Annotated in this window: 53 protein-coding genes and 1 pseudogene; 32 read left to right on the top strand and 22 right to left on the bottom strand. The window is 67.9% G+C overall.

Annotated features, from left to right (window positions below; all coding sequences use genetic code 11):
* Positions 1–221: 221 nt before the first annotated feature.
* Positions 222–440, bottom strand: a complete 219-nt coding sequence (locus AB4061_RS25805) for a hypothetical protein (RefSeq protein ID WP_441638842.1) — start codon at positions 438–440, stop codon at positions 222–224.
* Between the two features lie 366 nt (positions 441–806).
* Between AB4061_RS25805 and AB4061_RS25800 the strand changes: the two genes are divergently transcribed.
* The 3 genes from AB4061_RS25800 to AB4061_RS25790 are packed head-to-tail and all read left to right on the top strand — an operon-like array spanning position 807 to position 6,058.
* Positions 807–1,400 (top strand): DUF2760 domain-containing protein, encoded by a 594-nt coding sequence (locus AB4061_RS25800; RefSeq protein WP_441638840.1) that lies wholly within the window; start codon positions 807–809, stop codon positions 1,398–1,400.
* The gene (locus AB4061_RS25795; RefSeq protein WP_441638838.1) at positions 1,397–3,247 is read left to right on the top strand and encodes an Hsp70 family protein; all 1,851 of its coding nucleotides are present in this window, start codon (positions 1,397–1,399) and stop codon (positions 3,245–3,247) included. The genes AB4061_RS25800 and AB4061_RS25795 overlap by 4 nt, the downstream gene beginning before the upstream one ends.
* 9 nt (positions 3,248–3,256) lie before the next feature.
* A complete protein-coding gene (locus AB4061_RS25790) occupies positions 3,257–6,058 on the top strand; it encodes an Hsp70 family protein (protein ID WP_441638836.1) in 2,802 nt (933 codons plus the stop codon).
* Between the two features lie 28 nt (positions 6,059–6,086).
* Here AB4061_RS25790 and AB4061_RS25785 read toward each other — a convergent pair whose 3' ends face one another.
* Positions 6,087–6,791, bottom strand: a complete 705-nt coding sequence (locus AB4061_RS25785) for a Crp/Fnr family transcriptional regulator (protein ID WP_441638834.1) — start codon at positions 6,789–6,791, stop codon at positions 6,087–6,089.
* A 172-nt stretch (positions 6,792–6,963) separates the two neighbouring features.
* Between AB4061_RS25785 and AB4061_RS25780 the strand changes: the two genes are divergently transcribed.
* Positions 6,964–7,722, top strand: a complete 759-nt coding sequence (locus tag AB4061_RS25780; protein ID WP_441638832.1) for a Coq4 family protein — start codon at positions 6,964–6,966, stop codon at positions 7,720–7,722.
* Positions 7,723–7,860: 138 nt separating this feature from the next.
* Here the strand turns inward: AB4061_RS25780 and AB4061_RS25775 are convergent, their stop codons facing one another.
* Genes AB4061_RS25775 through AB4061_RS25765 form a run of 3 tightly spaced genes read right to left on the bottom strand, consistent with a single transcriptional unit; the run spans position 7,861 to position 11,630 of the window.
* Positions 7,861–10,185: a TonB family protein gene (locus AB4061_RS25775; protein WP_441638830.1), complete on the bottom strand. Its 2,325-nt coding sequence runs from the start codon at positions 10,183–10,185 to the stop codon at positions 7,861–7,863.
* Positions 10,182–10,943 (bottom strand): PP2C family serine/threonine-protein phosphatase, encoded by a 762-nt coding sequence (locus AB4061_RS25770; RefSeq protein ID WP_441638828.1) that lies wholly within the window; start codon positions 10,941–10,943, stop codon positions 10,182–10,184. Before AB4061_RS25770 ends, AB4061_RS25775 begins: the two co-directional genes overlap by 4 nt.
* Before the next feature lie 3 nt (positions 10,944–10,946).
* Positions 10,947–11,630 (bottom strand): vWA domain-containing protein, encoded by a 684-nt coding sequence (locus AB4061_RS25765; protein WP_441638826.1) that lies wholly within the window; start codon positions 11,628–11,630, stop codon positions 10,947–10,949.
* A 228-nt stretch (positions 11,631–11,858) separates the two neighbouring features.
* Here AB4061_RS25765 and AB4061_RS25760 point away from each other — a divergent pair, with 228 nt between their 5' ends.
* The 3 genes from AB4061_RS25760 (at position 11,859) to AB4061_RS25750 (ending at position 14,604) form a co-directional block, all read left to right on the top strand.
* Entirely contained in the window at positions 11,859–12,290 is a 432-nt protein-coding gene (locus AB4061_RS25760) for an HU family DNA-binding protein (protein WP_043354992.1), read from the top strand.
* Between the two features lie 94 nt (positions 12,291–12,384).
* Positions 12,385–12,858, top strand: a complete 474-nt coding sequence (locus AB4061_RS25755) for a hypothetical protein (protein WP_441638824.1) — start codon at positions 12,385–12,387, stop codon at positions 12,856–12,858.
* A 201-nt stretch (positions 12,859–13,059) separates the two neighbouring features.
* Complete coding sequence (locus AB4061_RS25750) at positions 13,060–14,604, top strand: methyl-accepting chemotaxis protein (RefSeq protein WP_441638822.1); 1,545 nt, start codon at positions 13,060–13,062, stop codon at positions 14,602–14,604.
* Positions 14,605–14,654: 50 nt separating this feature from the next.
* Here AB4061_RS25750 and AB4061_RS25745 read toward each other — a convergent pair whose 3' ends face one another.
* Entirely contained in the window at positions 14,655–15,215 is a 561-nt protein-coding gene (locus tag AB4061_RS25745) for an NADPH-dependent FMN reductase (RefSeq protein WP_441638820.1), read from the bottom strand.
* Between the two features lie 197 nt (positions 15,216–15,412).
* Between AB4061_RS25745 and AB4061_RS25740 the strand changes: the two genes are divergently transcribed.
* On the top strand, positions 15,413–16,588 hold the full coding sequence (locus AB4061_RS25740) for an ABC transporter substrate-binding protein (protein ID WP_441638818.1): 1,176 nt from the start codon (positions 15,413–15,415) through the stop codon (positions 16,586–16,588).
* On the opposite strand, the gene AB4061_RS25735 is transcribed toward AB4061_RS25740, so the two are convergent.
* The 7 genes and pseudogenes from AB4061_RS25735 to AB4061_RS25705 form a co-directional block, all read right to left on the bottom strand.
* Positions 16,569–17,174: a DUF6869 domain-containing protein gene (locus AB4061_RS25735; protein ID WP_441638816.1), complete on the bottom strand. Its 606-nt coding sequence runs from the start codon at positions 17,172–17,174 to the stop codon at positions 16,569–16,571. The two genes, AB4061_RS25740 and AB4061_RS25735, sit on opposite strands and share 20 nt — an antisense overlap.
* A 117-nt stretch (positions 17,175–17,291) precedes the next feature.
* The gene (locus AB4061_RS25730) at positions 17,292–17,993 is read right to left on the bottom strand and encodes an ABC transporter ATP-binding protein (RefSeq protein ID WP_441638814.1); all 702 of its coding nucleotides are present in this window, start codon (positions 17,991–17,993) and stop codon (positions 17,292–17,294) included.
* Positions 17,986–18,738, bottom strand: coding sequence for an ABC transporter ATP-binding protein (locus AB4061_RS25725; protein ID WP_441638812.1), 753 nt, complete (start codon positions 18,736–18,738; stop codon positions 17,986–17,988). Before AB4061_RS25725 ends, AB4061_RS25730 begins: the two co-directional genes overlap by 8 nt.
* Positions 18,735–19,751: a branched-chain amino acid ABC transporter permease gene (locus AB4061_RS25720; protein ID WP_441638810.1), complete on the bottom strand. Its 1,017-nt coding sequence runs from the start codon at positions 19,749–19,751 to the stop codon at positions 18,735–18,737. The genes AB4061_RS25725 and AB4061_RS25720 overlap by 4 nt, the downstream gene beginning before the upstream one ends.
* The gene (locus AB4061_RS25715; protein WP_441638809.1) at positions 19,748–20,614 is read right to left on the bottom strand and encodes a branched-chain amino acid ABC transporter permease; all 867 of its coding nucleotides are present in this window, start codon (positions 20,612–20,614) and stop codon (positions 19,748–19,750) included. The genes AB4061_RS25720 and AB4061_RS25715 overlap by 4 nt, the downstream gene beginning before the upstream one ends.
* Before the next feature lie 79 nt (positions 20,615–20,693).
* Positions 20,694–21,840, bottom strand: a pseudogene (locus AB4061_RS25710) (4-hydroxybenzoate 3-monooxygenase).
* Between the two features lie 166 nt (positions 21,841–22,006).
* Positions 22,007–22,471 (bottom strand): DUF3995 domain-containing protein, encoded by a 465-nt coding sequence (locus AB4061_RS25705; RefSeq protein WP_441638808.1) that lies wholly within the window; start codon positions 22,469–22,471, stop codon positions 22,007–22,009.
* Between the two features lie 140 nt (positions 22,472–22,611).
* Here AB4061_RS25705 and AB4061_RS25700 point away from each other — a divergent pair, with 140 nt between their 5' ends.
* From AB4061_RS25700 to AB4061_RS25685, 4 genes are all read left to right on the top strand, one after another.
* Positions 22,612–23,547, top strand: a complete 936-nt coding sequence (locus AB4061_RS25700; RefSeq protein WP_441638806.1) for an aldo/keto reductase — start codon at positions 22,612–22,614, stop codon at positions 23,545–23,547.
* A gap of 7 nt (positions 23,548–23,554) precedes the next feature.
* Positions 23,555–24,922: an NTP/NDP exchange transporter gene (locus AB4061_RS25695; RefSeq protein ID WP_441638804.1), complete on the top strand. Its 1,368-nt coding sequence runs from the start codon at positions 23,555–23,557 to the stop codon at positions 24,920–24,922.
* A 131-nt stretch (positions 24,923–25,053) separates the two neighbouring features.
* The gene (locus tag AB4061_RS25690; RefSeq protein WP_441638802.1) at positions 25,054–25,335 is read left to right on the top strand and encodes a hypothetical protein; all 282 of its coding nucleotides are present in this window, start codon (positions 25,054–25,056) and stop codon (positions 25,333–25,335) included.
* A 124-nt stretch (positions 25,336–25,459) separates the two neighbouring features.
* The gene (locus AB4061_RS25685) at positions 25,460–25,840 is read left to right on the top strand and encodes a mechanosensitive ion channel protein MscS (protein WP_441638800.1); all 381 of its coding nucleotides are present in this window, start codon (positions 25,460–25,462) and stop codon (positions 25,838–25,840) included.
* A 24-nt stretch (positions 25,841–25,864) separates the two neighbouring features.
* On the opposite strand, the gene AB4061_RS25680 is transcribed toward AB4061_RS25685, so the two are convergent.
* On the bottom strand, positions 25,865–26,200 hold the full coding sequence (locus AB4061_RS25680; RefSeq protein WP_441638798.1) for a hypothetical protein: 336 nt from the start codon (positions 26,198–26,200) through the stop codon (positions 25,865–25,867).
* A 187-nt stretch (positions 26,201–26,387) separates the two neighbouring features.
* Between AB4061_RS25680 and AB4061_RS25675 the strand changes: the two genes are divergently transcribed.
* The 4 genes from AB4061_RS25675 to AB4061_RS25660 all read left to right on the top strand — a co-directional run bounded on the left by AB4061_RS25675 (position 26,388) and on the right by AB4061_RS25660 (position 30,223).
* The gene (locus AB4061_RS25675) at positions 26,388–27,374 is read left to right on the top strand and encodes a Bug family tripartite tricarboxylate transporter substrate binding protein (protein ID WP_441638796.1); all 987 of its coding nucleotides are present in this window, start codon (positions 26,388–26,390) and stop codon (positions 27,372–27,374) included.
* Positions 27,375–27,426: 52 nt separating this feature from the next.
* Positions 27,427–28,779 carry an acyclic terpene utilization AtuA family protein gene (locus AB4061_RS25670; protein ID WP_441638794.1) on the top strand — a complete coding sequence of 451 codons (1,353 nt, stop codon included), beginning with the start codon at positions 27,427–27,429 and terminating at the stop codon, positions 28,777–28,779.
* Between the two features lie 34 nt (positions 28,780–28,813).
* On the top strand, positions 28,814–29,161 hold the full coding sequence (locus tag AB4061_RS25665; protein WP_441638792.1) for an AtuA-related protein: 348 nt from the start codon (positions 28,814–28,816) through the stop codon (positions 29,159–29,161).
* Between the two features lie 81 nt (positions 29,162–29,242).
* Positions 29,243–30,223, top strand: coding sequence for a bifunctional helix-turn-helix transcriptional regulator/GNAT family N-acetyltransferase (locus AB4061_RS25660; protein ID WP_441638790.1), 981 nt, complete (start codon positions 29,243–29,245; stop codon positions 30,221–30,223).
* A gap of 53 nt (positions 30,224–30,276) precedes the next feature.
* Here the strand turns inward: AB4061_RS25660 and AB4061_RS25655 are convergent, their stop codons facing one another.
* On the bottom strand, positions 30,277–30,996 hold the full coding sequence (locus AB4061_RS25655) for a flagellar brake protein (protein ID WP_441638788.1): 720 nt from the start codon (positions 30,994–30,996) through the stop codon (positions 30,277–30,279).
* 367 nt (positions 30,997–31,363) lie between these two features.
* Here AB4061_RS25655 and AB4061_RS25650 point away from each other — a divergent pair, with 367 nt between their 5' ends.
* Positions 31,364–32,053: a flagellar brake protein gene (locus AB4061_RS25650; RefSeq protein WP_441638786.1), complete on the top strand. Its 690-nt coding sequence runs from the start codon at positions 31,364–31,366 to the stop codon at positions 32,051–32,053.
* A 24-nt stretch (positions 32,054–32,077) separates the two neighbouring features.
* A complete protein-coding gene (locus AB4061_RS25645; RefSeq protein WP_441638784.1) occupies positions 32,078–32,593 on the top strand; it encodes a hypothetical protein in 516 nt (171 codons plus the stop codon).
* A gap of 44 nt (positions 32,594–32,637) precedes the next feature.
* Here the strand turns inward: AB4061_RS25645 and AB4061_RS25640 are convergent, their stop codons facing one another.
* A complete protein-coding gene (locus AB4061_RS25640; RefSeq protein WP_441638782.1) occupies positions 32,638–33,417 on the bottom strand; it encodes an IclR family transcriptional regulator in 780 nt (259 codons plus the stop codon).
* A 326-nt stretch (positions 33,418–33,743) separates the two neighbouring features.
* Here AB4061_RS25640 and AB4061_RS25635 point away from each other — a divergent pair, with 326 nt between their 5' ends.
* The 4 genes from AB4061_RS25635 (at position 33,744) to AB4061_RS25620 (ending at position 36,660) form a co-directional block, all read left to right on the top strand.
* Complete coding sequence (locus AB4061_RS25635; protein ID WP_253930794.1) at positions 33,744–34,850, top strand: S-(hydroxymethyl)glutathione dehydrogenase/class III alcohol dehydrogenase; 1,107 nt, start codon at positions 33,744–33,746, stop codon at positions 34,848–34,850.
* An 8-nt stretch (positions 34,851–34,858) separates the two neighbouring features.
* On the top strand, positions 34,859–35,710 hold the full coding sequence (fghA, locus tag AB4061_RS25630) for an S-formylglutathione hydrolase (protein WP_441638779.1): 852 nt from the start codon (positions 34,859–34,861) through the stop codon (positions 35,708–35,710).
* Positions 35,707–36,135, top strand: coding sequence for a VOC family protein (locus tag AB4061_RS25625; RefSeq protein WP_441638777.1), 429 nt, complete (start codon positions 35,707–35,709; stop codon positions 36,133–36,135). The genes fghA and AB4061_RS25625 overlap by 4 nt, the downstream gene beginning before the upstream one ends.
* A 105-nt stretch (positions 36,136–36,240) precedes the next feature.
* Complete coding sequence (locus AB4061_RS25620; RefSeq protein WP_441638775.1) at positions 36,241–36,660, top strand: hypothetical protein; 420 nt, start codon at positions 36,241–36,243, stop codon at positions 36,658–36,660.
* 8 nt (positions 36,661–36,668) lie between these two features.
* Here AB4061_RS25620 and AB4061_RS25615 read toward each other — a convergent pair whose 3' ends face one another.
* The gene (locus tag AB4061_RS25615) at positions 36,669–37,667 is read right to left on the bottom strand and encodes a GlxA family transcriptional regulator (RefSeq protein ID WP_441638773.1); all 999 of its coding nucleotides are present in this window, start codon (positions 37,665–37,667) and stop codon (positions 36,669–36,671) included.
* A 209-nt stretch (positions 37,668–37,876) separates the two neighbouring features.
* Between AB4061_RS25615 and AB4061_RS25610 the strand changes: the two genes are divergently transcribed.
* From AB4061_RS25610 to AB4061_RS25580, 7 genes are all read left to right on the top strand, one after another.
* A complete protein-coding gene (locus AB4061_RS25610) occupies positions 37,877–38,941 on the top strand; it encodes an ABC transporter substrate-binding protein (protein WP_441638771.1) in 1,065 nt (354 codons plus the stop codon).
* Complete coding sequence (locus tag AB4061_RS25605; RefSeq protein WP_441638769.1) at positions 38,922–39,956, top strand: ABC transporter permease; 1,035 nt, start codon at positions 38,922–38,924, stop codon at positions 39,954–39,956. Before AB4061_RS25610 ends, AB4061_RS25605 begins: the two co-directional genes overlap by 20 nt.
* Positions 39,950–40,780, top strand: a complete 831-nt coding sequence (locus AB4061_RS25600) for an ABC transporter ATP-binding protein (RefSeq protein ID WP_441638767.1) — start codon at positions 39,950–39,952, stop codon at positions 40,778–40,780. Before AB4061_RS25605 ends, AB4061_RS25600 begins: the two co-directional genes overlap by 7 nt.
* Before the next feature lie 3 nt (positions 40,781–40,783).
* A complete protein-coding gene (locus AB4061_RS25595; protein ID WP_441638765.1) occupies positions 40,784–41,728 on the top strand; it encodes a substrate-binding periplasmic protein in 945 nt (314 codons plus the stop codon).
* A 56-nt stretch (positions 41,729–41,784) separates the two neighbouring features.
* Positions 41,785–43,104 (top strand): acyl-CoA dehydrogenase family protein, encoded by a 1,320-nt coding sequence (locus tag AB4061_RS25590; protein WP_441638763.1) that lies wholly within the window; start codon positions 41,785–41,787, stop codon positions 43,102–43,104.
* A 7-nt stretch (positions 43,105–43,111) separates the two neighbouring features.
* Positions 43,112–44,605: an FAD/NAD(P)-binding protein gene (locus AB4061_RS25585; RefSeq protein WP_441638761.1), complete on the top strand. Its 1,494-nt coding sequence runs from the start codon at positions 43,112–43,114 to the stop codon at positions 44,603–44,605.
* Positions 44,606–44,851: 246 nt separating this feature from the next.
* On the top strand, positions 44,852–45,325 hold the full coding sequence (locus AB4061_RS25580; RefSeq protein WP_441638759.1) for a hypothetical protein: 474 nt from the start codon (positions 44,852–44,854) through the stop codon (positions 45,323–45,325).
* A 59-nt stretch (positions 45,326–45,384) separates the two neighbouring features.
* Here AB4061_RS25580 and shc read toward each other — a convergent pair whose 3' ends face one another.
* The 4 genes from shc to AB4061_RS25560 all read right to left on the bottom strand — a co-directional run bounded on the left by shc (position 45,385) and on the right by AB4061_RS25560 (position 50,177).
* Positions 45,385–47,346, bottom strand: coding sequence for a squalene--hopene cyclase (shc, locus tag AB4061_RS25575; protein WP_441638991.1), 1,962 nt, complete (start codon positions 47,344–47,346; stop codon positions 45,385–45,387).
* Positions 47,347–47,444: 98 nt separating this feature from the next.
* Positions 47,445–48,020 carry a TetR/AcrR family transcriptional regulator gene (locus AB4061_RS25570; RefSeq protein ID WP_441638757.1) on the bottom strand — a complete coding sequence of 192 codons (576 nt, stop codon included), beginning with the start codon at positions 48,018–48,020 and terminating at the stop codon, positions 47,445–47,447.
* Positions 48,021–48,206: 186 nt separating this feature from the next.
* On the bottom strand, positions 48,207–48,956 hold the full coding sequence (locus AB4061_RS25565) for a substrate-binding domain-containing protein (protein ID WP_441638989.1): 750 nt from the start codon (positions 48,954–48,956) through the stop codon (positions 48,207–48,209).
* Positions 48,957–49,217: 261 nt separating this feature from the next.
* Positions 49,218–50,177 (bottom strand): LysR substrate-binding domain-containing protein, encoded by a 960-nt coding sequence (locus AB4061_RS25560; protein ID WP_441638755.1) that lies wholly within the window; start codon positions 50,175–50,177, stop codon positions 49,218–49,220.
* 283 nt (positions 50,178–50,460) lie between these two features.
* Here AB4061_RS25560 and AB4061_RS25555 point away from each other — a divergent pair, with 283 nt between their 5' ends.
* Positions 50,461–51,660: a GGDEF domain-containing protein gene (locus AB4061_RS25555; RefSeq protein ID WP_441638753.1), complete on the top strand. Its 1,200-nt coding sequence runs from the start codon at positions 50,461–50,463 to the stop codon at positions 51,658–51,660.
* Between the two features lie 19 nt (positions 51,661–51,679).
* Here AB4061_RS25555 and AB4061_RS25550 read toward each other — a convergent pair whose 3' ends face one another.
* A complete protein-coding gene (locus AB4061_RS25550; RefSeq protein ID WP_441638751.1) occupies positions 51,680–52,717 on the bottom strand; it encodes an AraC family transcriptional regulator in 1,038 nt (345 codons plus the stop codon).
* Between the two features lie 214 nt (positions 52,718–52,931).
* On the opposite strand from AB4061_RS25550, the gene AB4061_RS25545 reads away from it, so the two are divergent.
* Both AB4061_RS25545 and AB4061_RS25540 read left to right on the top strand, forming a co-directional pair.
* Positions 52,932–54,065, top strand: coding sequence for an acyl-CoA dehydrogenase family protein (locus tag AB4061_RS25545; RefSeq protein WP_441638749.1), 1,134 nt, complete (start codon positions 52,932–52,934; stop codon positions 54,063–54,065).
* Between the two features lie 100 nt (positions 54,066–54,165).
* Positions 54,166–55,686, top strand: a complete 1,521-nt coding sequence (locus tag AB4061_RS25540; protein WP_441638747.1) for a CoA-acylating methylmalonate-semialdehyde dehydrogenase — start codon at positions 54,166–54,168, stop codon at positions 55,684–55,686.
* Positions 55,687–55,901: the final 215 nt, after the last annotated feature.

Raw genomic sequence — 55,901 nt, 5'->3', positions numbered from 1 at the left:
GCCCGAATTTTGCCTGAATTTTCTCCAGGGGGGTCTGAACCACACGGGGTTTTTGCTTCGCGATCGCAAAATGCAAGTTTTGCGTGGGGGCAAGGCCAGCGGTGCGTGGCGCGTGCGGGGGCGGACGGCGCGCCGGCATTTGCCCCCCTCGCTGCGCCCATCTGGSGGGCCAACGGGCCTAACAGCGTTTAAAGGCAGCTAACAATCACAAAACCGCTGCACTAGTCCCAAAAACTGCGGAACGCGGCGGCAGCGATCACGGGGACCGTCAGCACCAGCGGAATGGCAAAGTACGGAACTTCGAGATCTACGCGCCACTTGTAGATGAGCCAGGCGATGCCGGCCCCGAGTGTAACCAGGCCAACAAGCGCCGCGAGAACATTCAGTACCTTGTCGGACGGGCGCCTGCGCGTCCGTTCTTTGGTGGAAAGCGCTTTCATCCCAGCTCCAATGCAGATTGTGACGGGCCTATGTTCTATTAAAGGCTACTCCGGCGCCCTGCGTAAAGGTAAGGGGGTAAGGGGGGGGTAAGGGCGAGTCATGGCGGGCCTCATGGGGAGAGAGCGTATTGGGAAGCGTCTTGGCGCTTTGTGGGCCGCATTGCCCGGATCATGGGCGGCTTAGGGCAAAATACCGCCTTGAGCGGCCCGGCCGGGCCCGAAGAACAAGATGCTGACGGGCGAGCCCGCACCTGCGCGCACCTCGCCGTTGCCTGCCGGCAAGCGCCAGCGCTGCGGCAGGGCGGGCCCAGTACAGCATCGCCAGGGGACAGCTCGTCCTTCAACAGAGCACATCTGGAGCCATTGATGACCGACTCGAACATGTCTTTCCTCGGCAGGATTTCTCTTGCCGTGGGCACGTTTTTCAACATCCTGGGCGACCGCGAGCTTGCCGCGGGCGTGCGGCGCCTGCGTGACGGCACGGGGCCCGGCGCAAGCACAGCGCCCGCTGCACCGGTCCCTGCCCCCGTGGCCGCACCAGCGCCAAGGGCAGCGCCGGCCCCTAGCGCGCTGAAAGAAGCAAGCCCGGAGGCCGCGCTCCAGCTGCTGGGGCTGCTCCAGCGCGACGCGCGCTTCATCGATTTTGTCGAGGAAGACATCGCCGGCTATTCCGACACCGAAATCGGTGCCGCTGCCCGGCTGGTGCATGACGGTTGCCGCACCGTGCTGCGCGAGCATTTCACCATCCGGCCAGTGCGCGAGGAAGCCGAGGGCAGCCGTGTAACGGTGCCCGACGGGTTCGATGCCACCGCCATCCGGCTGACCGGCAACGTGGTCGGCAGCGCGCCGTTCAACGGCAACATCAGCCACCGTGGCTGGCGCGTGGCGGAAGTCCGCCTGCCCCGGCTGGCCGAGCGCCATGACGCCACCGTGATCGCCCCGGCCGAGGTCGAGCTATGAGCGACCCGCGCTACTCGATCGGCATCGACCTGGGCACGACGCATTGCGCCCTCTCCTACGTCGACCTCACCGCCAGTGACGGCGAGAAGACCACCCAGGGCGTCCTGGCCGTCGCACAGCTCACCGCACCGGGCGCTATCGAAGATTACGACCTGCTGCCCTCGTTTTTGTACCTGCCGCATCCGAGCGAGCTGGCTCCGGGCGACCTGGCCTTGCCGTGGAACGCCGCGCGGGATTTCGCCGTGGGCGAGCTGGCGCGCAGCCGTGGCGCGGCCACGCCGATCCGGCTGGTATCGAGCGCGAAGAGCTGGCTGTGCCACCCCGGGGTAGACCGCCGCGCGGCGATCCTGCCGAACGATGCGCCGGCGGAAGTGCCGCGCGTGTCGCCGCTCGAAACTTCCGTGCGCTATCTCTCGCACCTGCGTGAAGCGTGGGACCACGCGCATCCCGACGCCCCGTTCGGTGAGCAGGACATCACCGTCACCATTCCCGCGTCGTTCGATCCGGCCGCGCGGGAACTGACGGCAGAAGCCGCCGAATCCGCGGGCTATGCCCGCATGACCCTGCTGGAGGAGCCTCAGGCGGCGCTCTATAGCTGGATCCAGAAGAGCGGTGGCCAGTGGCGCAAAGAGGTCAAGGTGGGCGACATCATCCTGGTCGTCGACGTGGGTGGCGGCACCACCGATCTTTCACTGATCGCCGTGATCGAGCGCGAGGGCAACCTGGAGCTGCACCGTGTCGCCGTCGGCGAGCACATCCTGCTGGGCGGCGACAACATGGACCTGGCGCTGGCCCACGTGGTGGCGCGCAAGCTCGCGGCCCAGGGCACGCAGGCCGATCCGTGGCAACTGCGCGCGCTCACCTATGCCTGCCGCAGCGCCAAGGAAACCCTGCTCAGCGACCCGGCCACGGACGCAGTGCCGCTGGTCGTGCCGAGCCGAGGCTCCAAGCTCATCGGCGGCTCGATCCGCACCGAGCTGACCCGTGCCGAGCTCACCCAGATCATCCTGGAAGGCTTTTTCCCGCAGGTGGATGGCTCTGCCCGCCCGGTCAGCCGGGCACGCGCCGGCCTGACGCAGCTGGGCCTGCCGTACGCGCAGGATCCGGCCATCACACGACATCTGGCGGCGTTCCTGGGCCGCCAGGTGGCAGCGCTGGCCGAGATTGAAGGCCTGGCAGCCGGCACGCCGGCGCAGGGCGCGACCTTCCTGCACCCCACTGCAGTGCTGTTCAATGGCGGCGTGTTCAAGTCCGCCCTGCTGGTCGAGCGCATCCTGCAGACGCTCAACGGCTGGCTTGCCGCGGAAGACGCGGCCCCCGCGCGCCTGCTGGGGGGCGCCGACCTGGACCTGGCTGTCGCGCGTGGCGCCGCCTACTACGGCTACGTGCGCCGTGGCAAGGGTGTGCGCATTCGCGGCGGCACCGCGCGGGCCTACTACATTGCGGTGGAATCGGCGATGCCCGCCATCCCGGGCTTCGAGCCGCCTATCCAGGCGCTGTGCGTGGCGCCCTTCGGCATGGAGGAAGGCACCGAGGCGCCGTTGCCGGAGCAGGAATTCGGGCTCGTGGTCGGCGAACCCGTGCATTTCCGCTTCTTCGGCTCGTCGGTGCGCCGCCAGGACCAGGTAGGCACCCTGCTCGATTTTTGGGGGCCCGAGGACCTGCAAGAGCTCGATGAAATCCAGGCCACGCTGCCGCCCGAAGGCCGCACGCCCGGCGAAGTCGTGCCGGTGAAGCTGCATGCCCGCATCACGGAGGCCGGCACGCTGGAGCTGGAAGCCGTGCCCCGTGGCACGGGCGAGCGCTGGAAGGTCGAGTTCGACGTGCGCGGCAACGCGAATGCCTGAGTGCCATGCATGAAGCGGTATAGCGTCGGCATTGACCTGGGCACGAGCAACACGGTCGTCGCCTATGGCGAGGCAGGGTCGGAGGACATCCGCGTCTTCGACATCGATCAACTGGTGAGCCTGGGCGAGGTGGCCACGCGGCCGCTCTTGCCGTCCGTGCGCTACCACGCGGCGCCGGGGGAGCTCAACGCCAGCGATCTGCAGTTGCCGTGGCAGGTTGCCGATGGGGCGGACGATGGCGACGGTGCCGCATTGGGCCAGGTCGTCGTGGGCCGCCTGGCGCGCACGCTGGGCGCGCAAGTGCCCGGCAGGCTGGTCGCCAGCGCCAAAAGCTGGCTGTCGCATGCGTCGGTCGACCGCGTGGCGCCGATCCTGCCGTGGGGTGCCGCCGACGAAGTCGGCAAGGTGTCACCGGTGGCGGCCAGCGCCAGCTACCTGGCGCACGTGCGCGCGGCATGGAACCACCGTTTTCCCGATGCCCGGCTCGAGGACCAGGACGTGGTGCTCACCGTGCCCGCCTCGTTCGATGAAGGCGCGCGCGCCCTCACGCTGGAAGCCGCGCGCATGGCCGGACTGCCCGCGCTGCGCATGCTGGAGGAGCCCCAGGCGGCGTTCTACGACTGGGTGTTCCATCATCGCGAGACGCTAGCTGCCGACCTGGCGCAAACGCGGCTGGTGCTGATCTGCGATGTGGGCGGCGGCACCACCGACCTGACCCTGATCAAGGTGGAGGTCCAGGACGGCCAACCGCAATTGACCCGGATCGGGGTTGGCAACCACCTGATGCTCGGCGGCGACAACATGGACCTCGCCCTCGCGCATCTGGTCGAGTCGCGCATCGCCACAGCGCACTCGCGCTTGTCGGCGGGCAGCATGTCCCAGTTGGTCGAGCGGTGCCGTGCCGCCAAAGAGCAACTGCTCAGCGCGCAGGCGCCAGACGCGGTCACGATCACGCTGCTCGGTTCAGGCTCCCGGCTGATCGGGGGCGCGCGCTCCGTCGAAGTGACCCGGCAGGAGATCGAGCAGATCATTGTCGAGGGGTTCTTCCCAGCCGTTTCGACCGGCGAAAGACCGGGGCGCTCACGGGGCGGCATTGTCGAATTTGGCCTGCCCTATGCGTCCGACCCGGCGATCACCCGGCACGTTGCGGCCTTCCTCGGCCAGCACGCAGCCCAGTCGCGCATGGCCAACGCACAGGATGCAACAGAGGCGCCAGGCGACGCGCCGCCGATGCCCGACACCTTGCTGCTCAACGGCGGCGTGTTCCGCGCCGAGGCGCTGACGGGGCGCTTGTCGGGCACGCTTGGCACCTGGCGCCGAGCGCCCTTGCATGTGCTGCACAACGACAACCCCGACGTGGCGGTCGCCCGTGGCGCGGTAGCGTTCGCGCTTGCCCGCTGCGGGCATGCGCCGCGCATCGGCGGGGGTTCGCCGCGCAGCTACTTCCTTGTGCTGGACAACGGCGATGCCGCGCAGGCAGGGCGCGGCATTTGCCTGTTGCCGCGCGGCACCGAAGACGGCCAGGAGATCCATCTCAAGGACCGCACCTTCTCCCTTCGCCTCGGGCATCCGGTACGCTTCCACCTGGTCTCCTCCGTCGCAGACACACCCTATCAGCCGGGCGAACTGGCCGATCTCGCCAGCGGCGATTTCGTCCGCTTGCCGCCGATCGCCACCGTGGTGCAAGCGCGCGGCGCCAGCGACGCGCGGGAGACGCTGGTGCAGCTCACCACATCGCTCACCGAAGTCGGCACGCTGGAAGTGCACTGCAGCGAGATCGCCAATCCTTCGCAGCGCTGGCTGCTCGAGTTCCAGCTGCGCGGCGAGGCCCCAGCGGCAGATACGGCGGTCCACGCGCCGCATCCCTCCCTGGCCCAGGCCGTCGAATGCATCGACCGCACCTTTGGCGCCCGCTCGCAAGACGTTGGTCCCAAGGAAGTCAAGCGGCTGCGCGCGCAACTGGAGCAACTGCTGGGCGCGCGCGACCAATGGGACAGTACGCTGCTGCGCGCCCTGTTCGGCACGCTGTGGGAACGCGCACGCCGGCGCCGCCGCACGGCAGACCATGAACGCCTCTGGCTCAACCTTGCCGGCTATTGCATGCGGCCGGGGTTCGGCTACCCGCTGGACGAGTGGCGCGCCGGGCAGCTCTGGTCGTTGTTCGAGCAGGGCATCCAGTACGTCAACGAGAGCCAGATCTGGTCGGAATGGTGGACGCTGTGGCGCCGCACCGCCGGCGGCCTGGACGAAAGCGCGCAGCTGCGCTTGCTGGACGACATCGCCTTCTACCTGCAGCCCCCGGGCACGGCGCGCTACAGGCGCCCCGCCGGCGCCGCCAAGGCAGGCTACGCCGACATGGTGCGGCTCGCGGGATCGCTGGAACGCGTGCCCGTCGAGCGCAAGATCGAAGTCGCCGAGTGGCTGCTCGCCCGGCTCAAGAAGCCCTCGGAGAACCTTCAAGGCTGGTGGGCCGTGGGCCGCATCGGCGCGCGCCGGCCGTTCTACGGCAGCGCGCACAACGTCGTGCCGCCAGAGGTTGGCTCGCAATGGCTGGAGGCGATTCTCGCGCTCGACTGGAAGAAGGTCGAGCCGGGCGCGTTCGCCGCCGTGCAGATCGCCCGCATGACGGGGGACCGGTCACGGGACCTGCCGCTGGAGATCCGCATGCGCGTGGTCAGCCGGCTCGAGGCCGCCAACGCACCACGTAGCTGGATCGACATGGTGCGCGCAACGGTGGAACTCGATGAGGCCGATGAAGGACGGGTCTTTGGCGAGTCGCTGCCGGCAGGGTTGACGCTGATCGTGGCATGAGCGCAAGCGCGGCGGGTCGGCAAATGGCCTAGCCGACCTTCGCGAATCTTCGCAGCGACGCGAGATCCAGGATCTCGATGGACCCGCGCGTGCGCTGCACCAGCCCCTGCGCCTCGAAATCCCGGAGAATCTGGTTCACCGTTTGCCGGGAAACCGACAGCATCAAGCCGAGTTGCTCTTGCTGCACGTTGATCACCCGCTTGCTCAGGCCATGGCGCTCGCCATAGCCGCCGGCAATGGCGAGCAAGCGGCGCGCCAGCCTGACCGGCACGGGCATCAGCACCGACGATTCGATCGCTTCGAATGCCAGCCTGAGCTTTGGGGCCATCAGCAGGCCCATTGCTTTCCAGTGCACCGGATTTTCGTCGAGAAACTGCACCGCATCCTGCTGGCTGATATGCAGCAGCACCACGTCGGTCTCGATCCAGGCATCGTGGGCGCGTGGCAAGGCGTCAAACAAGGCGACCTCACCGAACCATTGTGGCGTTTCCGCAAACGCCAGCAATGCCTCCTTGCCATCGGCGGAGGAACTGGTCATGCGGATGGCGCCCGCCACCACAAAGTACAGGCCGTCCGCCGGGTCTCCATGCGCGAACAGGCGCTGGCCCGCAGCCAGCGACCTGACCTTGGCGTGCGCCACGATCCACCGTTGAAATTCAGCGGCGAGACCGGCGAACCAGGCGCTGGATCGCAGGGCAGCGAGGTGGTCTTCGGGGGTGGATGACTTTGACACAGCGCCAATCGTAGTCTTATGTCAGGAAGGCGACATTGTAGTCGGCCGTTCCCTGCAAAGATCGCTCATTGCAATCAGGGACCTCGATGAAAACCCTGAAGACCCGAAGCATCGGCGACTTCGCCATCCCGGCAACCACCCCAGCAACAAACCCGACAAGAGGAACGAGGCAATGGACATAGCGACCTCCCCCGCTCTCTACAAGCGTGACTTTCCAGCCGCATTCCGTGCGATCCGCAAGCTGCTGGCAAATGGAGACGACACCACGCAGGTGTTTCTCATCATGCGCGCCCTCAACGGGCCGTCCGCGCCGAAGAACTACGCGCGGCTCTTGACGACCACGAGCGGGCGGCGGCTGGCTTATCTTCGCGTCGAACTGACGGAGCGCTTCTCCGACCCGGCGTTCATCGCCAGCTTCGCCCCCGGCACGCTCGGCGCCGCCTACCGCGCATTCCTGGAGCAAACGGGCTACAGCGCCGCCGGCCTTGCCGCGATCTCAAACCTCAACAGCGAGCCGCTGGTCGAGGATCCCTACGCCTGGTTTGGCAGGCGGACCCGTGACATCCACGACATCTGGCATGTGCTGACCGGCTACAAGGCCAACGAGAACATGGGCGAAGCGGCGCTGGTGGCGTTCAGCTACGCGCAGACCGGCGCCCTCGGCTGGGCATTCATCGCCGTTGCTACCGCCTTGCAGAGCCTGCGCAAGACCGGCAACACCGCGTACTTGCGCGCCGTCGTCGAGGGGTATCGGCATGGACGCAAGGCGAAGTGGCTGCTGGCCGAGGACTACGAGGCGCTGCTGCATGAGCCGCTCGAGGCAGCGCGCGCGCGGCTGGGCATTCTGGAACCCGTGATGTACCAGGCGGCCAGCCAGGCCGCGCAATGCCAGCCACAGGGCGCGGCTTCGCAATCGCTGTCATCCGACTAGGCTCCGGGCACTGCCTACGGGCCTTTTGGGCCCAGCCACGGCACCGGCATGGGCTTGCGGCCGTAGTTGGCTTGCATGGCTTCCAGCAAGGATCGGGATGGCAGCGCTGTGTTCATCGGATTGGGTATAGGGTCGGCATCATGGCTGCTCGACAGGTCGTTCCGGGGCGAAGGTCACGGGAATCATGACGGTTTCACCGATCAGCTCGCCCTGCCTCACCGCAGGCTGGTAGCGCCATTGCCGGGCAGCCTCGATGGCGGCCCGCCCCAGTTCATCAGGGCCACTTAACCTGACCACCGCGATCCGGCTTGGATCGCCACTGGCATCCACCATGACCTGCAGGTCAACCCTGCCGCCGGCCCTTGACTCCGGCGTGCTCGGGTAGCTGGCCGGATGGCGCTGCTGCGAGGCCGGATCCACACTGGCTGGCCGATCGGCCAGGGGCGGCAGTTCGGCCAGCCGGGCGGCCAGCGCCTTGCCGGCCTGGATGAAGGTCTCCCAGCGCTTTGCGTCCGAGATCATGCGAAGACGAAGGGTGGCAAGGATGGCGCTCAGCTCGCCGGATTTGTCGGCGACCTCCGCCTGCAGCCGCTCGGCAATGGCGAAACTGGCAACCGCGTCCTTGTCGCGCTGCTCGCGCAGCGCGACCGCACCCAGCCCGTACCACGCATTGGGATCGTCGGCACGGGCCCAGATCGCCTGCTCGAACAGCAGGCGCGCGGTCACCGGCTCCTTGAGCCGCAGGTGATATTCCCCCAGTTCGTTGGCGGAGAAAAAGGCGCCGGAGTCGCGCGCCAGCAACTCGCGGTGCTGCTCATAATGGGCTTCGAGTCCCGCCTCGGCGGCGCGCGCCCCGCCCTCCGGCTTGGCCGCCGCCGTGCGCGCCTGGCGCAGCGTATCGCCGTAGGCGCGCTGGATGCGGTTGAACTCCCGCGTGCTGTTGTAGCCGCTAGGGAGCGCCATCCGCTTTAGCCGCAGCAGGTTGTAGCGGTAGGTGTCGAACTGCCCCGCGGCGACGGCTGCGATGGTGGCCCGGATCTCGGCGCGTGTGCTCGCCAGCGTCAGGGACGCCGCGGGAGCCCCACCGCGCTTCCATTCGAGCGCTTGGCCCTGCCCACCGGCCGTGCCGTTTGCCACGGCTGGCGTCGCGGCTTCGCTATCGCTGTCGCCGCCGCCGGACGACATGAAGGCCGTCACCAGCACCACCAGCGTGAGCGCGACGGCAACGGCAATCGCGAAGGTCCCGCTCTTGCCGCCGCTGGCCGGCATGGTGGTGGAGATCGATGCACTGACGGCAGCGGACTGAGCCAGTGGTTGCTGGAATGGCTGCTGCAAGGGCGGCCGCGCGGCTGCCTGGCGCGCGCGCTTGCCCCGGCCGGACTTGCGCTTGCCGCCGGCCTGCGTGGCAGCGGCTGCCTGCGTGGCGGCGCCGGCGATCATCGCACTGCGCGCGCAGGCCGCGCAGGCCAGTCCGGCAAAGTGCTGATGCGAGGGATCGGCGGTGCAGACCGCCAGGCGCTGGCTGCTGCGCAGCGCGTATTCGCGCAGCACACGCGCCCACTCGGCAGGCGCGGGCCGGCTGCCTGGCGGGCCGGCGAAGGCGCGGTCAAACATATCGCGCAACTCCGGCGGCATCTGCGCGTGGCCGCTCACCGGGTTGGGCGAGATCGCCTTGTGCGCCCGCAGCCCGTAGGCGTAGTAGCGGCCACGGATGCGCCCGGGCAGGTCGGTGGGAAGCTGCGCGTTGGCAGGCCTCCCGCTAAAGGGATGGATGCCAAAATTCAGCAACTGGAAGATCACCACCGCCAGCGCGAAGCGGTCCTGCGCTGGCTCACCCGCGGCGGTCAGCCCGCCGCCTTGCAGCTCCGGCGCCAGGTAATCGGCGGTGAACTGCTGCGCGGCAAAACGTTCCGACTCGCCCTGGATGCTGAAGCCATCGCAATCGAGCATCGCGATATAGAGCGAATCGCGGTAGAAGCGCAGGTTGACCGGCTTCAGGTCCACCACATAGTGATGCTGCTGGTGCAGGGCCGCGATGACGCCGCTCAGATTGGCCGCTAGCGTGATCTTGGCGCCCAGCCCGGTGGGCAGGCCGGCGGCGCGCGCCTGGCGCTCCTGCAAGATCTCCTCCAGCTCGGCCGTTTGCTGGATATCCAGCGCCGGCATGGCAAAGCCGATAAAGCGGCCACGGGCATCCAGCAACGGCGACTGCGGCCACGCGATCTGCACATAGCGCTTGCCGTTCTCCACCTGGTCCGGCAGCTCGGGCGACAGCCGTAGCATCGCATCGATCTTGCGCTGGTAGCTGGCCAGGTCCATGTGGCCGTGGTAGAGCTTGGCCACCTGGGCCGGCGCCTCTGCCAGCAGGAACACGCTGCCGGCGCCGCCGCTCTTGATCAGGCGCGCCAGCGTCAGGCCGCGCTGGCGATCCAGCCAGACTCTGCCTGCGCTGCGAGCACTCATGCGCGCAACGCGATCAGCAAGGTCTTGTCATCGCCGGTGATGTGGTGCGTGCGCGGATCGTCCAGCGTGGCCGCCAGCGCGCGGTTGCCCTCATCGAGGTCGGCTACCCCGCGCAGATACCGCTCGACCGGCTCCATGAAGGGCGCGTAGAGCCCGGCGTTGCCCTTGCTCATGGCAAACGGCATGGCGCCATCCGACATCAGCGCCACGCCTTGCAGCGGCTGGCGGATCGGCAGCACCCTGAGCTGCTCGCGCCAGTGCGGCCCGGTGATGAAGTAGGTCTCGTTGGCGTACTCGCCATTGGCCGGCAGCGAGATATCCGGCTTGGCCGCGCCGTCGCGCGGCTGGGCGACGCCCACGCCGTCGCCGATATGAAAGAAGTTGCCGCGCTCCGGCGTGGCCACCACGCCAACCAGCGTGCTAGCGTAGTCGGCCAGCCCGGCACCCGCCGCGCGCGCCACCTCCTGCAGCGCGTTGCGCGCCAGGCCGAGCACGCCGCCCGCGGTCTGCGCGAACAGATCGCCGGACAATTCCGGCAATTCCTCGCCCTGCCCCACGCGCGTAGCCAGCTCGTGCACCACCGAGTTCGCGATGAATTCCGCCCCGGCCCGGCTGTAGCGTGCCGAGCCCGCGCCGTCGCACACCACGGCGATCAGCACCTCGCCCACTACCGCATGCGCAAAGGCATCCTGGCACGGCACGCCGCGCTCGGCGTGCGATTTGCCCGTCGCCGAAGCGGCAAAGATCTTCCAGGCCATCGCTCAGACCGTGACCGCGGACCAGCTGTCGGTGGGCGGCAGTTGCGCCTGCCCGCCCGGCGTGGACTGCGACACGACCTGCATGCTGGCGCTAAGCCACAGGAACAGCTCACGGAACTGCAGGCCCTTGAGCTGCTTCACGCCGCCCGCGCCACGGTTACTGAACTGCTGGAGCACATCGATGCTTGCGCCCTCGCCCACCGCGATCGGGAACACGGCCACCTTGCTGGCCTTCTCGGCCTGGCGGGACTGCGCCGCGCCCTGCTCCCACTGGTCGGTGGGCGCGCCATCCGACATCAGGAACAGCCACGGGCGCGTGTAGGCCACGCCCGCCTGGCGAAAGCGCAGCTTTTCCTGCTCGATCTCCGCCAGCGCCAACGCCACGGCCTGGCCGGTCGGCGTGGTGCCGTCGGCCCGCAGTTGCGGCGCGGTGAAATCCATCGCATCGCACCAGTCGCCGGCCACCTCGGCCTGGTCGTAGCCGCCGTACTGCACCACCAGGAGCCGGACCCGCTTGCTCGCGATCACGTCCGCCTTGAGCTCCTGCTCCAGCAGGGCCAGCCCTTCATTGAGCTGCCGGATGGGCTCGCCGTCCATGCTGCCGGAGCAATCCAGCACCAGCACAAGGGGCGTGCGCTGCTCGGTGTTGTCGATTAAGGCGACATCCGGGATGATCGATTTAGACATGGCACTCCTGCTGCGATTTTGGCGAATTTCGCATTTTATCAGCCACATCCGGCATTTCTCAAAAAAAATGCATCTGGCATCCATCAATAACTTCCGCAGCCCGGACACCGCGCGTTGTCGATTGTGATGGCAGGCGTTTGGCACGCGCCACCGGGAATGCTATGCTCCCCATGCGCTTGCTGCCGTCGGCAGCAAGCGTCATTCAACGAACACAAGACCCCATAATCCATGGCTACCAAAGCAAATGCTGTTGTAAAGACCACCGCCAAGCCTGCCGCCAAGAAGGCGGCGCCGGCAAAGAAGGCGGCTCCGGCAAAGAAGGTCGCAGCGGCCGCGCCGGCGGTGAAACCCCTGAAGGACACGTTCAACAAGTCCAGCCTGGTGGCCCACCTGGTGGCCCAGACTGAACTGGATGCCAAGACGGTCAAGACCGTGCTGGTCCATCTGGAAAACACCATCCTGAGCGCCGTGCACAAGAAGGGCGCCGGCGAATTCACCCTGCCGGGCCTGTTCAAGGTCGTGGCGACCCAGGTTGCCGCCACCAAGAAGCGCTTCGGCAAGAACCCGTTCACCGGCGAAGACCAATGGTTCGCGGCCAAGCCGGCGACCGTCAAGGTCAAGGTTCGCCCGATGAAGAAGCTGAAGGACGCTGCGCTGTAAGCTGAACGGGCAAACAGAACGCAGCTGGAACAAAAGGGAGCCCACGTGGCTCCCTTTTGCATTGCAGGTCAACACCCGATATCGAGCACACGCAATGAAGATCAGGTCCGAGTGGATATTTGAGTGCGAGCCACGGCATGTCTGGCCGCACTTCCTTCATGCCCGCATGGATGCGTCGCGCCCGTTGCTGTTCTGGCTGGGGATTCCAAAGCCAATGAGCTGCCGCGAGGGCGTCGCGGCGGTCGGCAATACGCGGCAATGCACCACGGACCGGGGCACCATCAACCAGCGCATCCTGCAACTGGAGCCGGACCGGCTGCTGCAGTACCAGATGCAGGAAAGCACAGTCTGGTGCCGTGCCTGGGTCGGCAAGCTGATCGACACCTTCAGCCTTGAGCCGCTGGGCGATGGCAGGACACGGGTGCGGCGCACGACCGAGTTCGAAGCCACGGGATTGCTCAAGGCCATCAGGCTCGTCGGTCTGTGGGCAGCGCTGCGCCAGCCGCATGCTTATGCCGCGCGAAACTGGAAGCGGCTGGCACAGCAGAGCCAGCGCGAATCCGCCTGAGCACGCCATCCTCGCCAGGCCGCGCTCGCGGCCTGCCGGCCGGGCAACCAGCCCCGCCACTCAAGTCCCCACCTCAATTGCCGATATTCACCATAGTCCGCAGATGCGTTCGCGATAAACGGCGCGGCTGACAATAGAGCGAATCCGGGTCCTATGGGCCAGCATTTCGCCGCCTTATGATTTCCATTCAGGTAGAAGAAAATGAAGAATCTTGGAATTGGGGTACGCCTTGGCATCGGCTTTGGCGTGGTGCTGCTGCTGTCAACGCTCATGACCGTGTTCAGTATCCTGGGGCTGCAGGACGTGGCCAGCCACACGCACGACATGATGCAACAGCCGCTGGCCAAGGAACGCGTCGTCAGCGACTGGTATCGCCTGATGCATACGAGCGTGCGCCGCACCACCGCGGTGGCGCGCAGTGCCGACCCGAGCCTGGGCGCGTTCTTCGCCGCCGAAACGAAGGGGTCGGTCGACGCCATCGCGGCGTTGCGCGACAAGATCGAGCCGATGCTGTCCTCCGACGCGGAAAAGGCGGCATTCAAGACGATCCAGACCGTGCGCAAGCCGTACAACGAGTCGCGCGACAAGATCACCAAGCTCAAGGAAGCCGGCCAGACCGACGAAGCCAACCAGGTGCTCGAGAGCGAGTTCGTGCCTGCCGGCAACGCCTATCTTGCCGAGATCCAGAAGCTGCTGGATATCCAGCGCGCCAGCATTGACCAGACCGCACTGGATATCAACGAGATCTACCTCGCCGCGCGCAATCGCCTGATCGTGCTCGGCGTGCTGGTGCTGGCGATTGGCGTTGCGTTCTCGGTATGGCTGACCGCCGGCATCACCGCACCGCTGCATCGCGCCGTGGGCTTCGCGCGCAAGGTGGCGTCGGGAGACCTGACCAGCCACATCCGCTCGGATAGCAAGGACGAGACCGGCCAGCTGCTGCGCGCCCTGGGCGAAATGAATGGCAACATCCTGCGCATCGTGACCGAGGTGCGTACCGGCACCGAATCCATTGCGTCCGGCACGAGCCAGATCGCCGCGGGCAACACGGACCTGTCCCAGCGCACGGAAGAACAAGCGTCGTCACTGCAGGAAACAGCCTCCAGCATGGAGGAGCTGACCAGCATCGTCCGCCAGAACGCGGACAACGCCAAGCAGGCCAGCTCGCTCGCCGTCAACGCCTCCGAGATCGCCATCAAGGGCGGCGCGGTGGTTGGCCAGGTGGTCGACACCATGCAGGAGATCAACGGCGCATCGCGCAAGGTGGTCGACATCATTGCCGTGATCGAGGGCATCGCCTTCCAGACCAACATCCTTGCGCTCAACGCTGCGGTGGAAGCCGCCCGCGCGGGCGAGCAAGGCCGGGGCTTCGCGGTGGTGGCGGGCGAGGTGCGCAGCCTGGCGCAGCGCAGCGCGACCGCCGCCAAGGAGATCAAGTCGCTGATCGGCGACTCGGTCGAGCGCGTGGAAAAGGGCTCGCAGCTGGTCACCAAGGCCGGCCAGACCATGGATGAGATCGTGGGCGCGGTAAAGCGCGTGACCGACATCATGGGCGAGATCAGCGCCGCCTCGGCCGAGCAAAGCGCCGGCATCGAGCAGGTCAACCAGGCCGTCACCCAGATGGACACGGTGACGCAGCAGAACGCCGCACTGGTGGAGCAAGCCGCCGCCGCCGCGGGATCGCTGGAAGAGCAGGCCCAGCGCCTGAAGGAAGCGGTATCCACATTCCGCCTCGTGGCTGCCTGAACCGCCTTAGCCGCCTTAGCCGCTATGGCGCGCCGCCGGCCGCTTGCCGGTCACGCAAGCGGAAATGTGGCAACTGCCGTCGTCTTGTGAAGGACGACGGCATCGTACAGCGCCACCAGCGCTTCTTGTATGGCAGCCGCAATGCCCGGCGTCGAGACCATGCCATCCTCATCCAGCCTGGCGCCCAGCAATGGCACGGTGATCGATGCCGGCTCGACAATGACGGCGGCCATCGTCTTCAAGGTCTCGCGCAGTGCCGCATCGGCATGGTGCGCGCGCGGCGATGCATTGAGCACGGCGACCGGCTTGAAGGCGAAGGGCTCGTATCCCACCAGCCAGTCCAGTGCATTCTTGATCGTGCCGGTAACGCCATGCGCGTACTCGGGGCTAGCGATCAGCAGCGCGTCCGCTTGCGCCACCTCGGCAAACAAGCGTGTGACGCTGGCATGCGGACAAGCCTCGTCGTCCGGGTTGAACAGCGGCAACGCCCCAAGGCCACTGAACACTGCAACCGACACATGCGCTGGCGCCAGCCGCGCGGCCGCGCGCAGCAGCGCGGAATTGATGGACGCAGCCCGCAGGCTGCCGGATAGCGCAAGTACTTTCATCATTCCCGATTGCACCGCATGGGTGGTGTCTGAGCCAGCGCGCATTCTATAGCGAATGCGCGTGGCTGCCCGCAGCCCTTTGTGCAAGCCCCGATTGCACCAAACCGCCCCGCCCCCTAAACTCCTCTGCCAGTGCCACGCGCCGGCACCCGCCCGGCCCCTTCCCCGGGACCAGAGCGCACTCGACCAGGAGACCATCGATGACCTTTGCCCCCTTGCTGCGTGCCCTCGCGGCTTGCAGCGTGCTTGCCGTGGCGCCTTCGCTCGCCCACGCCGCGGATCCCGTCAAGATCGGGCTGATCGCGCCTTTCTCCGGCAGCTTTGCCGACTATGGCAAGCAGATGGAAGGCGGCATCAAGGCGTTCCAGAAGCTCAATGGCGATACCGTGGCGGGGCGCAAGGTGCAGATCATCAGCAAGGACACCACGGGCCCGGCCCCGGATGTGGCCAAGCGGCTGGCGCAGGAGCTGGTGGTGCGCGACAAGGTCGACGTGCTGGCCGGCTTCGGCCTCACGCCCGAGGCCCTGGCGGTGGCGCCAATTGCCGAGCAGGCCAGGAAGCCGATGGTGATCTTCAACGCGGCGTCATCCTCGATCACCACCAAATCCGCGTATATCGCGCGGGTGTCGATGACCTTGCCGCAGATCTCGGCGCCGATGGCCACCTGGGCCATCAAGAACAAGGTGCGCAAGGTAGTGACGCTGGTGGCGGACTACGCGCCGGGGATCGACGCGGAGACCGCGTTCAAGACCAACTTCATCGGCGGCGGCGGACAGGTGGTCGAATCGATCCGGGTGCCGCTGCGCAACCCGGAGTTCGCGCCATTCATCCAGCGCATCAAGGATGCCAAGCCGGAGGCGGTGTTCCTGTTCCTGCCCGCCGGCGAGCAAGGCGTGGCATTCATGAAGGGCTTTCGCGAGCGCGGCCTGGCCGAGGCCGGCATCCGCGTGATCGCCACCGGCGACCTGACCGACGACCACGTGCTGCCGGCCATGGGCGACGCCACGCTGGGTGTGATCACGTCGTTCCATTACTCGATGGCGCACGATTCGCCCGAGAACAAGGCCTTCCTGAAAGCCTTTGCCGAAGCCAACCCCGGCGCCGGCCGGCCTAACTTCATGGCCGTGGCTGCCTATGACGGCATGCGCGCGATCTACGACGCGCTGAAGAAGACCGGCGGCGCCACCGACGGCGACAAGTTCGTCGCGGCGCTCAAGGGCATGAAGATCGCCAGCCCGCGCGGGTCGATCATGATCGACCCGGACACCCGCGACGTGGTCCAGACCGTCTACATCCGGCGTGTGGAAAAGGTTGGCGGCGAACTCTACAACGTGGAATTCGACAAGTTCGACAACGTCAAGGATCCGGGGAAGTAGGCCAGGCGGCGTGATGCGGCGAGTCTGCATGCATCGCGCCTTCACGCTGCCGCAGCCGCAGCCGCGATGGCGATGGCACGACACGCGCGGGCTGCCTGTGGGCCTCGCGGGACACGCCAGCCTCGGCATCGGGCTGCGCCGCCGCGCCCTGCGCATCCCAGCCACGCTGCTCGTAGCATATCCACATCGCGCGCTGCGGCACTTCGTTGAAGTTGCTGTCGCTGGCGGCCAGCACCCGCGCCCAGACCTCGGGCGTGGAACTGCGCCAGACGCCGCACAGCAGGCGGCGGAAGCGCGGGGCGCGCGCGGCCTCCTGCTCGATGCGGCCGATAAAGGCCGGGCCGTGGTACTCGATCAGGTCTTCGAGCTCGCCGGCGGCGAGTGCGCCAAGGACGCGGGGACTGTCGGTGCGGGCCAGGACTTCCAGCACCAGCCACCATAACCCCTCCGGGTCGTTGACGCCGAGCCAGTCGCAAGCCTGCCAGACCCAGAACGAGCGGACCTCGTGCCGGCCAATGGCCGGGTCGTAGCGGCTGTAACGCTGGATATAGGCGTTGACGAGCCGATTCTGCTCATGGGTTTCCATAGTTCCCCGTGACTACCCGCCTGCGAAAAATGAGCACTGCCCGCTGGCCGAACGCGGCGTTGCCGCCAACGTTCGCCGTCTATCGCCTGCTGCCGGTTGACCATACCGGGGATGGGCTCAGGCGACCGTCAGCAACCTGTCCAGACTGCCCTTGTCCGCCAGCAGTTCCGCGCTGGTCGACTCAAACACTACCCTGCCGCGATCGAGCACCATCGCGCGCCGCGTCATGCCAAGCGCCAGGCGAGCGTGCTGCTCCACCACGATCACAGCCATGCCGCCTTCCTCGATCAAGCGGCGGATCACATGCTGCAATTCCTGAACAATAATAGGCGCCAATCCCTCCATCGGCTCGTCGAGTAATAGCAGGGACGGGTTTACCATGAGCGCCCGGCCAATGGCCAGCATCTGCTGTTCGCCCCCTGACAACTGGTTGCCCAAATTTGCGCGCCGTTCCTGCAGCCGGGGAAAAACTTCATAAACCCGAGCGACATTCCAGTGGCCGGGACGCGCCACCGCCGTCAGGTGTTCTTCCACGGTCAGGGACGGGAACATGCAGCGCTCCTGCGGCACCCATCCCAGTCCGGCGGCGGCGCGCTGGTGCGCCGCCAGCCGCGTCAGGTCGCGCCCTCGCCAGGACAGGCTGCCGCGCCGCTGCCGGGTCAGGCCCATCAACGTCATGAGCAGCGTGCTCTTGCCCACCCCGTTGCGGCCCAGCAAGGCCAGGCTCTCGCCAGCGTCCAGCGCAAGGTCGATGCCGTCGAGCACGACGGCATCGCCATAGCCCGCGCTCAGCCCCTGCACCCGCAGCAGCTCAGTCATGGGCGGCCTCCCCGAGGTATACCTCCCTGACACGGGGATCGGCGCCGATCTCCGCGGGCGTGCCTTCGGTCAGCACGCGGCCACCCACCAGCACCGTGATGCGCTCGGCAAAGCGGAATACCAGGTGCATGTCGTGCTCGATAAACAGGATGGTGATATCGCGCGGCAGGCCTGCGATCACGCCGAACAGCTCGGCACTCTCCCCGGACGGGATGCCCGCCGCGGGCTCGTCCAGCAGCAGGATGGCGGGCCGGGTGGCCAGCGCCAGCGCAATTTCCAGCAGCCGCTGCTTGCCGTATGGCAGGCTGCGCGTCTCGGTATCGGCCTCGGCATCCAGGCGCAGGCTGGCCAGCACCGCCATGGCCTCGTCGGCCAGTGCCCGCTGCGAAACCACGGTGCGATGCCAGATCCGGGTGGCGCCGCTGCGCTCTGCCACCGCCAGCACCACGGATTCGAGCACCGTCAGGCCGGGGAACAGCGTGTTGATCTGGAAGGTCCGGGTCATGCCGCGCCGCACCCGTGCGTGCTGGGGCAATTGCGTGATGTCCTCATCGCCCAGCCAGATGCTGCCGCTACTGGCCGGCAAGGCACCGGTGAGCAGGTTGATGAAGGTGGTCTTGCCGGCGCCGTTAGGCCCGATCAGCGCATGGCGGGCGCCCGGCGGAAACTGCAGGGAGATGTCGCTGTTGGCGGCAAACCCGCCCCAGGACTTGGACAGTCCCTCGGTACGCAGCAACCTGGTCATGGCCGCTCTCCTCCCGGCTTGCGGCGCATGGCGCGGCGCAGCGCATCCAGCGCGCCCATCAGCCCGCCGCGCGCAAACAGCACGATCACCACCAGCAGCAGGCCAATCCAGAACTGCCAGTACACCGGGTTGATGCCTGCCAGCACATCCTGCGCGATCATGAACACGGCCGCCCCGAGCAGTGCGCCGTACAAGCGGCCCGCGCCACCCAGCACCAGCATCACAAGCAACTCCGCCGAACGCGGGAAGCCCAGCACATCCATGCCGACGAACTGGGTCGTCTGCGCCAGCAGCCCGCCGGCCACGCCGGCCAGCGCCGCCGCCACGGCAAACACCGCGCCCAGGCGGCGCGGCACGTCGACACCCAGCGCCGGCATGCGGCGCACGCCCTCGCGCATGCCGCGCAGCGACAGGCCGAAGGGCGAAGCCACCAGCCTGCGCACCAGCACGAACAACAGGAACGTCACCACCAGGCTGTAAAGGTAGGCAGTCTTGCCAAACAGGTCGAACTCGAACAGCCCGAGCAACGGCGCCATGGTGACGCCCGACAGGCCATCCACGCCGCCAGTCAGGAAGGCTGCCTTGTTAGCCGCCTCGAACAGCATCAGCCCGATGCCCAGCGTGACCATGAGCCGGGTCAGGTCGCCGCCGCGCACTACCAGGAAACTCGCCAGCCAACCCGCCAGGCCGGCCACCGCGCCAGCCGCGAGCAGGCCCGAGACCGGCTCGCCCCAGCCATGCGCGGCCAGCAGCCCGGCAGTGTAGGCGCCGAGGCCGAAGAAGGCCGCATGCCCCAGCGAGACGATCCCGGCGTAGCCCAGCAGCAAGTCCAGCGACAGCGCGAAGAGCCCGGTGATCAGCACCTGGCTGCCAAGGATCAGGTAGCCGGGCAGCAGGAAGAACACCGCCACCGGCACCAGCCAGAACACGATCTCGCCAACGCGCCAGCGCCCGTCGGGCAGATGGGAGCGCCGCTCGCTCGCGCGACTCGGTACCTCGTCAAGAGCGCTCATGCCCGCCTCCCGTAAAGGCCGGCCGGGAACAGCATCAGCAGCAGCACCATCAGCGCATAGATGACAAAGGCGCCTACCGCCGGCACGTAATACTTGCCGGCCACATCGGCCACGCCCAGCAGCAGCGCCGCCACCAGCGGGCCGCGGATGGTGCCCGCGCCGCCCACCGCCACCACCAGCAGGAAATACACCATGTACTTGAGCGGGAACGACGGATCGAGCCCCAGCACGTCGATGCCCAGCCCGCCGCCCAGCCCGGCCAGCCCGGACCCAAGCGCGAAGGTCAGGCTGAATACCCGCTCCACGTTGATGCCCAGGCCGCGCGCCGCTTGCTGGTTGTCCACCGCCGCGCGCACTTGCGCGCCAAAGCGCGTGCGCGCCACCAGCCAGCCCAGCGCCGCGGTGATGACCACCACCACGCCGATCATGAACAGGCGATAGGCCCCAAGGTCCAGGCCCGCCACGCGCACCTGGCCCAGCAGGAAAGCGGGTAGCGCCACCGGCTGCTGGCCCGGCCCGAACACGTAGGTGGCCCCCGCGATCGCCATGAAGGTGAGCCCGATCGAAAACAGCACCTGGTCGAGATGGCTGGCGCCGTAGAGCCGCCGGTACAGGCTGCGCTCGAGCAGCCAGCCCACTGCCGCGGCCCCCAAGAAGGCTAGTGGCAGCGTCGCCAGGAAAGGCACGCCGGCCCGGGTCATCAGCACCACCGCCACGTAGCCGCCGAACATGGCGAATGCGCCGTGGGCGAGGTTGACGAAATTCATCAGGCCCATGGTCACCGACAGCCCCACGCTGATCAGGAACAGCAGGCAGCCATAGGCCAGCCCGTCGAACAGCACGCCGAGGAAGCTGGCGATCATCGCCTGCCCTCCCCTGGCCACGGTGGCGGGCAACCAAGCTTTGTCATGACATCTCCTGTATGGCGATCGGGATGGGCACTCAATGGCCCTCGAAGGTGGCGAATGGCAGCCCGACATAGTTCTCCGCGAGCGTTGCGCCGGCGGCGGGCGAAGCGGTAACGTATGCCAGCTCGGCTTGCTGCAGCCGCGCCATGAACGGGGTCTGGCCTGGAAAGCGATGCAGCAACGCGGTCATCCACCAGGAGAAATGCTCGGCGCGCCAGACCCGCCGCAGGCAGGTGGCGGAGTAGGCCGCCATCAGGTCGTCGCGGCGTTCGCCATAGTGCGCGGCCAATGCCCGCGCCAGCGTGCGCACGTCGGCCACCGCCAGGTTCATGCCCTTGGCGCCGGTAGGCGGCACGATATGGGCGGCATCGCCGGCCAGGAACAGCCGGCCATATTGCATGGGCTCCACCACGTGGCTGCGCATCGGCGTTACGCCCTTTTGCAGCACGGGGCCCTCGTTGAGCCGCCAGCCGTCGCCGGTCTCCAGGCGGGCGTGCAGTTCCTGCCAGATCCGTGCGTCGGGCCACTGGGCGAGATCCTCGTCGGGTCGGCATTGCAGGTAGAGCCGCGTGATCTGCGGCGAGCGCATCGAAAACAGCGCGAAGCCGCGCGCATGGCTGGCGTAGATCAGTTCCTGCGCGGCGGGCGCGGCCTCGGCCAGGATGCCCAGCCACGCAAACGGATAGCTCCGCTCGAACACCTGCAGCGCAGCCGGCGATGAAATCGCAATGCAGCGTGTGGCGCTTGCCGCCGTGGGTGAACGTGACGCTGGGCTTGCTGCGGTCGACGCCATGCAGGGCCACGCCGCTGGCCTCGAACAAGATGGGCGCGCCATCCGCCAGGCGCGCGGCGATCAGGTCCTTGACCACCTCGTGCTGCCCATACACGGTAATGGCGCGGCCACCGGTTGGCCCGGACAGGTCGATGTGGTGCCGGATCCCGTCGAACAGCAGGTCGATGCCATGGTGGCACAGGCCCTGGCGCTGCAGGCGCTCGCCCACGCCGGATGCCACCAGCAGGTCGACCGTCCCCTGCTCCAGCACGCCCGCCCGGATGCGTCCTTCCACGTGCTGGCGGCTGCGGTCCTCGATGACCACGGCATCGACACCGGCGCGGCGCAGCAGATGACCCAGCAGCAGGCCTGCCGGCCCGGCGCCGATGATCGCGACCTGGGTGCGCATCGTGGTCTCCCGCCTCCCGTTTCTTCATTGCCTGCCTGGCCCGCCGGATGGGCCGTGGCCGCAGCGCCCGGCCTCTGGTGCAGGGCATTGTCAGACGCGCCACTTCATTTTGCAATCGGGGGTTCTTGCGATACGGCGCAGGCGGCTGCCAGGAATGCGGCGGCGCTCAGGGCGGAAGGATCGCCACGTACGCCAGGCCAGCGGACAGCGTCAGGCACAGGGGGGAATAGACCCACGTATCCAGCCAGGCAAACGAAGAGCCGGTGATGCGCTTGAAGAAGCCAACCAACCGGAAATCGCCCACCGCCCTGGCCAGCATGGCCAGCGCGACCAGGCCGATGGCCCATTGCAGGACCGGCCCGGTGCAAGGCGCCGTGGCCAGCCCGGCGCGCGCGCCCACCATCAAGGCCACCGCCGCCAGGCCAACGGCCACCAGCAGCGTGCCCGTGCGCGAGGGCGTAAAGGCGGGCACCATCGCGCTCGCCGTTGCCGGTGGCGCAATGTCACCGGCGGCTACCTTGCGCGGCACACGGGGAACCGCGGCATCCTTTGCCAGGCCCCCGCCAAGCGCCCAGTAAACATGCACGCCGGCAAGCAAGAGGTAGATGCAGGCAACCAGCAGAGCGACCATGGCGGCAAGATTCCTATCTGTGAGAATATGATACGGATCGGGGCAACAGCTTAAGCTAGCCGGGCCACTGCGCGGTGCGCAGTGACTAAATGCCGCAGCCCCGGCCGCCAGAATCCGGGCCCGCCAGCAAGGAGATCGTCATGTCATCCGATAGACGCCGTTTTCTTGGCCACGGCGCGCGCCTTGCCGCCGCACTTAGCCTGTGCCGTGGCGCCTGGCCCRCCAGCACGCTCGCGGCGCCGCCCGCTGCTGGGCCATTGCGCCGGGCACTGCCCGGCGGCCACGAAACCCTGCCGGTGATCGGCATGGGCACGGCCAATACCTTCGACGTGGGAACCGAACGCGCCGAACGCGCCCCGCTGGCCGAGGTCCTGGCCTTGCTGCTGCAAACGTCCGGCCCGGTGATCGACACCGCGCCCAGCTATGGCAGCGCGCAAGGCGTCACCGGCGACCTGCTGCGGGACGCCAATGCCCGCGGCAAGGTCTTCCTGGCCACCAAGATATCCAGCCCGGCCGGCGGCGCGGCGCAGGCGCAATGGACCCAGTCGCTGCGCGACCTGCATAGCGATACCGTGGATCTGCTACAGGTCCACAACCTGATCGACTGGCGCGACAACCTGCGCTTCGCGCGCCAACTGAAGGATCAGGGCAAGACGCGCTATGTCGGCATCACCCACTACCGCGAGGACGCGCATGAGGCGCTGGCGCAGATCGTGCGCAGCGAGCGCCTGGATTTTGTGCAGCTGAACTATTCCCTGGCCGAGCGCAATGCCGAGCGCGCGCTGCTGCCGTTGTGCCAGGAGCGCGGCGTGGCCGTGCTGGTCAATCGCCCGTTCCAGGACGGGCGCCTGTTCCACGCCGTCAAGGACAAGCCGCTGCCGCCCTGGGCCGGCGAGATCGACTGCGCGTCCTGGGGCCAGATCTTCCTGAAATTCATTGTCAGCCACCCCGCGGTGACGGCGGCGATCCCCGCCACCGCCAAGCCCCGCAATATGCAGGACAACCTTGGCGCGGGCCTTGGCCGCATGCCCGATGCGCGCCAGCGCGAGCGCATTGCCGCGCTGCTGGCCGCCTGAACCCATCATGGCAAACCCCACAAACTCCGCGCACGCCAGGCAGCCCACCCGGCACGGGCTTGGCATCCAGCCCGGTGAAGGCAGCGCCGTCGCGGCTGGCTTCCTGTTCTTCTTCTGCCTGTTCGCCAGCTACTTCATGCTGCGCCCGGTGCGAGAGACCATGGGCATCGCCGGCGGCGTGCAAAACCTGCAATGGCTGTTCACCGCCACCTTCGTGGTCATGCTGGTGGCCATCCCCTGCTATGGCTTGTGCAGCGCGCGGCTGCCCCGCCGGCGTTTCGTGCCCTGGGTCTATGCGTTCTTTATTGCCAACCTGCTGGGTTTTGCCGTGGCCACGCGCGGCGCGCCGGACAACATCTGGCTGGCGCGCGTGTTCTACGTCTGGCTATCGGTGTTCAACCTGTTCGTGGTCTCGGTGGCGTGGAGCCTGATGGCGGACGTGTTCCGCCCCGGCCAGGCGCGCCGGCTGTTCGGCCTGCTGGCCGCCGGCGCCAGCGCGGGCGGCCTGGCTGGCCCGCTGATGGGCGGCTGGCTGGTGACGCGCATCGGCCTGACCGGGCTGATGGTGCTGTCGGCCGCGCTGCTCGCGGCCGCGCTGCCCGGCGTGGGCTACCTGTTCGGCTGGCGCAAGCGCGCCGGCGCGGGCGTGCCGGTGGCAGACGATCCGGTGCCGCCGCAAGACCCGGCCCGGCCCATCGGGGGCGGGCTCTGGGCGGGGCTGACTCTAGTGGCGCGGTCCCGTTACCTGCTTGGCATCAGCCTGTTCGTGATCCTGCTGGCCACGGCCAGCACTTTCCTCTACTTCGAGCAGGCCAGGCTGATGGCGCAGACCTTTCCCAGCCGCACGCAGCAGACCCAGGTGTTCAGCGCCATCGATGCGATCGTGCAGGCGCTGACCATCCTGGTGCAGGTGTTCCTGTCGGGGCGCATCGCCAGGCGCTATGGCGTGACATCCCTGCTCACGGCGGTGCCGCTGGCGGTGGCGGCTGGCTTCCTGGTGCTGGCGCTGTGGCCCACCTTCGGCGTGCTGGCCGGCGTGATGATCCTGCGCCGCGTGGGGGAATACGCCTTGCTGCGCCCGGGGCGGGAGATGCTGTTTACCGTGGTCGATGCCGAGACCAAGTACAAGGCGAAGAATGTGATCGACACCGCCGTCTATCGCGCCGGCGATGCCGTCAGTGCGTGGTTCAAGACCGCCATCGATGGGCTTTCCGGCCACCCGGCCGTGGTGGCGTTCACCGGCGCTGCGCTGGCGCTGGGATGGGCGTGGCTGGGATGGTGGCTTGGCCGGCAGCATGAAGGCCGGGCCGGGAACGCGCCGGCGGCGTCCCGCGCCGGCATGACGCCGGTGCCGCATGATGGCGGCGGCGCTTAGCATAAGTAGCGCTATCTGATGCAGGGAGCTACAAAGACGATACGCGAATCAGACTTTGTCCTATACCGCATGCGCCGTCACGGTGCGGATAGTTGTGACTGTTGTGACGGATTATTATTTGAGGAGCATCGATGAAACCCGGAATTCCAAGCCTCAAGGCAGCCGCGCTGGCAGCCGCCCTTGCCCTGGGCGGCATCGCCCACGCCCAGCTTGCACCGCCCCAGCCGCAGCAGCCACAGGGCGAGCGGGCCACGGCAACGCCCATGCCGGCCCAGCCTGCGCGCCACAAGAAGCATAAGCACAAGCACCATCACAAGAAGGCGCCGGCGCAGGCCACCCCGGGCGCCGACACTGCGCCGCCGCCTCCTCCAGCCCCGCAACCGCCCCCACCGCCGCCGCGCCCCGCCCCCTGATCGGCGCGCTCACGGTGATATCGGCGTTACATCTGCTAACCGCGCCAAACTATTCCGCAGACGCCCGACCCCTAAGATGACGTCATGGCCAGCCGCCCTCGCTGGCCGTCTCAAGGAGTCAGCCATGCGCAACACCCATCGTGCCACCCGCGTCATCGGCGCGGGCCTCATCGCCGCCGCGCTGCTGGCCGCAGGACCTGCCTCGGCACGCGACCGCTACCACGATGGCGGCTACCATGGCGGTGGCGGTTCCGCCGGCGCGGTAGCGCTGGCCATCGGCGCCTTGGTCGGGCTGGCAGTCGTCGGTACCGCCGTGGCCAGCCAGCCGGTCGTTGTCGCCGCGCCGCCCCAGCCGGCATATGGCCCGCCGCCGGGATACTGCTATCGGGATTACGATCGCGCGTACGTGCCATGCGCGCCGCAGCCGGCGCCCTATTACTATCAGCAGGCGCCGCAGCCGCAATACCAGGGGTACCAGGGGTACCAGGGATATCAAGGGTACTGAGCGCGGCTACCGCCAAGCACCGCCCTAATCCCCCATCGTTACCATCTGCCGGATCGCCTGCCCGGTGCGTTGCCGGCCGAAGCCATCATGGATGTCTTCGAGCCCGAGCGTGCCGGTCAGCGAACGCGCCACCGGCAGCTTGCCCTGACAGTACAGCGCGATATACGCGCGAGGCGCCCGCCGCCGGCGCGCCCGGCACGGCCGACAAATCCACGCCGCCGTCCACAGCACCGCCACGCCCTGCCCCATGCGCACCTGCGCGGTATTGGCCACCGCGCCAATGCCCGCCATCACCGCACAGCCTAACAGCGCAGCCAGCTCCATCGGCAGCTCGCGCGGCGCCACCGGGTCCAGGGCCACAAAGCCCCTTGGCGATGCATCGAATTTTCAGTCAATGAAAATTCATAGCCTTTGTTTGACCTGCAAACCGGCTCATGCATAAGATCACCCCAAAAAGATTTCACTAAACGAAATGCCGCGGCGCACCCGCGCACACGGCACAACCACCGGGCATTGCCGCCACGGCAGCGCCTGCGAGGAGACAACGATGCACCGACGTGCCACCCTCCGCCTGGCCGCCATGGCCTGCGCCGCCCTGTGCGCCCAGCTTGCGCTGCCGGCGCGGGCAGCGGACAGCTACCCCGCCAAGCCGCTGCGCCTGGTGGTGCCTTTCACCCCCGGTGGCACCACCGACATCCTCGCGCGCCTGGTGGCGCAGAAATTGGGCGAGGCGCTGGGACAAACCGTGGTGGTGGACAACCGGCCCGGCGCCGGCGGCAACATCGGCGCCGAGGCCGTGGCCAAGGCCGCCCCGGACGGCTACACGCTGCTGATGGGCACGCTCGGCACCCAGGTCACCAACCAGTTCCTCTACGCGCGCATGCCGTATGACTCAGCCAAGGACTTCGCGCCGGTGACGCTGGTCGCCAACTCGCCCAACGTGCTGCTGACCAATGCCACGCTGCCGGTCAAATCCGTGGCCGAACTCATCGCGCTGGCCAGGCAGCGGCCGGGCAGCCTCAACTACGCGTCCACCAGTACCGGCGGCTCGCCGCACCTGTCCGGCGAATTGCTCGACAGCATGGCCGGCGTGAAGATGCAGCACGTGCCCTACAAAGGCGCGGCGCCCGCCATGACCGACCTGCTGGCGGGCCAGGTCAACCTCATGTTCGACAACCTGCCCTCGGCGCTGGCGCAAATCCAGGCAGGCAAGGTGCGCGCGCTGGCGGTGACCAGCCCGCAGCGCTCGCCCATCCTGCCGGATGTGCCCACCGTGGCGGAATCCGGCCTGCCCGGCTACGTGGTGAACTCGTGGTTCGGCCTGCTGGCCCCGGCCGGCACGCCGCCCGCGCAGGTGGCGCGCCTGCAGCAAACGGTGGCCAAGGTGCTGGCCACGCCCGAGGTCAGGCAGCGCATCGAGCAGCTTGGCGCGGTGCCCGGCGGCGACTCACCGGCTGCCTTCGCCGCGGTGATCCGCGCCGATACCGAGAAATGGTCGCGCGTGATCAAGAGCGCAGGCATCCAGGCCCAGTAAGCCCAAGACGCCACGCAGAACAACAAACCAAGAGCAAACCAAGGATCCCGTCATGGCAACCAAGACCCTGCGCATTGGCTCAGGCTCCGGCTGGTGGGGCGACCGCGTCGAGCCCGCGGCCCTGAGCGCGCAGCACGGCAAACTCGATTTCCTCTGTTTCGAGACCATGGCCGAGGCCACCGTCAGCGCTGCGCAAGTGCGAAAACGCCGCGACCCCGCCTTCGAAGGCTACGACACCTACCTCGACGAGCGCATGCGCGCCGTGCTGCCGCACTGCATCGCCAACGGCACGCGCATCGTCAGCAACCAGGGCTGGATCAATCCGCTGGGCGCGGCGCGGCGCATCGCGCAGCTGTGCGCGGAGCTCGGCCTGCCCGGCGTGAAGATCGCGGCGATCACCACCTCCGACCTGACCGGCACCATCTGCGACCAGCAGCTGGAGATCCTGGAGACCGGCGCGCCCATCGCCACCCTGCGCGGCTCGCTGATCTCGGCCGAGCCATATGAGGGCGCGGAGCCAATCGTGCGCGCGCTGCAAGCCGGTGCGCAGATCGTGGTGACGGGCCGCGTGGCCGATCCCTCCCTGTTTCTCGCGCCGATGATGCATGCGTTCGGATGGCAGCCCGACGACACGGAGCTGCTAGCGCGCGGCAGTGCCATCGGCCATTTGCTGGAATGCGGCGCACAGGTGACCGGCGGCTATTTTGGCGATCCGGGCTACAAGGATGTGCCCGAGCCGTGGAACCTGGCCTTCCCGATTGCCGAGGTGGACGCGAGCGGCACGTCCGTGATTTCCAAGGTGGCAGGCACCGGCGGCCGCATCGACCTGCAGACCGTCAAGGAGCAGATGTTCTACGAGGTGCACGACCCGCGCCGCTACATCACGCCGGATGTGGTGGTGGACTTCACCACGGCGCAGCTGGAGCAGGTTGCGCCCGACCAGGTGCGCATGAGCGGCATCAGCGGATCGCCGCGCACGCCCACGCTCAAGGTCTCGCTTGGCTGCACGGAGGGTTTTATCGGCGAGGACATGTTCTTCTACGCCGGACCCGGCTGCTTGGAAAAGGCGCGCCTGGCCAAGGCCATCCTGGCGCACCGGTTCCAGCTGGCCGGGCTGGACGCGCAAGCGCTGCGCATCGACTTTCTCGGTGTCAACGCCATCCACGGCGAGGCCTCCCCGGCGCCGGCGTGCGAGCCCAACGAGATCGCCGTGCGCGTGGCCGCGCGCACCCTCACCCGCGCGGAAGCCGCCAAGGTCGGCCGCGAGATCGACAGCATGGCCGTGAGCGGCCTGGCCTCCACCGGCAAGCGCGTGCCGCACCAGGAGCGCACGCGCGAGATCATCGGCGTGTGGTCGGCCCTGGTGCCGCGCGCGCAGGTCAGTTCCGAGATTCATTTCCTTTGATCCGTTTCCTTTGATCCGCTGCGAGGCACATCCCATGAAAGTTCTGCTAAGGCGCGTGGCACATACGCGGTCCGGCGACAAGGGCGATATCTCGAACACCTCGGTGATCGCCTACGACGCCGCGTTCTACCCGTATCTCAAGGCGCAGCTCACCGCCCAAGCCTTCAAGAGGCTGTATGGCGGCGTGGTCACCGGCAAGGTCGAGCGCTTCGAAGCCGATGGTTTGCAAGTGCTCAACTTCGTCGCGCATGGCGCACTGGGAGGCGGCGTGTCGCGCAGCCTGGCGCTGGACACCTACGGCAAGGCGCTGGCCAGCGCGGTGCTGCGGTTCGAGGTGGAGGTGCCGCAGGCCCTGGCCCCGCTGTTGCGCGGACCGGCGTAGGCGGGCCYCTCCGGCTAGGCTCCTTGAAAAACTTGCGATCCGCAACTATTATGGTTGCGATGCGCAACCAATGGAGCCGCCATGGATATCGTCGAGCCCCTGCCCGAGCCGCGTGATGCCACGATCGCCGCGCTCAGGGTGTTTTCCAGAAAGCTGGTCCGCGAGCTCGGCTTCATGCGGACCACGCTGGCAGATAGCCAGCTTGCGCCCTCCGCGGTGCACGCCATCATCGAGATCGGGCTGGCGCCGGGGCTGCAGGCGCGCGATCTGGCCAGTATCCTGCGGCTGGACAAGTCCAATACAAGCCGGCAGCTCGCCAAGCTCGAATCGTTGGGTCTTGTCGTACGCACGGCCGCGACCGACGATGCGCGCTCGGCCCATCTGAACCTGACCGACGCCGGCAGGCACTTGCACCACCAGATCGATGGCTTTGCCACGGAACAGGTCTCCAGCGCATTGCGGCGGCTGACCCCGGCCGACCAGCAAGCGCTGGTCCGGTCCCTGTCGATCTATGCGGATGCGCTCGCCGCGGACAACGCCCAAAAGACCACCGGGGACGATGCCGGCGTGGGCAGCGGAATCCAGGAAGGCTACCGGCCGGGCTGCATCGGCGACATCGCCAGCCTGCATGCCCGCTTCTATTCGCAACTGGTGGGCTTCGGCAGCTTCTTTGAAAACAAGGTGGCCACCGAGCTGGCTGGCTTCGCGGCCAGCCTGCCATCGCCGGACAGGCAACTGTGGCTGTGGCTGGAAGGCGGCCGGTCGCTGGCCAGCATCGCCATCGATGGCGAGCCGGGCGGGCTTGCCCACCTGCGCTGGTTTATCGTCGACAACGCCTTGCGCGGCACGGGCGTCGGACGCCAATTGCTGGAACGCGCGCTGGATTTCGCGGATGCACGCTACGGGCAAACCTACCTGTGGACATTCAAGGGCCTCGACGCGGCGCGCCATCTCTATGAGTCCCACGGGTTTCAACTTGCGCAGGAGGCGCCAGGCGAGCAATGGGGGGCTGCCGTGACAGAGCAACGCTTTGTGCGCAATGCCGCCAAGGGATGCGCTTGATGTTCAACCATGGCCGCAGCGATGCTGAGCGGCCTGCTTGCCGGCTTACCGGCTTACTCGCGGCCGGCCAGCTCCAGCGCAAACACAACGCGCTGCAGCCACTTCGCGGCCTGGACATCCATCTGGCCAAAGTGGCAGCCAAAGTGATGGTGCGCCTCGTCGCCGCGCCAGGCCTTTCGATGCCGCACCACCTGCAATGCCAGGTCCAACCCGCCCAGCTCGCCAAGGTCCAGATGGCATTCAGCGATCCAGGTCCCGACCGGCAAGCGCTGCGGGCCGACACTGCGGGAGCGCAAGCCCACGCCGGACACCGACACGTCGGCGACTTCCATCTCCACGAGCTGGCCGTCGCTTAACAGGATCTGGCAACGGCACTGTTTCTCCGCCTGCGGGCGGACGCGGAAATGCCTGCGGCGCGGGACTTGATAGATCCCGGTCGGATAGGGGGCGAGAAACGCCGGTCCACCGTCGAAACGAGTGACGGCGGCGGAGGCGATGCGGAACTGGAACGTGATGTCGCCCATCGATGCCGAAGCCGCCATATCGCTGGCGTTCAGGATTGCCTCCAGCTCCACGCCATTGCGGCACCACGCGAGCACGCAGGTGCCTTGGGATGGATCGATAAACAGAAAGCTCGAAGCCACCCGGCACTGCTGCGCAGGATGGAGATGGAGCCGGATGCGCTTGCGAACCAGATCCTGCAGGATCTCAAGTACCTGGTCCGGATCGCTGATCCGCTCGATATCGCCGTTTGCCGCCAATGGAAACGGCAAGGACGTGCCTATGGCTGCCGAGGCCATGGTGGTGGTGCCGGGTGACCGGGGAGCATTGCGGCGTGCGCGCTACGATTCATCGCAACTCACTCATTCAAGGCATTAGATATTGCATATTGCATATTGGATCGGACAACGCTGCGCGCATCCAGCTTCGAGGCTGCACTTCTGCTGCGCTTCCCTGCTTTGCATCATTCGTTTATTCGTTTATTCGTTTGCATGCCGACGCCTCTAACGGCATTGCGAGCACGTTCTTTAGGCATCCCCCCACGCTCTCGCCCGGGCTAAAGATCTGCGGTTTCCTGCCGTTAGGCAACGTTTGGCAGCCATGCTTGCGGCCGCCTTTGCCTGTCAGCCACACCAATCCATGAACAGACTTGATCCCGCTTCGATAAACCCGCCGTCACCGGATGGATTCCAGCACGCGCTTGAGGATGAGATCCACGACATGCTGGATGTCCTGGCGACGCAGGAGCGCTACCTCGACTTGCGCTTGCCGGATGGGCGCACCCTGCGCTCGCGGGTATTGTTCGTGGATGTCGCAGCGCGCCAGTTCACGCTTGAGGGGTGCGAGAGCGAATCCGACAACCAGGCGGTACTGGCCAGCGCGCAGAGCGAGCTTTCGACCGTGCTCGACGACGTATCGGTCACGCTTGCCCTGGGCGCGGCGAAGCGCTGCGTGTTCGCCGGCGCTACTGCATTCGCCCTGCCGCTCCCGGAGAGGCTGTCCCAGGTGCAGCGGCGTCGCGACTACCGGGCAGAGACGCTGGACTACAACTACACGTTCGAGACCGGGTTGCCCGACGGCACCACGCTCATCCTGGACATTGCCGACTTATCGGCTTCCGGCGTGGGACTGCGCTCGCGCACGCCGGGGACCACGATGCTGGCCGCCGGGACGGTGCTCCCCAGAGGCATCCTCAGCTTCGGCACGCTGGCCAGGCTCGAGGTCAGCGTGCGCGTAGTGCGTTACCAACTGGTGAACACAGCCGATGATGTGGTACACCACTACGGCTGCGAATTCGTCGCGTTCGATCAGGCTGCCTTGCTCGCCTGAGCCCCCCCTTTCTCGGAGCCATCCATGTCCCACCCGCATCGCGTCATCGGCGCCCTGCTGCTTTCGATGTTCTCGCTGACGGCAACGGCACGCGACTCGCTGTGCACGAAGGACGAACAAGTTGCGTTCTCCTGTACCGTCAAGGGCAACAAGCTTGTGTCGCTCTGCGCCTCGCCGGACCTGTCCAAGACCAAGGGGTATGTGCAGTACCGCTTTGGCAAGAAGGGCGCCGTCGAACTTGCGTACCCGAAACTCACGGATGATCCGCGCAAGCACTTCCGCTGGGGTGTCACGGCATACTCCGGCGGCGGCACCGATTACTTCAGGTTCTCCAACGGAGGCTACGACTATGTGGTCTATGCCGGCAGCGGCAAGGGCTGGGAGAAGGAAGGGCTGGTCGTGGAGAAAGACCAGAAGCGCATCGCCAGCCTGCCTTGTCGTGATGGCGGGCTCGGCCCCGACAACTGGGCGGTGATGTATTCCGCAGGCTTGCCGGAACTGGACCAGGGCAAGCCCGCGGAACAGTTCGACATGCCTTGAGGCGCGGCTGGCTCAGAGACGCACCTCAGCGACGCACTATTGCACTATTCTCCTAGCGCGCGGCGCGCCCACGCACCCGTGATGCGCCGCGCCTCCTCCTTTAGCCGGCGCGCCATCTTCGCCTCGCGAGACAGGATCCGCTCGCTCAGTGCCGCCACGCTCAACGCGCCCAGCGGGCGGCCTTCGTAGTCAAGCAGCGGCACGGCGATGCCGCCCATCTTGTCGACCACCCAATCCAGGAACAAGGCATGGCCGCGCGCACGGGCGGCCTCGATCTGCTCGCCGATCACCTCGGCCGTGAGGCGCGGGTAACGTGCGCACTGCGCCTTGCCTAGCCGGGTCCGCGCGGTGCGCTCGGCTTCCGGCATCCAGGCGAGCACCGCCAGGCTGCCTGCGCCCACCCCGAGCGGGCGGCGTGTGCCGATCTCGACATAGTTGGCGCGGATCGGGAACGTGCCCAGCTCGATATCCGCCACCACCGATTCGCCCCGGCTGGCCAGGGTCAGCACGGCGGTATCCTCGAACTCCTCCACCAGCCGCTCCAGGCTCGGCCGCGCCAGCGCGCGCAGGTCGACCCGGCGCTGGGCCACGTCGGCCAGCTGAAAAATCTCCGGGCCGATGCCAAAGCGCCGGCTGGCATCGCGGGTGACAAAGCCTTCGGCCACCAGCAACTCCAGCAGGCGCGACGCGGTAGCCGGGTCCAGCCCGGTGGCACGCGCCACGTCGGACAAGCGGCGCACTTGCGGGTCGGACAGGGCACGCAGGATCCAGAGGGCGCGTTGCACTGGCGAGGCGCGGGAGGTGCGCTCGGCTTCGTGACTCATGTCCGGTCCTTGCGGGTGATGGGCGAGGCGGACAGGCAATATGGCAAGGACATTGAACCTGGGCGGCGCCGCGTGGGTGGAACGGGCATTTAAGCCGCAGCCGCCGGCCCGGTCAACCAAGCCGGCCAGCCAACCCACGTTTTTGGCCAAACAGGGGGCGCCCAGGGCCAAATCGGCCGCTTCGGGCATCCGTGGCCAGCCGGATCGACGTATAGTCTCTGCTGACAAGAGACGCCGCGCCCGGGCTTGTACCGCGCGGCGCCGCCTTATGTCCCCAGATATCGGGCGGGCGCCCTGGCTGCCAGCCACTACCAAGGAAAACCATCATGAAGACCAAAGCCGCCATCGCCTGGAAAGCCGGCGCCCCGCTGACCGTGGAAGAAGTGGACCTGGACGGCCCGCGCGCCGGCGAAGTGCTGGTGGAGATCAAGGCCACGGGTATTTGCCATACCGACTACTACACACTGTCCGGCGCCGACCCGGAGGGCATCTTCCCGGCCATCCTGGGCCACGAAGGCGCCGGCATCGTCACCGACGTGGGCCCGGGCGTGACCTCGCTCAAGCCGGGCGACCACGTGATCCCCCTCTACACGCCGGAATGCCGCCAGTGCAAGTTCTGCCTGTCGCGCAAGACCAACCTTTGCCAGGCCATTCGCTCGACCCAGGGCAAGGGCCTGATGCCCGACGGCACCTCGCGCTTTTCCATCGATGGCAAGCCGATCTTCCATTACATGGGCACCTCCACCTTTGCCAACCACATCGTGGTGCCTGAGATCGCGCTGGCCAAGATCCGCCCGGATGCGCCGTTCGACAAGGTTTGCTACATCGGCTGCGGCGTGACCACCGGCGTGGGCGCGGTGCTGTTTACCGCCAAGGTGGAAGCCGGCGCGAACGTGGTGGTGTTCGGCCTCGGCGGCATCGGCCTGAACGTGATCCAGGCGGCCAAGATGGTGGGCGCGGACAAGATCATCGGCGTGGACCTGAACCCGGGCCGCGAAGCCATGGCGCGCAAGTTCGGCATGACGCATTTCATCAACCCGAACGAAGTCGAGAACGTGGTGGACCATATCGTGCAGCTGACCGATGGCGGCGCCGACTACTCGTTCGAATGCATCGGCAACACCAAGGTCATGCGCCAGGCGCTGGAGTGTTGTCACAAGGGCTGGGGCAAGTCCATCATCATCGGCGTGGCCGAGGCCGGCGCGGAAATCTCCACCCGTCCGTTCCAGCTGGTGACCGGGCGCGAATGGAAGGGCTCGGCCTTCGGCGGCGCGCGCGGGCGCACCGATGTGCCCAAGATCGTCGACTGGTACATGGAGGGCAAGCTCAACATCGACGACCTGATCACCCACACCTTGCCGCTGGAGCGCATCAACGAAGGCTTCGACCTGATGAAGCGCGGCGAGTCGATCCGCTCGGTAGTGCTGTACTGAGGCCGGCCATGCTCGAGCTTCTCTCCGAGCACGGCTGCTTCGGCGGCGTGCAGCGCTTCTATCGCCACGCATCGGCCACCATCGGCCTGCCGATGCGGTTCTCGGTGTTCCTGCCCGCGCAGGCGCTGGTCCAGCCCGAGCTGCGCCTGCCCGCGCTGTTCTACCTGGCCGGCCTGACCTGTACCGACGAAACCTTCATGATCAAGGCCGGCGCCCAGCGCTATGCCGCCGAGCACGGCCTGATCCTGGTGGCGCCGGATACCAGCCCGCGCGACACCGGCATTGCCGGCGAGGCCGAGTCGTGGGATTTCGGCGTGGGGGCGGGCTTCTACCTGGACGCCACGCAGGCGCCGTGGAGCCAGTACTGGCGCATGGAAAGCTACGTGACGCAGGAACTGTTCGACCTGGTCACCACGGTGCTGCCGGCCGATGCGCAGCGCGTCGGCATCTTCGGCCACTCGATGGGCGGGCACGGCGCCCTGGTGCTGGCGCAGCGTCACCCCGGGCGCTTGCGCTCGGTGTCGGCGTTTGCGCCAATCGCCGCGCCCATGCGTTGCCCCTGGGGTGAGAAAGCATTCAGCCGCTACCTGGGCGAGGACCGCGCCAGCTGGGTGCAGTACGATGCCTCGGCGCTGATGGCGCGCCAGGCAAAGGCGCCCTTCCCCCGCGGCATCCTGGTCGACCAGGGCCTGGCCGACAAATTCCTCGCCGAGCAGTTGTATCCGGAGGTCTTCGAAGCCGCGTGCGCCGCCGTTGGGCAGCCGCTGCTGCTGCGCCGGCACGAGGGCTACGATCACGGCTACTACTTCATCTCCACCTTGATGGAAAACCATATCCGGCACCACGCAGCGCAGCTTTGAACTACACACGGCGCGGCGCCGATGGCAGCGTGCTGACCCAACACGACACCCATACCATGAGCAACCTGTCCGCCATCGAACTCAAGGCCTTCGTGCCTGCCCGCGATTTCGCGCTCTCCAAGCAGTTCTACCAGGACCTGGGTTTCGTCATGCCGTGGAGCGACGACAGCCTGGCCTACCTGCACCACGGATCGTGCAGCTTCATGCTGCAGAATTTCTACGTGCGGGACCTGGCCGAGAACCTGATGATGCACCTGCTGGTGGAGGACGTCGGGGCTTGGTGGGACAAGGTCAACGCGCAGGACCTCGCCGGGCGCTACGGCGTGAGGCTGGTGCCGCCGCAGGACCAGCCGTGGAAGATGCGGGATTTCGTGCTGCTGGACCCATCCGGGGTACTGTGGCGTATCGGGCAGAACCTGGAGTAGAACCGCCTCGCTTTGGGCAGGCGGCGCCGCTTGGTAATACGTTGAAACAAGCCGGTGGCCGCTGAAACGGAATCCGCCGGGCGCCGCGTTGCCCGCTGGCACGCCATGCTGCTAGCATCCCCCGGGAACGCGACCACCCCGAAGGCCATCACGATGCGCCGCAGCGCCCGCACTCTCCGCCTGATTCCCGTGGCGGCCTCGTTACTGCTCTCCTGCGCCGCCTTTGCGCAAGGCTCGCCCGCCGGCGGCGACGAAGCCATGAACGCGATCCAGAGCAACTTCGCGCGCATGACGCCTTCGCCGCGCACGGTGGACAGCATCAACCAGGAGTTGCGGCAGAACCACGCCGCGCCGGTCGGGACCAGCGCGCGTGGCGGCGGCCGCGGCCGGGGGCGCCAGCGCTCGCAAGACAGCACGCAGAACGGCACCGGTGGCACGGGCGCCGATACGCCGGCGAGCCAGGATCCGGGCCTTCACGCCAACGCGCCCTCCGCCGCCACATCGCCCGCCACAGGCAACCCGTAAGTGCCGCGCTATGGCTGCACGGCCCCAAACCGCTCGCGGTACTCGCGCGGCGTGATACCTAGCTGACGCAGGAACGCGCGCCGCAGCCCTTCATCCGACCCAAAGCCGGTGCGCGCGGCAATAGCCTTGAGCGGCAGCTCTCCTTGCTCCAGCAGCCGCCGCGCCCCTTCGATGCGCGCCGACTCGATGAACGCCATCGGGCTGGCACCCGCCTCCCGCGCAAACACGCGCCGGAAATTGCGCTCGCTCATCGCCACCCGCCCCGCCATTTCCTCCAGCGTGAAATCGTGTGCCAGGTTGGACAGGATCCAGTCCTGCACCCCGCGAATGCCGGCATGGCTGGTCGCCTGGCTGGCCAGGTGAAGGCTGTACTGCGATTGCCCGCCCGGGCGCTTGAGGTAGACCACCAGCTCGCGCGCCAGGTATAGGGCCAGGTCCCGGCCGAGATCCTCTTCCACCACGGCCAGCGCCAGGTCGATGCCGGCGGTCACCCCGGCGGACGTCCACAGGTTGCCCTGGCGGATGAAGATGGCATCCGCATCCACCTCCACGGCCGGAAAGCGCTGGCGCAGCAGCGTGGCCACGCTCCAGTGCGTGGTGGCGCGGCGCCCGTCCAGCACGCCCGCCGCCGCCAGGAAGAAGGTGCCCGAACACAGCGCAATCAATCGTCCGATGCGTGGCGCCACCGCGCGTGCCCACGGCACGATGCCTTCGGCATCGCCCATGGCCCGCTCGATGTCGCGCGCGCCGACAATCACCGCGATATCCGGCAGCAGCACGGGATCGAGCCGCGCCGTGGCCTCCAGCGTCATCAGCGTGTCCGAGCGCACCGGGCCGGCCTCCAGCGCCACCACCCGCGTGGCATAGGCCGGTGGCTGCCCGAGCTGGGCCAGCCGCACATTGGCGTAGTCGAACACCGTCATCGGGCCGATCGCCTCCATGGCCTTGAAGCCGGGATACACCACGATATCCACCCGCCTTGGGGCGGTGACTGCCTGCGCTTGCATCGATCTGACCGGAGCGGAAAGCGGCGATCTTAACCCAGCGGACTGCCGGCCACCGCCTCCGTACAAGCATATGCAGCAGCCGCATTAGTCGCTGGGCGTGCAAGCTTGTGCCAACAAATTCGTTCTATTGCAGTGAACCTGTTCTTAGCATGGTGCATATCGTCCACATCCCACCACATCGGGCATACCGCTGCCTAACGAGGAGTGTCATGCATCAAGAGCCAGAGCAACCGTTGGCCGACCACCGTCCCGCGTCCGCGGACAACCCGCGCAGCACCACCGCCCTGAGCCGCCGCGGCTGGCTACAGGCAGCCGGCACGCTGGCCGTGGCCAGCGGCATCGCGCCCTTTGTCTGGACGTCCCGGGCCAGCGCCGCCGGGCAGCTCAAGCCGATCAAGCTGGCCTGGAACGCCAGCGGCGTGTGCCTGGCGCCGGTCGCCGCCGCGGTGAAGGAAGGCATCTTCCGCAACCATGGGCTGGAGGTGGAGCTGATCAACTTCGGCGGCTCCACCGACCAGTTGCTGGAAGCCATCGCCACCAAGAAGGCCGACGCGGGCGTGGGCATGGCGCTGCGCTGGCTCAAGCCGCTGGAGCAGGGTTTTGACGTGAAGCTGACCGCCGCCACCCACGGCGGCTGCATGCGGCTGCTCACCCTGCGCAATTCCGGCGTGACCGACCTGAAGAGCCTCAAGGGCAAGACGGTGGCGGTCAGCGACATGGCCAGCCCGGCCAAGAATTTCTTCTCCATCCTGCTGGCCAAGCGCGGCATCGACCCGGTGCGCGACGTGCAGTGGCGCCAGTACCCGGCGGACCTGCTCGGCATCGCGCTGGAAAAAGGCGAGGCCCAGGCCGCCGCCGATGGCGATCCGCGCACCTACCTGCTGCGCAAGGAACGCAGCCTGGTCGAGGTGGCCACCAACCTGTCGGATGAATACGCCAACCGCTCCTGCTGCGTGCTGGGGATCCGCGGCAGCCTGCTGCGCGAGGACAAGCCGGCCGCCGCCGCGCTCACGCACGCCGTGCTGCAGGCGCAGGACTGGACGGTAGCCCACCCGGAAGAAACCGCCCGGCATTTCGCCGAGTTCGCCAAGGTACCGCAGGCCGATGTGGTGGCCATGCTCAAGAGCCACACCCATGGCCACCATCCGGTCGGCGCGGACCTGAAGAAGGAACTGGCGCAGTACACGGACGAGCTCAAGCTGGTGTCGGTCATCCGGCCGGGCACCGATTCCAACAAATTCGCGGAGCGCATCTATGCCAACGTTCTCGGCTGAAGGGCAACACGGCGCGCATGGCTTGCAGGATGCGCACGATGATTTCCTGGCCGTGCCCGCGCCCGCCGTGCCGCGCGTCTGGCTGGGTGGCGCGCTGGCCGCGGCGGCCTGGCTGAGCGTGGCGGCCATCGTCAAGTTCTGGCCGGAGCCGGAGGACTGGCCGCTGACCCATGAGACCGCCTCGCTGTTCGCGGGCATTGCCGCGGTGCTGCTGGTGCTGGCCTTCGTGCAGCACCGGCTGGGCGGCATTGGCGCCTCGTTGCGCCGCGCCGGGCCATGGCTGCTGGTGCTGGCGGTGCTGACCTTCATCTGGGAAGTGGTGACCGCCAAGCTCGGGCTGTTGCCGCGCCCGTTCTTCGCGCCACCGCAGGCGCTTGTCGAAGTCTTTGTCGAGGACTATGCGCGGCTGGCAGAGGCGGTGGCGCATTCGTTGCGCCTGCTGGCCACCGGCTACCTGCTGGGCGCGCTGGCGGGCTTCCTGACCGGCGTGTCCATCGGCTGGTCGACCCGCGCGGGCTACTGGGTCCATCCAGTGCTGCGCCTGTTGGGCCCGCTGCCGGCCACGGCCTGGCTGCCGATCGTGTTCTTCGCCTTTCCCAGCAGCGCCAGCGCCGCCACCTTCCTGGTGGCGCTGGCCACGTGGTTCCCGGTCACGGTACTGACCTGGTCCGGCGTGGCGGCGGTCGACCCGGCGTACTACGACGTGGCGCGCACGCTCGGCGCCAAGGAGCGTTTCCTGGTGCTCAAGGTGGCGGTGCCCGCGGCGCTGCCCAGCGTGTTCGTTGGCTTGTTCATGGGCCTTGGCGCGTCGTTCTCGGTGCTGGTGGTGGCCGAGATGCTGGGCGTCAAGTCCGGGCTGGGCTGGTATCTGCAATGGGCCCAGGGCTGGGCCGCCTACGCCAGCATGTACGGCGCGCTGCTGGTCATGGCGATCATCTTCTCGGGGCTCATCACGCTGCTGTTCCGCTCGCGGGATCGCCTGCTGGCATGGCAAAAAGGAGTGGTCAAATGGTAAGCGCCGTGCTCGACAAACCCGCCCAGGCCCAACCTGCGCAAGCCGCTACCGGCAGGGCCAGCGCCAGCAACGGCGTGCGCCTGGCGATCGACCAGGTGAGCCACCATTTCACGCTGCGCGACCAGGTGTTGCCGGTGCTCAGCCGCGTCAGCCTGACGGCCGATCCGGGCGAATTCGTGGCCCTGCTCGGGCCCAGCGGCTGCGGCAAGTCCACCCTGCTGCGGCTCGTTGCCGGGCTGGAGCCGCCGCGGCGCGGCACGCTGGCAGTGGATGGCGTGCCAATCAGCGGGCCGGACCCCAGCCGGGTGGTGGTGTTCCAGGACCCGACGCTGTATCCGTGGCGCACCGTATGGGACAACGCCGCGCTGGGCCTGGAGGCTCGCGGCTTGCTCGGCAGCCAGCGCGAGCGCGTGGACGATGCGCTGGCGCGCGTCGGCCTGACCGAGTTCGCGCGGGCCTATCCGCGCCAGTTGTCCGGCGGCATGGCGCAACGCGCCGCGCTGGCGCGTGCGCTGGTCAACGAGCCGCGCTTGCTGATCCTCGACGAACCGCTGGGCAAGCTCGATTCCCTCACACGCCTGAGCATGCAAGGCGAACTGGTTTCGCTGTGGCAGCGCTCGCGCTTTACCGCGCTGCTGGTCACCCACGACGTGGAAGAAGCGCTGCTGCTGGCAACCCGCGTGATCGTGTTCAGCGAACGCCCCGCCCGCATCACGGCGGAAATCAAGATCGATCGCGATTACCCGCGCCACCGCGACGATCCCGAGCTGATCCGGCTGCGCCGCGAGATCCTGGGCCTGCTGGGGCTGGGCCAGGGATGGTAAACCATGCCCGATGAGCTCTGGCATCTGAACGGCAGAGGGTGGCTGGGCCCGCATGCGGTGCAAGCGCGCGATCCAGCGCGCGCCCTGCCCCGCATACCGCCGGCAGCGCTGCGTGCTGCGCGGCGCGCGGCAGGCGCCATGGCGCTGGCCGCCAGCGCCATGGCCGTGCCGCTTTGGCTGTTCACGGGGGCACCCTGGCAAGCCCAACCGGCCGAGCCCGGCCCGCTGCTCCTGCAGGCTCGGGCGCGCGGCGAGCTGGTGGTGGGCGTGCACGCCTATCCGCGCCCCACGCCACCGGGCCAGCCCCTGGTCGCGGAGCCCGACCCGGGCGAGGCCGCGCTGGCCGCCGAGCTCGGCCGCGCACTGGGCGTGCCGGTGAGGCTGCGTCATCTGCCTGTTGCGGGCTTCGGCAAGAGCGCCAACGCGGATGTCGACCTCGCCTTCGGCGCGCCGCAGGACGGCGGACAGCCGCGCGCGGCTGCCGTGCCGGCACCGGCCACGCCGCGCGGCACCCTGCTGACGCTGCGCTACACGCCGGTCAGCCGGCTCCAAGCCCTCAACGGCAAGACGGCCTGCGTGAGCGCGGGCAGCCCTTTTCAACCCGCGCTGGTGCGCGCCGGCGCCGCGCTGCGCAGCTATCCCTCGCCGCTGCAGGCGTTGCTGGCATTCCGCCGCGGCGAGTGCGCGGCGGTGGCGGAAGACGCCACGCTGGTCGCCCGGGTGATGCGCTTGCCCGAATGGCGTTTCTTTACCGCGGCGCCGCTGGTGCTCGACGGCGAGGGCGCGGCGCTGGCGCTGCGCCAGCCAGACGCGCAATCCGCGCGCTACCTGGCGCAATGGCTGGCGCGCTGGCAGCGCGACGGGCGCCTTGCGCGGCTGCGCGACGCGGCCGCAGGCGACGCCGCTTTCAACATGATGCTGGTGGAAAGCGGGCTGATTTGCCACTAAGCACCCGCCACGCATAACCAAAGACAAAACAGCACAAGCACACGACAGGAGCAACCATGAGCTTGCAGTCCACCGGCACCACCAGCCGGCAGCGGATTTCCCAGTGGCATCGCGAGAGCGGCTTTGCCTCGGCGGAGCCTGCCGAGCCGGCCCCGCCACCGCCCGGCGCGGCCCGCGCAACGCCCACGCTTCCCTCCGACGAAGCACTGCATGCGTTGTCCGAACGCTTTGCCGCGCGCGCCGCCGCCCATGACCGCGATGGCAGCTTCGCCTTCGAGAACATCGCCGAGCTCCACCAGCTTGGCCTGCTCGCCCTGACCGTGCCGCGCGCGCTTGGCGGTGCCGGGGCGGGACTAGCCGACGCCCGCCGCATCGTCCATCACGTTGCCGCCGGAGATCCGTCTACCGCGCTGGTGCTGGTGATGCAGATCCTTGGACACCGCAACCTGGCGCAAGACACGCGATGGCCGGCGCCCGTGCGGGAGCAGGTGCAGCGCAGCGCGGTGGAGCAAGGCGCGCTGATCAACTCGCTGCGCGTGGAGCCCGAACTGGGGTCTCCCGCGCGCGGCGGCCTGCCGGCCACGGTGGCGCGCCGGCATGGCGAGGGCTGGCTGTTGTCCGGCCACAAGATCTACTCCACCGGCATCCCGGCCCTGAGCTGGCTGGCCGTGTGGGGGCGCACCGACGAGCCGGTCCCGCGCACCGGCGTGTTCCTGGTGCCGCGCGACGCGCCCGGCATCAGCGTGGTGCCCACCTGGGATCACCTCGGCATGCGCGCCACCGGCAGCCACGACGTGATCTTCGATAACACGCCGCTGCCCGCCGCCTACGCGGTCGACCTGCGCCTGCCCGCCGCCTGGGGCGAGCGCTACGACCCGGCCTGGGCCGTGTGGACATCGACCCTGCTCGGCACGCTCTACGACGCCGTGGCGCGCAGCGCCCGCGACTGGTTCGTGGCATGGCTCAACCTGCGCGCCCCCGGCAGCCTGGGCGCGCCGCTGGCCACCTTGCCGCGCTTCCAGGAAGCGGTGGGCCGCATCGACGGCTGGCTGCTGGCCAACCGCGTCCTGCTGGAGCGCTTCAGCGCGGACGCCGATGCCAGCGTGCCGGCCAGCGCGAGCGACAGCAACCTGCTCAAGCTCAACGTGACCGACAACGCCATCGCCGCCGTGGAGCTCGCGCTCAGGCACGCCGGCAACCCCGCCCTGTCGCGCGGCAACCCGCTTGAGCGCCACTACCGCAACGTGCTCTGCAGCCGCATCCACACGCCGCAGAACGACGCGATCCTGGCCGGCGCCGGCGCGCAGGCCCTGCGCGCGGCGGCCGACATCGCAACCCATGCCGCGGCAGCCACGCCGTCCGGCAGCCAAGCCTGAGGCCATCATGACCCGACCCGACTCCCAGCCGCGCCGCATCGCCATCGTCGGCGGCGGCATGGCCGGCACCCTGACCGCCATCCGCCTGCTGCGCGACAGTAGCGCCCCACTTGCTATCCACCTGTTCGAGCCACGCGCCGAGCCGGGGCGCGGCCTGGCCTACAGCACGCAAGACCCGGCCCACTACCTGAACGGGCCCGCGCTGAACTTCAGCCTGTATCCCGAAGCGCTGGAGGACTTCGCGCAATGGCTGGTGCGCCACGGGCATGCCAGCGCCGCCGAGGCCGACAATGCCTTCGCTGCGCGCAGCGTCTATGGCGACTACCTGCGAGACACCCTGGCGCGCGCCCTGGCCGGCGCCGCCGGACGCGCCACACTGGAGCACGTGCGTACGGAAATCACCGACGTGACCATCGGCGTGCCGCACCGCGTGCGCGGCGCCGACGGCCGCGCATGGGACGCCGACCACATCGTGCTGGCCACCGGCGTGCAGCAGGCACGGCCAGCGCTGGCACAAGACGACACGCTGGAGGCCGTCGGCCGCTACATCCCGGATCCCTGGCAACCCGATGCACTCGCCCGGCTCGCCAGCGCGCGCGACATCGCCTTGATCGGCACCAGCCTGACCATGCTCGACGTGGTTGCCACGCTGGAACGGCACGGCTTCACCGGCACCTACCACGCGTTCTCACGGCGCGCGCTGGTGCCCTGGCTGCGCCGCAACACCGGCCCCTGCGATGACTTCCTCGCCGCCGCCGGGCCCGAAGCGCTGGCCGCGCCCACCGCCCGCGGCGTGGTCCGCTGGGTGCGCCAGCAGTGCGACAAGCTGGCCGCCCGGGGCCTCGACTGGCAGAGCGTGCCGCCCGCGCTGCGCACCTACATCGGCCCGCTGTGGGCAGCCGCCAGCGTGCCGGAGCGCCAACGCTTCCTGCGTCATGTGCGCCCCTTCTGGGACAACCTGCTGCATCGCGCGGCACCGCCCACGCACGCGGTCTTCGAGGCCGTGCGTGCGCAGGGCCGCCTGCATGTGCACGCCGCCCGCGTCACCGCGCTCGATGCCGTGGCCAGCAAGAATGAAGTGAATGACGCCACCGGCTGGCAACGCGGCCCCACAGGCAAAGCGGAGAAACACGTCCGCGTAGCTCTGCACCTCTCCCGCGAACTGCAAGCCCCGGCCACGGTGGACGCCGCCATCAACTGCACCGGCGCGGAATACGGCTGGCACGCCGGCAACACCCGGCCGCTGGTGCGCAGCCTGCTGGCGCGCGGCCTGGTCCGGCCAGCGGCAGCCGGATCCGGCCTGGACGGCGATGCGCACGGCCGCGTATTCGATCGCGGCGGCCGCCTCGTGCCGGGCCTCAGCGCACTGGGCGCGCCGCTGCGCGGGGCGCTGTGGGAGTCCGGCACCATCATCGACGTGCGCAACCAGGCCGCAGCGCTGGCGGCACGGCTGGCGGAGGAACTCGGACTAACGGCCGAAATCGAGGCGCAGGCAGCTTAGCTGCCTGGCATCCGGCCAAAGGGAACGCGCAGCCTGAAACCGGCAACGCTTGCCAAGCGCACCCGCCGTTGGCATATAATCTGGTCCGGGCGCCGGCAGGGCGCCCGCTCCCGCAAAAGCCAGCGCACCTGCCCGCCCGTACCGTACGGTGCCGAGCGATCCAGCCCGGCACCGCCAGTTCGTTGCAAGAACCACACCGTTGACCTTTTTTGCCGCCGCGGGAAACGGCATTGCAAAGGACATGACATGTGGCTCACGACACTCAACACGCCAGCTCGCCCCCCCAATAGCGATTTCCTGCGCCGCCATGCACGCAGGCTGCTGCGCCAGCTCCACGCCGAACAAGCCATGCAGGCGCTACCGGTAATCCGGCGCATCCACCGCGCGCAGGTACGCACGCAGGTACGTACGGAGAGCGTCGCGGAACTCTACCGGCTGCGCCACACCCTGCAGCTCAAGCACTGCCTGCAACTGCTGGCGGCCGAACTGGGCTACACCAGCTGGTCCGCATGCAAACGCGACATCGACGGCCGGCCCGCCAGGGTACTGGACCGCTACCGCCTCGACCTTGGACAGTTCGGCGACTACCAGCAACTCTGGTTCGCCGACCGGCAAGGCGCCCAGGCATGGCAAGCGTCCAACGGCGGTTACGTGGTGGCGTATGGCGAGCAAGCGGCGGTACTGCTGACGGGCAACGCCATGCCGGCGATGCGTGACTGACCGGAGGGCCTTGTGAGGCACCTCGGGGCGCCTCGGGGCGCCTCGGGGCGCCTCGGCACCTACTTCTCCACCGGGCGCCTTGCCAGCTGACGGTAGCGCGTCAGCGCCCATAGCGGAAAGTAGGCGGTATAGCCGTGGTACTTCAGGTAGTAGATGCGGGGGAAGCCCGGCGCATTGTGCGACGGATGCTGCCAAAGTCCGCTGCCAGCCTGGCAGTCCAGCAGGTAAGCAATGCCCCTGCGCACCGCGGGCGTATCCACCTCGCCCACGGCGAAGAGGGCCAGCAGCGCCCAGGCGGTGCAGTTGGGCGTGCTCTCGCCTTCATTGGTGCCGGCCAGCGAGTCATCGAAGTAGCTATCGTTGGTCTCGCCCCATCCGCCGTCAGCGTGCTGGCAGCGTAGGAGCCAGTCGACTGCCTTGCGGATATAGGGCTGGCGCACGTCCTCGCCCACCAGCGCCAGGCCCGCCAGCACACTCCAGGTGCCATAGATATAGTTGCTGCCCCAGCGTCCCCACCAGGCGCCGTCGGCGCGCTGCGCGCGGCGCAGGTAGGCCACGCAGCGCTCGACGGCGGCGGCGTGCGTTTCGCGGTTTCCGCTCAGGCCGATGCATAGCAGCACACGCCCGGAAACGTCCTCGGTGGGCGGATCCAGCAGGGCGCCATGGTCGGCGAAGGGGATGCGGTTCAGGTACTCGCGATCGCAATTGGCATCGAAGGCGCCAAAGCCGCCGTTGCGCGATTGCAGGCCCACCATCCATTTCACGGCGCTCGCGACCGCGTCCTGGTAGCGCTCGGGCTGGCCGATTCGGCGCGCTTGCACGGCCAGCATGGCCGCTACCACAGCACTGTCGTCGATGTCCGGGTAATAGGCATTGGCGTACTGGAACGCCCAGCCGCCGGGCTGCACCGACGCCGGCACGTGCTTGCCCCAATCGCCGCGCAGGTCTCGCACCTGCCGCGCTTCCAGCCAGTCGTAGGCGCGCTGCACCGCCTGCTGTGTGCGCGCGTCGGTGCCGGCGTGCTGCAAGGCCATGATGCTCCAGGCGGTATCCCACACCGGTGACAGACAGGGCTGGCAATAGGCCGAGCCGTCGGCGCGGCGCACCACGAGCTTGCGGATCGCGGCCAGGCAGGTAGCGCGTGCCGGATCGGTCTTCGGCACGCCAAGCAGCGTCATCATCTCGTACCAGTACACCATCGGCGGAAAGATACCGCCCAGGCCATCTTCGCCGTTCATCCGCTCCACGCACCAGGCTTGCGCCTGGGCGATCGCCCGCCGGCGCACCGCAGCGGGAATCAGCGGCTCGATCGCGCGTGCCAGCTTGTCTGCCACCAGGAAAGCCTTGCGCATCAGGCCCTCGCGGGAGAAATAGTGCCGCTCGCGCTCGGGTGGCGTGACGAACAGCTCGCTGACCCCGACACCGTGCGGATTGGCGGCCTTGGCCCGCAACGAGCACAGCACCGTCAGCGGCACCAGCGTGGAGCGCGCCCAGTAGGCCATCTTGTCCAGATGCACCGGCGCCCAGCGTGGGAACAGCATGAGCTCGACCGGCACGAAGGGCGTGGCGCGCCAAGGCACCTGCCCGAACGTGGCCAGGAGGATGCGGGTGAAAACATTGGACTTGGCGGCCCCGCCCTGCGCCAGGATGGCGCGGCGGGCCTGGGCCATGTGCGGGGCATCAGGGTCGTCGCCGGCCGCCTTCAGCGCGAAGTAGGCCTTGACGCTGCATGACACATCGAGCGCACCGCCGTGGTACTGGTCCCAGCCACCATGACGGTCTTGCCGCTGGATGCTTCGCAGGTAGACGGCCATCGCCGCCTGCAAGTCGGCATCGATTTCGTCCACGAAGTGCATCATCAGGATGTACTCCGCGGTAATGGTGGCATCCGACTCCAGCTCGAAGCACCAGTGGCCGTCGCGCTGCTGGTGGCTCAGCAGAGCCTCGCGGGCCGCGTCGATGGCCCGGTGCAAATTTGCGTCGGCGCCCGGTGTGGCGGGTGTGGCGGGTGTGTCTTGCACGGGCGTGCCGGCGTCCTGCCAGGGGCTAAATTGAGCGCTTGGCTGGGTATTCAGTTGGGTATTCAGGGAGGTACTCAATTGAGCGTTCGATCGTGCGTTCATTGCGGCTGGCACCGCGTCATCTGGTCCAGCTGGCGCAGGACCTCGGCCCTCAGCCCGGGTTCCATCGACTGGCTGCCCAGCAGGTCGGCGAGCCACAGCCCGTCAGCAGCCAGGCGGCAAATCATCAGCCTCGCCGCTTCCGCAGCGGGCAGCGGATCGGGCCTTGCGATTTCGGCGATGCGTGGTGCCCAGCGATCGCGCGTATCGGCATCGGTCAGCATCAACGCCAGCAGCAGATGCAGATAGCTGGCGGCGTCCTCTTTCCGCTCTTCCTGCAACGTCGCTCGCATATAGGCCCGCGCCGCGCGGCCCTCAGCCTGCGTGTCGCCGGCGATCGACGCGGCCACATCGGCGTTGAATGTCTCGACCGCATCGTCGAAGAGCGCGTCCAGCAGCGCCTGCTTGTTGCGGAAATGATGCTGCAAGCCACCCTTGCTGACGCCGGCACGCGCCGCCACCGCATCCAGCGTCACGGCGCGCAGGCCGGATTCGAGTGCGAGCTGGGCAGCGGCGTGCAATAGCTGCGGGCGCAGCACGTCGGGCTGCTTCTTTCGGCGGTGTGCTTCGGTCATGGACGCGGATCATACCATCCAGACGGATTGTTTTGAATCCGGATGCGCGGCGCGCCAAGAACCCGTTTCAGAATGAAGTCTCTTCGCGCAGGCGCAGACCTGCGCGAGCCGCTTCGCCGCTGCTCCCGATTGCCAGGGCAAGCGCCAGGGCGAACGCGCAACCAGCGCCCGCCCCGCCTCTCACACTCACTGCCCCCGCGTATCCCCCACGACCGGATCCATCCCGCTGCGTTCGATCTCCCCCCGCGCCGCAGGCGAAGCCAGATAGCGAATCAACGCGCGCCCGGCCTCCGGATGCTCCGCCCCCACCGGCACGCCGGCGGCGAAGGTAGTGATCTTCTGCAAAGGCTCTGGAATCTTGCCAACGAAGCTGGCGCCCTTGACCGGTAGCAGCTCGCTGACCTGCTGCAGCCCGATCTGGTAATCGCCCTGCGCCACCACTCTGCCAACCGGCGTTTTCTCGATCTTGTGGGCTCGGCCCTTGACCTGCGCCTCGATGCCCAGCTTCTTGAACATCTCCGTCTCGACATACACGCCGCTGGCGCTGTCCGAGTAGGCGATGGACTTGGCATCCAGCAGGGTCTTGCGGAATGCATCGACGGTGCTGATATCCGGCATGGGCGCGCCCTCGCGCACCGACAGGCCGATGCGCGAATCGGCCAGGTCGACCCGGCTGTCCGGCAGCACCTTGCCTTGCTTGATCAGGTCATCCAGCGCATAGGCCACCATGATCACCACGTCGGCATGCTCGCCGCGCGCGAGCCGGTTGGGAATGGCCTCGGGCGACTTGCCCATCGAGGGGCCCCATGCGGTGGACAGCGTATTGCCGGTGGCCTTCTCGAAGCCCGGGCCAAGCGCCTTGTAGGCTGCGGTGAAGCCGCCCGAATTCATGACCTTGACCTCGTCGGCGAGCGCATTGCCGGCGGCCAGCGCCATGCTGGCCACGCCGGCCAGCAGAAGTGCCAGCCATGGCTGCTTGTGTTGCCGAGGGAAACGGGAAGGGGGAACAAGCTTGCGGGCTGCCTTGACGGGGTACGGCACGGCAATGGTCGGCATGGTCGGCATGGTCATATGCGCTCTCTGTGGGCATTGAAATGGGAATCGGCCTGCCCGCTTCAGTCTCCGCGGCACAGGCCGACCATTGTATGCAAGCACCGCGCACGGCGATAATGCAATATTTCTTGGCTTTGATCGGTTTTACGCATCAATTCCGGTGCCAGTACCCCCGCCTTGCGCCGATGTGGCCGCGCTCCTGCCGCGCCGTGCCACCGCCTGCCCGACCATGTCGTACAGCGCTTGCGCATGCGCCGGCAGCGTACGCCCACGGCGGCGCAGGATGCCCAGCGTGCGGGATACGGCGGGATCGCGCAGGGGAACCGCGACCAGCGTGGCACGCTCGCCACCGGGCAGCGCCAGGCGCGGCACGGCCGCTACCCCCAGCCCGGCTTCCACCAGCGCCAGCACGCTGCTGACATGGCGCACCTCGTAGAAGGCGGCCGGCCGCAGCGGCAGCTCGGCCAGGGCAAGATCCAGCATCAGCCGGTTGCCGCTCGACTTGGCTAACGCTACCAGCGTGTGGGCGCCAAGTTCAGCCCATTTCACCGAGCGGCGCCGGGCCAGCGGATGATCGTGGCGGCAAGCCAGCACGAAAGGATCGCGCAGCAAGGGCTCGAACAGCAGGTCGGCCTCCTGCGTGCCGATGAAGTTCAGGCCAAAGTCCGCCTCGCCGCTGGCCACGCTGTGCAGGACGACGTTGGCGCCTTCGTCCACCATCTTGACGCGGACGTTGGGGAATTGCGCATGAAAGCGCGCGATCACCGCCGGCAGGAAGTAATGCGCCGCCGACGGCACGCAGGCAACCGTCACTTCGCCCGAGCGCGTCGCGGCCGCGTCGCCGATGCCCATCAGGGAAGATTCCACCTCCGCCAGCAGCGCGCGCGCCTTGCCGACAAACTCCCGGCCCACCACGGTCAGGGTGACGCGGCGCGTGGTGCGCTCGAACAGCCGCACATTGAGCGCCTGCTCCAGTTTGTCGATACGGCGCGACAGGGCCGGCTGCGACAGGCTGAGTGCCTCGGCGGCGGCGCGGAAGCCGCCTTGCTCCACCACGGCGACCATCGCCTGCAGGTCGCCGAGGTCGAATCTGATCGGTTGCATTGTGTTCCAGGCTAGGGCAATGATGAAGGGATCAGGCAGGCATTGATGCGCCCCGCCGATCAAAGCGCTCCGCCCAGCATTCTAGCCGTCCGCCCCCCGGCGCGTCCTCTCGCGCCAGCCTCTGGCAGGCGGATGTCCGACACCCCACGTGCGTAGGTGAATGGGGGCAGCGCCACTGAGGTATTCTCCCGAGCTTCGCCGCCAGGCCCGGCGAGCCGACCCGTCTCATCAAGCCGCATCGCGTCTCATCGCGCCCACCCACTGCACCGGAGGATATTTGCAGATGTCGGACCCGCTCGCCCTGCTAGCCGTCACGACGCTCCTTAGCGTCATGATGCTGGCGATCGTCTGGTCGCTGCGGCGCTGCGGCCAGCCGGGCGCGACGCTGTGGTGGCAGGCCAACCTGACGGCCATGGTCGCGCTGCTGCTGATTACACTGCGCGACAGGATCCCGGATGTGCTGTCGATCGTGGTGGCCAACGGCGCGCTGGCTTGGGGGCTGGCATTGTTTCATGCGGGCATCGCCCGCTTCTGCGGGCGGCAGCCACCCTGGCGCGCGATGATCGCCGGCACCCTCGCCGTGGTGGCCGGCGTCGTGACGTGGCGCTATGTATTCAATGATTTCAATACCCGCGTGGTCATCGTCTCGGCATTCCACGCCACGTTCTGCGCCTGCGCGGGGTACGTGCTGGTGCGCTACCGCCCGCGCGCGCGCCCGGCCAGCCATTACCTGACCACCGCCGGATTCGCCTTCTTCCTGTCCGCGGCGCATGCATTGCGGGGCGTGCTGTCCGCGCTCTCGGTCATGGACCATCCGGCCACGACGAGCACGCCCGGATTGAATGCCGCCTTCCTGGTGCTCGGCGCGCTGGCTATGCCGGGGCTCACCATGGGCGCCGTGCTGATGATCCACGACGCGATGGTGCGCCAGCTCGAGGCCGTGGCCAACACAGATTTCCTGACCGGCGTGATGTCGCGCAAGGCGTTCGAGAACGAGGCTGCGCGCGAACTGGCGCGCGCCGGGCGCGGCGGCCCCCCGCCGGTGCTGCTCATCATCGACATCGACCACTTCAAGGCGGTCAACGACACCTTCGGCCATGCCGCCGGCGATGCCGTGCTGGTGGAGTTCGCGCGCCTGGCCGCCGCCAGCCTGCGCGCGCCTGATAGCATCGGCCGCATGGGCGGCGAGGAATTCGTCGTGCTGCTGCCCGCCAATTCGCTGGAAGAGGCCCGCCCTGCCGCCGAGCGCATCCGCCTGCTGGCCGAAGGTAGCCGAGTCAGCGGCCCGTTTGGCACCGTGCGCTACACGGTGAGCGGCGGCTATGCCCGGTGGCACCCCGGCGAGAGCCTGGCGCAACTCACCGCGCGCGCCGATACGGCGCTCTACATGGCCAAGCTGTCGGGACGCAACCGCATGCTGGCGCACGTGCCTGCCCCGGCAGCGGCCGGCGTGCCCGCCGAACTGGCCACTGGCAAACTTTGACTGAGCCGGAAAGGCGGTCCTAAGCCTGCAACGGCGTGCCCCGGTACGCCCCGGGCCGCAGCCCGGTCCAGCGCCGGAAGGCGCGATGGAACGCACCCGGCTCGGCAAAGCCAAGCTCGGCCGCGATTTCCGCCAGCGGACGGCTGGAATGGCTCAGCGCTTCGATGGCCAGGTCGCGCCGCATCTCATCCTTCAGTTGCTGGTAGGTCCCACCCTCCTCCATCAGCCGGCGCCGTAGCGACGATGACGACATATGCACGTCGTGCGCCAGGCGGTCGAAGGTGGGCCACTGCTCCGGCGGCTGCGAGCGCAACTGGCGCCGCACCCGCGCCATGATGCTGGTGCGGTCGGTGTATTTCACCACCACGTTGTGCGGTGCGTCGCGCAGGAAGGCCTTGAGGCTGCGCTCGTCCTGGTGCACCGGCTGGTCCAGCCAGGCCGCGTCGAACACCAGCGCCGTGGCCGGCTGGCCGAACGCCAGGTGGCGCGAGTACATCAGGCGGTACTCGGCGCTATAGGCCGGCTCCGGATAGCTGAACGCCGCCAGCAGCACGGGCACCCGCCGGCGCAGCAGCCAGCTCATCAGCCCGTGCAGCATGATCAGCATGGTCTCCTGTGCAAACACGCCCGGCGGCTGGCTAGAGGTGGCCGTCAGCACCAGGGCGGCCCGTCCGCGCTTGCCGGCGCCCGGCTCACCGCCCACGCCTTCGCGCTCCAGCCGCACGCCGATATCGTCCAGCAGCAAACCGAAATAACGCACCACCCTCTCCAGCCCCTGCGCCAGCGTCTTGCTGCCGACAATGGCGTGGCACAGCATGGCAAAGCTGCCGCACTTCATGCGGCGCGAGTCCTGGCCAAAGAACTCGTCGTCCAGCGCGGCGGCCACCTCCAGCCACAACGCGCTATAGCTTGCCGCCGACACGCGCGCCTGCGGCACCGCCAGCAGGGCCGGCACGATGCCCGCCGCCTGCAGCACCGGCTCCGGCGCGATGCCGCGCGCGCGCAAGCCCGCGATGGCGTGATGCACGAAGCAGATGGCGACGCTGTGTTTTTCCATGGAAAGGCAAGGATCTGGAACGGATGGCTTCCTGGCCCGGGCTTGCCGGCAGTGGCAAACGAGTTCAGCAAGGTTGGCGGATTCTGGCATAGGAGCGCCCCGCCTGTCTTCCTACACTTGCTGCCAACACTCCCGCCCAGTGCGGGCCACCAGACCGCCAGCCTCACCTGGATTGCGTGCCCCCAACGACAATCCCGGCCCAACCCGAGCCGCCATGCACCACGAATTCAGCGAACAGCAAGCCATGATCCGCGACACCGCTCGCACCTTCGCCAGCGAGCGGCTGGCGCCCTGCGCCGCCGAGTGGGACCGTGCCGGCCAGTTGCCGCCCGAGGTGGTGGCGGAGATGGGCGCGCTAGGGCTGCTCGGCATGATCGTGCCCGAGGAATGGGGCGGCACGTATACCGACTACATCGCCTACGCGCTGGCCATCGAGGAAATCGCCGCCGGCTGCGCTGCCTGCGCCACCCTGATGAGCGTGCACAACTCGGTGGGCTGCGGCCCGATCCTGCACTACGGCACGCAGGCGCAAAAAGAGCGCTACCTGCCGCGCCTGGCCAGCGGCGAGATCATCGGCGCGTTCTGCCTGACCGAGCCGCAGGCCGGCTCGGAAGCGCACAACCTGCGCACCCGGGCACGCGCCACGGACAATGGCTGGGTGCTGTCCGGCAGCAAGCAGTTCGTCACCAACGGCCAGCGCGCCGGCGTGGCCATCGTGTTTGCCGCCACCGAGCCGGCACAAGGCAAGCGCGGCCTGTCGGCCTTCGTGGTGCCTACCGATACGCCCGGCTTCTCGGTGCACACGCCCGAGCGCAAGATGGGCATCCGCGCCTCCGACACCTGCGCCATCACGCTGGACGACTGCCACGTGCCGCACGACGCGCTGCTCGGCGAACCCGGCGAGGGACTGCGCATTGCCCTGTCGAACCTGGAGGGCGGGCGCATCGGCATTGCCGCGCAGGCACTCGGCATCGCCCGCTCGGCCTTTGAAGCCGCCTGCCGCTACGCCGCCGAGCGCGTGCAGTTTGGCCGCCCGCTGCGCGAGCATGCGCCTATTGCCAACATGCTGGCCGACATGGCCACCGAGCTCAACGCGGCACGCCTGCTGGTGCACCGCGCCGCGCATATGCGCACGGCCGGCCAGCCCTGCCTGTCGGAAGCCTCGCAGGCCAAGCTCTATGCCTCCGAGCTGGCCGAGCGCGTGTGCTCCAAGGCGCTGCAGATCCATGGCGGCTACGGCTACCTGGAAGACTATCCGGTCGAGCGCCATTACCGCGACGCCCGCATCACGCAGATCTACGAAGGCACCAGCGAGATCCAGCGCATGCTGATCGCCCGCACCCTCTGAGCCGGCTGCCCGACCACTCGCCCGACGAATTGCCCGACCACTTGCCCGACCACTTTCCTGCCTTGCAGCACCCACACTTAGAACCGACGGAGACTACCCCATGAGTGCCCAGAACCCCAACGCCGCCGTGCCCACCGTCAAGCTGTTGATCAACGGCGAGTGGGTGGAGTCCGCCGCCACCGAATTCCGCCCCGTGGTCAATCCGGCCACCCAGCAGGTGCTGGCGCAAGTGCCGCTGGCCACCGCAGCCGAGGTCAATGCCGCCGTGGGCGCCGCGCACCGCGCCTTTGCCACGTGGCGCCACACGCCGCTGGGCGCGCGCCTGCGCATCATGCTCAAGTACCAGGCGCTGATCCGCGAGCACAGCAAGCGCATCGCCGCCATCCTCACCGCCGAGCAAGGCAAGACCCTGGCCGACGCCGAAGGCGACATCTTCCGCGGGCTTGAGGTCGTGGAACACGCCTGCTCGATCGGCACGCTGCAGCAAGGCGGCTTTGCCGAGAACGTGGCCGCCACCGTCGACACCTACACCCTGCAGCAGCCGATTGGCGTGTGCGCCGGCATCACGCCGTTCAACTTCCCGGCCATGATCCCGCTGTGGATGTTCCCCATGGCGATCGTGTGCGGCAACACCTTCGTGCTCAAGCCATCGGAGCAAGACCCGCTGTCCACCATGGAACTGGTCAAGCTGGCCATCGAGGCCGGCGTGCCCGCCGGCGTGCTCAACGTGGTCCATGGCGCGCGCGAGGTGGTGGACGCGCTGTGCACGCACCCGGACATCAAGGCGGTTTCCTTCGTCGGCTCCACTGCCGTGGGCACCCACGTCTACAACCTCGCCGGCGCGCACGGCAAGCGCGTGCAATCGATGATGGGCGCCAAGAACCACGCCGTGGTGCTGCCCGACGCGCACCGCGAGCACACGCTCAACGCGCTGGCCGGCGCGGCCTTCGGCGCCGCCGGCCAGCGCTGCATGGCGACGTCGGTAGCCGTGCTGGTCGGCGCCGCGCGCGAATGGCTGCCCGAACTGGTGCGCAAGGCCGCCACGCTCAAGGTCGGCGCCGGCATCGAGCCCGGTACCGACGTATGCCCGGTGGTATCCGTCGCCGCCAAGCAGCGCGTGCTCGGCCTGATCGAAGCCGGCGAACGCGAAGGCGCCACGCTGGCGCTCGATGGCCGCAACGTGCAGGTAGCCGGCTACCCCGAAGGCAATTTCATCGGCCCGACCGTGTTTGCCGATGTCACCACCGAGATGTCCATCTACACCCAGGAAATCTTCGGCCCGGTGCTGGTAGTGATCGGCGTCGACACGCTGGACGAAGCCATTGCCCTGGTCAACCGCAACCCCTTCGGCAACGGCACCGGCGTATTCACGCAAAGTGGCGCGGCTGCCCGCAAGTTCCAGAGCGAGATCGACGTCGGCCAGGTCGGCATCAACATCCCCATCCCGGTACCCGTGCCCTACTTCAGCTTCACCGGCTCACGCGGCTCCAAGCTCGGCGACCTCGGCCCCTATGGCAAGCAAGTGGTGCAGTTCTATACGCAGACGAAGACCGTCACGGCAAGGTGGTTTGACGATGCAACGGTGAATGATGGGGTGAATACGACGATCAGCCTGCGCTGATTGGCACGCATCGGCTTCGGCCAGCGCCCGCCCTCTCCCCCGGCCCCTCTCCCACAAGTGCTCAGGATTACCCACAAATCTGGGGGGCGAAGGTGGAAAAGCGGTTGTAAACCGCTGTAAACCTGTGTTAATTTGCTTGCCGTCATTCACCGCGATGTACGCCATTGCCTTCCACCTCCGACTCCGACGACTGGGCCTGGGCGATCGACGAATTT

It is taken from the genome of Cupriavidus sp. YAF13, assembly GCF_052113425.1.
GTDB lineage: Bacteria > Pseudomonadota > Gammaproteobacteria > Burkholderiales > Burkholderiaceae > Cupriavidus.
Note: the sequence above shows the minus strand (reverse complement) of the source record. Positions and strands in the feature narration are given on the sequence as shown.

Bases quoted from the DNA above. Each gene is read 5' to 3' on its own strand.
- AB4061_RS25805 (WP_441638842.1), bottom strand. From the start codon at position 440: ATGAAAGCGCTTTCCACCAAAGAACGGACGCGCAGGCGCCCGTCCGAC.
- AB4061_RS25800 (WP_441638840.1), top strand. From the start codon at position 807: ATGACCGACTCGAACATGTCTTTCCTCGGCAGGATTTCTCTTGCCGTG.
- AB4061_RS25795 (WP_441638838.1), top strand. From the start codon at position 1,397: ATGAGCGACCCGCGCTACTCGATCGGCATCGACCTGGGCACGACGCAT.
- AB4061_RS25790 (WP_441638836.1), top strand. From the start codon at position 3,257: ATGAAGCGGTATAGCGTCGGCATTGACCTGGGCACGAGCAACACGGTC.
- AB4061_RS25780 (WP_441638832.1), top strand. From the start codon at position 6,964: ATGGACATAGCGACCTCCCCCGCTCTCTACAAGCGTGACTTTCCAGCC.
- AB4061_RS25775 (WP_441638830.1), bottom strand. From the start codon at position 10,185: ATGAGTGCTCGCAGCGCAGGCAGAGTCTGGCTGGATCGCCAGCGCGGC.
- AB4061_RS25770 (WP_441638828.1), bottom strand. From the start codon at position 10,943: ATGGCCTGGAAGATCTTTGCCGCTTCGGCGACGGGCAAATCGCACGCC.
- AB4061_RS25765 (WP_441638826.1), bottom strand. From the start codon at position 11,630: ATGTCTAAATCGATCATCCCGGATGTCGCCTTAATCGACAACACCGAG.
- AB4061_RS25760 (WP_043354992.1), top strand. From the start codon at position 11,859: ATGGCTACCAAAGCAAATGCTGTTGTAAAGACCACCGCCAAGCCTGCC.
- AB4061_RS25755 (WP_441638824.1), top strand. From the start codon at position 12,385: ATGAAGATCAGGTCCGAGTGGATATTTGAGTGCGAGCCACGGCATGTC.
- AB4061_RS25750 (WP_441638822.1), top strand. From the start codon at position 13,060: ATGAAGAATCTTGGAATTGGGGTACGCCTTGGCATCGGCTTTGGCGTG.
- AB4061_RS25745 (WP_441638820.1), bottom strand. From the start codon at position 15,215: ATGATGAAAGTACTTGCGCTATCCGGCAGCCTGCGGGCTGCGTCCATC.
- AB4061_RS25740 (WP_441638818.1), top strand. From the start codon at position 15,413: ATGACCTTTGCCCCCTTGCTGCGTGCCCTCGCGGCTTGCAGCGTGCTT.
- AB4061_RS25735 (WP_441638816.1), bottom strand. From the start codon at position 17,174: ATGGAAACCCATGAGCAGAATCGGCTCGTCAACGCCTATATCCAGCGT.
- AB4061_RS25730 (WP_441638814.1), bottom strand. From the start codon at position 17,993: ATGACTGAGCTGCTGCGGGTGCAGGGGCTGAGCGCGGGCTATGGCGAT.
- AB4061_RS25725 (WP_441638812.1), bottom strand. From the start codon at position 18,738: ATGACCAGGTTGCTGCGTACCGAGGGACTGTCCAAGTCCTGGGGCGGG.
- AB4061_RS25720 (WP_441638810.1), bottom strand. From the start codon at position 19,751: ATGAGCGCTCTTGACGAGGTACCGAGTCGCGCGAGCGAGCGGCGCTCC.
- AB4061_RS25715 (WP_441638809.1), bottom strand. From the start codon at position 20,614: ATGATCGCCAGCTTCCTCGGCGTGCTGTTCGACGGGCTGGCCTATGGC.
- AB4061_RS25705 (WP_441638808.1), bottom strand. From the start codon at position 22,471: ATGGTCGCTCTGCTGGTTGCCTGCATCTACCTCTTGCTTGCCGGCGTG.
- AB4061_RS25695 (WP_441638804.1), top strand. From the start codon at position 23,555: ATGGCAAACCCCACAAACTCCGCGCACGCCAGGCAGCCCACCCGGCAC.
- AB4061_RS25690 (WP_441638802.1), top strand. From the start codon at position 25,054: ATGAAACCCGGAATTCCAAGCCTCAAGGCAGCCGCGCTGGCAGCCGCC.
- AB4061_RS25685 (WP_441638800.1), top strand. From the start codon at position 25,460: ATGCGCAACACCCATCGTGCCACCCGCGTCATCGGCGCGGGCCTCATC.
- AB4061_RS25675 (WP_441638796.1), top strand. From the start codon at position 26,388: ATGCACCGACGTGCCACCCTCCGCCTGGCCGCCATGGCCTGCGCCGCC.
- AB4061_RS25670 (WP_441638794.1), top strand. From the start codon at position 27,427: ATGGCAACCAAGACCCTGCGCATTGGCTCAGGCTCCGGCTGGTGGGGC.
- AB4061_RS25665 (WP_441638792.1), top strand. From the start codon at position 28,814: ATGAAAGTTCTGCTAAGGCGCGTGGCACATACGCGGTCCGGCGACAAG.
- AB4061_RS25660 (WP_441638790.1), top strand. From the start codon at position 29,243: ATGGATATCGTCGAGCCCCTGCCCGAGCCGCGTGATGCCACGATCGCC.
- AB4061_RS25650 (WP_441638786.1), top strand. From the start codon at position 31,364: ATGAACAGACTTGATCCCGCTTCGATAAACCCGCCGTCACCGGATGGA.
- AB4061_RS25645 (WP_441638784.1), top strand. From the start codon at position 32,078: ATGTCCCACCCGCATCGCGTCATCGGCGCCCTGCTGCTTTCGATGTTC.
- AB4061_RS25640 (WP_441638782.1), bottom strand. From the start codon at position 33,417: ATGAGTCACGAAGCCGAGCGCACCTCCCGCGCCTCGCCAGTGCAACGC.
- AB4061_RS25635 (WP_253930794.1), top strand. From the start codon at position 33,744: ATGAAGACCAAAGCCGCCATCGCCTGGAAAGCCGGCGCCCCGCTGACC.
- fghA (WP_441638779.1), top strand. From the start codon at position 34,859: ATGCTCGAGCTTCTCTCCGAGCACGGCTGCTTCGGCGGCGTGCAGCGC.
- AB4061_RS25620 (WP_441638775.1), top strand. From the start codon at position 36,241: ATGCTGCTAGCATCCCCCGGGAACGCGACCACCCCGAAGGCCATCACG.
- AB4061_RS25615 (WP_441638773.1), bottom strand. From the start codon at position 37,667: ATGCAAGCGCAGGCAGTCACCGCCCCAAGGCGGGTGGATATCGTGGTG.
- AB4061_RS25610 (WP_441638771.1), top strand. From the start codon at position 37,877: ATGCATCAAGAGCCAGAGCAACCGTTGGCCGACCACCGTCCCGCGTCC.
- AB4061_RS25605 (WP_441638769.1), top strand. From the start codon at position 38,922: ATGCCAACGTTCTCGGCTGAAGGGCAACACGGCGCGCATGGCTTGCAG.
- AB4061_RS25600 (WP_441638767.1), top strand. From the start codon at position 39,950: ATGGTAAGCGCCGTGCTCGACAAACCCGCCCAGGCCCAACCTGCGCAA.
- AB4061_RS25595 (WP_441638765.1), top strand. From the start codon at position 40,784: ATGCCCGATGAGCTCTGGCATCTGAACGGCAGAGGGTGGCTGGGCCCG.
- AB4061_RS25590 (WP_441638763.1), top strand. From the start codon at position 41,785: ATGAGCTTGCAGTCCACCGGCACCACCAGCCGGCAGCGGATTTCCCAG.
- AB4061_RS25585 (WP_441638761.1), top strand. From the start codon at position 43,112: ATGACCCGACCCGACTCCCAGCCGCGCCGCATCGCCATCGTCGGCGGC.
- AB4061_RS25580 (WP_441638759.1), top strand. From the start codon at position 44,852: ATGTGGCTCACGACACTCAACACGCCAGCTCGCCCCCCCAATAGCGAT.
- AB4061_RS25570 (WP_441638757.1), bottom strand. From the start codon at position 48,020: ATGACCGAAGCACACCGCCGAAAGAAGCAGCCCGACGTGCTGCGCCCG.
- AB4061_RS25565 (WP_441638989.1), bottom strand. From the start codon at position 48,956: ATGGCGCTGGCCGCCGGCAATGCGCTCGCCGACGAGGTCAAGGTCATG.
- AB4061_RS25560 (WP_441638755.1), bottom strand. From the start codon at position 50,177: ATGCAACCGATCAGATTCGACCTCGGCGACCTGCAGGCGATGGTCGCC.
- AB4061_RS25555 (WP_441638753.1), top strand. From the start codon at position 50,461: ATGTCGGACCCGCTCGCCCTGCTAGCCGTCACGACGCTCCTTAGCGTC.
- AB4061_RS25550 (WP_441638751.1), bottom strand. From the start codon at position 52,717: ATGGAAAAACACAGCGTCGCCATCTGCTTCGTGCATCACGCCATCGCG.
- AB4061_RS25545 (WP_441638749.1), top strand. From the start codon at position 52,932: ATGCACCACGAATTCAGCGAACAGCAAGCCATGATCCGCGACACCGCT.
- AB4061_RS25540 (WP_441638747.1), top strand. From the start codon at position 54,166: ATGAGTGCCCAGAACCCCAACGCCGCCGTGCCCACCGTCAAGCTGTTG.